The sequence below is a fragment of the Streptomyces sp. NPDC025618 genome (assembly GCF_055558795.1).
Genome location: NZ_JBVHLW010000007.1, coordinates 116,699 through 172,997 on the forward strand (window position 1 = coordinate 116,699; position 56,299 = coordinate 172,997).

Annotated in this window: 52 protein-coding genes and 1 pseudogene (1 of these 53 only partly in view); 22 read left to right on the plus strand and 31 right to left on the minus strand. The window is 72.2% G+C overall.

Annotation, left to right across the window (positions count from 1 at the left end; translation table 11 throughout):
• Positions 1-96: 96 nt before the first annotated feature.
• The 11 genes from ACZ4A5_RS09650 to ACZ4A5_RS09700 form a co-directional block, all read right to left on the minus strand.
• Complete coding sequence (locus tag ACZ4A5_RS09650; RefSeq protein WP_398868271.1) at positions 97-1,380, minus strand: thymidine phosphorylase; 1,284 nt, start codon at positions 1,378-1,380, stop codon at positions 97-99.
• Positions 1,381-1,485: 105 nt separating this feature from the next.
• On the minus strand, positions 1,486-1,881 hold the full coding sequence (locus ACZ4A5_RS09655; RefSeq protein WP_398867982.1) for a cytidine deaminase: 396 nt from the start codon (positions 1,879-1,881) through the stop codon (positions 1,486-1,488).
• The gene (locus tag ACZ4A5_RS09660; RefSeq protein WP_467580474.1) at positions 1,878-3,164 is read right to left on the minus strand and encodes an ABC transporter permease; all 1,287 of its coding nucleotides are present in this window, start codon (positions 3,162-3,164) and stop codon (positions 1,878-1,880) included. Before ACZ4A5_RS09660 ends, ACZ4A5_RS09655 begins: the two co-directional genes overlap by 4 nt.
• On the minus strand, positions 3,161-4,276 hold the full coding sequence (locus ACZ4A5_RS09665; protein WP_398867984.1) for an ABC transporter permease: 1,116 nt from the start codon (positions 4,274-4,276) through the stop codon (positions 3,161-3,163). Before ACZ4A5_RS09665 ends, ACZ4A5_RS09660 begins: the two co-directional genes overlap by 4 nt.
• Positions 4,273-5,925 carry an ABC transporter ATP-binding protein gene (locus tag ACZ4A5_RS09670; protein ID WP_467580709.1) on the minus strand — a complete coding sequence of 551 codons (1,653 nt, stop codon included), beginning with the start codon at positions 5,923-5,925 and terminating at the stop codon, positions 4,273-4,275. Before ACZ4A5_RS09670 ends, ACZ4A5_RS09665 begins: the two co-directional genes overlap by 4 nt.
• A gap of 246 nt (positions 5,926-6,171) precedes the next feature.
• The gene (locus ACZ4A5_RS09675; protein ID WP_467580478.1) at positions 6,172-7,197 is read right to left on the minus strand and encodes a BMP family lipoprotein; all 1,026 of its coding nucleotides are present in this window, start codon (positions 7,195-7,197) and stop codon (positions 6,172-6,174) included.
• Positions 7,198-7,442: 245 nt separating this feature from the next.
• Positions 7,443-8,687: an amidohydrolase gene (locus ACZ4A5_RS09680; RefSeq protein WP_467580712.1), complete on the minus strand. Its 1,245-nt coding sequence runs from the start codon at positions 8,685-8,687 to the stop codon at positions 7,443-7,445.
• 113 nt (positions 8,688-8,800) lie between these two features.
• Complete coding sequence (locus ACZ4A5_RS09685) at positions 8,801-9,970, minus strand: hypothetical protein (RefSeq protein WP_467580480.1); 1,170 nt, start codon at positions 9,968-9,970, stop codon at positions 8,801-8,803.
• An 11-nt stretch (positions 9,971-9,981) separates the two neighbouring features.
• The gene (locus ACZ4A5_RS09690; protein WP_467580483.1) at positions 9,982-10,923 is read right to left on the minus strand and encodes an N-acetylneuraminate synthase family protein; all 942 of its coding nucleotides are present in this window, start codon (positions 10,921-10,923) and stop codon (positions 9,982-9,984) included.
• Between the two features lie 38 nt (positions 10,924-10,961).
• Positions 10,962-12,536, minus strand: coding sequence for a cytidylyltransferase domain-containing protein (locus ACZ4A5_RS09695; protein WP_467580486.1), 1,575 nt, complete (start codon positions 12,534-12,536; stop codon positions 10,962-10,964).
• A gap of 125 nt (positions 12,537-12,661) precedes the next feature.
• Complete coding sequence (locus ACZ4A5_RS09700; RefSeq protein ID WP_467580715.1) at positions 12,662-13,948, minus strand: DUF6716 putative glycosyltransferase; 1,287 nt, start codon at positions 13,946-13,948, stop codon at positions 12,662-12,664.
• A gap of 232 nt (positions 13,949-14,180) precedes the next feature.
• On the opposite strand from ACZ4A5_RS09700, the gene ACZ4A5_RS09705 reads away from it, so the two are divergent.
• Genes ACZ4A5_RS09705 through ACZ4A5_RS09715 form a run of 3 tightly spaced genes read left to right on the plus strand, consistent with a single transcriptional unit; the run spans position 14,181 to position 17,691 of the window.
• Positions 14,181-15,158 (plus strand): glycosyltransferase family 2 protein, encoded by a 978-nt coding sequence (locus ACZ4A5_RS09705; protein WP_467580489.1) that lies wholly within the window; start codon positions 14,181-14,183, stop codon positions 15,156-15,158.
• Positions 15,158-16,528, plus strand: a complete 1,371-nt coding sequence (locus tag ACZ4A5_RS09710) for a polysialyltransferase family glycosyltransferase (protein WP_467580492.1) — start codon at positions 15,158-15,160, stop codon at positions 16,526-16,528. Before ACZ4A5_RS09705 ends, ACZ4A5_RS09710 begins: the two co-directional genes overlap by 1 nt.
• The gene (locus ACZ4A5_RS09715; protein WP_467580494.1) at positions 16,525-17,691 is read left to right on the plus strand and encodes an acyltransferase family protein; all 1,167 of its coding nucleotides are present in this window, start codon (positions 16,525-16,527) and stop codon (positions 17,689-17,691) included. Before ACZ4A5_RS09710 ends, ACZ4A5_RS09715 begins: the two co-directional genes overlap by 4 nt.
• Here the strand turns inward: ACZ4A5_RS09715 and ACZ4A5_RS09720 are convergent.
• A complete protein-coding gene (locus tag ACZ4A5_RS09720) occupies positions 17,632-18,321 on the minus strand; it encodes a TetR/AcrR family transcriptional regulator C-terminal domain-containing protein (RefSeq protein ID WP_467580496.1) in 690 nt (229 codons plus the stop codon). The genes ACZ4A5_RS09715 and ACZ4A5_RS09720 overlap by 60 nt on opposite strands.
• Positions 18,322-18,404: 83 nt before the next feature.
• On the opposite strand from ACZ4A5_RS09720, the gene ACZ4A5_RS09725 reads away from it, so the two are divergent.
• On the plus strand, positions 18,405-19,979 hold the full coding sequence (locus ACZ4A5_RS09725; RefSeq protein WP_467580499.1) for an FAD-dependent monooxygenase: 1,575 nt from the start codon (positions 18,405-18,407) through the stop codon (positions 19,977-19,979).
• 246 nt (positions 19,980-20,225) lie between these two features.
• Positions 20,226-20,912, plus strand: a complete 687-nt coding sequence (locus ACZ4A5_RS09730; protein WP_467580502.1) for a ribonuclease H family protein — start codon at positions 20,226-20,228, stop codon at positions 20,910-20,912.
• A 102-nt stretch (positions 20,913-21,014) separates the two neighbouring features.
• Here the strand turns inward: ACZ4A5_RS09730 and ACZ4A5_RS09735 are convergent, their stop codons facing one another.
• The 3 genes from ACZ4A5_RS09735 to ACZ4A5_RS09745 all read right to left on the minus strand — a co-directional run bounded on the left by ACZ4A5_RS09735 (position 21,015) and on the right by ACZ4A5_RS09745 (position 23,560).
• Entirely contained in the window at positions 21,015-21,524 is a 510-nt protein-coding gene (locus tag ACZ4A5_RS09735) for a hypothetical protein (RefSeq protein WP_467580505.1), read from the minus strand.
• Between the two features lie 82 nt (positions 21,525-21,606).
• On the minus strand, positions 21,607-23,004 hold the full coding sequence (locus ACZ4A5_RS09740; RefSeq protein WP_467580508.1) for a GntT/GntP/DsdX family permease: 1,398 nt from the start codon (positions 23,002-23,004) through the stop codon (positions 21,607-21,609).
• Positions 23,005-23,047: 43 nt separating this feature from the next.
• Positions 23,048-23,560, minus strand: coding sequence for a gluconokinase (locus tag ACZ4A5_RS09745; RefSeq protein ID WP_366005678.1), 513 nt, complete (start codon positions 23,558-23,560; stop codon positions 23,048-23,050).
• A gap of 137 nt (positions 23,561-23,697) precedes the next feature.
• Between ACZ4A5_RS09745 and ACZ4A5_RS09750 the strand changes: the two genes are divergently transcribed.
• Positions 23,698-24,399, plus strand: coding sequence for a FadR/GntR family transcriptional regulator (locus ACZ4A5_RS09750; protein WP_467580511.1), 702 nt, complete (start codon positions 23,698-23,700; stop codon positions 24,397-24,399).
• A gap of 70 nt (positions 24,400-24,469) precedes the next feature.
• On the opposite strand, the gene ACZ4A5_RS09755 is transcribed toward ACZ4A5_RS09750, so the two are convergent.
• Positions 24,470-25,921 carry an MFS transporter gene (locus ACZ4A5_RS09755; RefSeq protein WP_467580514.1) on the minus strand — a complete coding sequence of 484 codons (1,452 nt, stop codon included), beginning with the start codon at positions 25,919-25,921 and terminating at the stop codon, positions 24,470-24,472.
• 168 nt (positions 25,922-26,089) lie between these two features.
• Here ACZ4A5_RS09755 and ACZ4A5_RS09760 point away from each other — a divergent pair, with 168 nt between their 5' ends.
• The 3 genes from ACZ4A5_RS09760 (at position 26,090) to ACZ4A5_RS09770 (ending at position 28,852) form a co-directional block, all read left to right on the plus strand.
• A complete protein-coding gene (locus ACZ4A5_RS09760; protein WP_467580517.1) occupies positions 26,090-26,935 on the plus strand; it encodes a helix-turn-helix transcriptional regulator in 846 nt (281 codons plus the stop codon).
• Between the two features lie 151 nt (positions 26,936-27,086).
• Positions 27,087-27,860: a class I SAM-dependent methyltransferase gene (locus ACZ4A5_RS09765; protein WP_467580520.1), complete on the plus strand. Its 774-nt coding sequence runs from the start codon at positions 27,087-27,089 to the stop codon at positions 27,858-27,860.
• A 47-nt stretch (positions 27,861-27,907) separates the two neighbouring features.
• Complete coding sequence (locus tag ACZ4A5_RS09770; RefSeq protein WP_467580523.1) at positions 27,908-28,852, plus strand: NAD(P)-dependent oxidoreductase; 945 nt, start codon at positions 27,908-27,910, stop codon at positions 28,850-28,852.
• A 350-nt stretch (positions 28,853-29,202) separates the two neighbouring features.
• Here ACZ4A5_RS09770 and ACZ4A5_RS09775 read toward each other — a convergent pair whose 3' ends face one another.
• The gene (locus ACZ4A5_RS09775) at positions 29,203-30,636 is read right to left on the minus strand and encodes an amidase (protein ID WP_467580525.1); all 1,434 of its coding nucleotides are present in this window, start codon (positions 30,634-30,636) and stop codon (positions 29,203-29,205) included.
• A gap of 180 nt (positions 30,637-30,816) precedes the next feature.
• On the opposite strand from ACZ4A5_RS09775, the gene ACZ4A5_RS09780 reads away from it, so the two are divergent.
• A complete protein-coding gene (locus tag ACZ4A5_RS09780) occupies positions 30,817-32,295 on the plus strand; it encodes an alpha/beta hydrolase (RefSeq protein ID WP_467580528.1) in 1,479 nt (492 codons plus the stop codon).
• 732 nt (positions 32,296-33,027) lie between these two features.
• Positions 33,028-34,722 (plus strand): FAD-binding oxidoreductase, encoded by a 1,695-nt coding sequence (locus ACZ4A5_RS09785; protein ID WP_467580530.1) that lies wholly within the window; start codon positions 33,028-33,030, stop codon positions 34,720-34,722.
• Positions 34,723-34,826: 104 nt separating this feature from the next.
• Here ACZ4A5_RS09785 and ACZ4A5_RS09790 read toward each other — a convergent pair whose 3' ends face one another.
• Positions 34,827-35,111 (minus strand): helix-turn-helix domain-containing protein, encoded by a 285-nt coding sequence (locus tag ACZ4A5_RS09790; protein WP_398868278.1) that lies wholly within the window; start codon positions 35,109-35,111, stop codon positions 34,827-34,829.
• A gap of 61 nt (positions 35,112-35,172) precedes the next feature.
• Between ACZ4A5_RS09790 and map the strand changes: the two genes are divergently transcribed.
• Positions 35,173-35,940 carry a type I methionyl aminopeptidase gene (gene map, locus ACZ4A5_RS09795; RefSeq protein WP_467580534.1) on the plus strand — a complete coding sequence of 256 codons (768 nt, stop codon included), beginning with the start codon at positions 35,173-35,175 and terminating at the stop codon, positions 35,938-35,940.
• Between the two features lie 28 nt (positions 35,941-35,968).
• On the opposite strand, the gene ACZ4A5_RS09800 is transcribed toward map, so the two are convergent.
• A complete protein-coding gene (locus ACZ4A5_RS09800) occupies positions 35,969-36,673 on the minus strand; it encodes a lipoprotein (protein WP_467580537.1) in 705 nt (234 codons plus the stop codon).
• A 175-nt stretch (positions 36,674-36,848) separates the two neighbouring features.
• Between ACZ4A5_RS09800 and ACZ4A5_RS09805 the strand changes: the two genes are divergently transcribed.
• A complete protein-coding gene (locus tag ACZ4A5_RS09805; RefSeq protein ID WP_467580540.1) occupies positions 36,849-37,475 on the plus strand; it encodes a rhomboid-like protein in 627 nt (208 codons plus the stop codon).
• A gap of 64 nt (positions 37,476-37,539) precedes the next feature.
• Positions 37,540-38,307, plus strand: coding sequence for a fibronectin type III domain-containing protein (locus ACZ4A5_RS09810; RefSeq protein WP_467580543.1), 768 nt, complete (start codon positions 37,540-37,542; stop codon positions 38,305-38,307).
• A 104-nt stretch (positions 38,308-38,411) separates the two neighbouring features.
• On the opposite strand, the gene ACZ4A5_RS09815 is transcribed toward ACZ4A5_RS09810, so the two are convergent.
• From ACZ4A5_RS09815 to ACZ4A5_RS09830, 4 genes are all read right to left on the minus strand, one after another.
• A complete protein-coding gene (locus ACZ4A5_RS09815; RefSeq protein WP_467580546.1) occupies positions 38,412-40,235 on the minus strand; it encodes an asparagine synthase-related protein in 1,824 nt (607 codons plus the stop codon).
• 7 nt (positions 40,236-40,242) lie between these two features.
• Entirely contained in the window at positions 40,243-40,377 is a 135-nt protein-coding gene (locus ACZ4A5_RS09820; RefSeq protein ID WP_467580548.1) for a lasso RiPP family leader peptide-containing protein, read from the minus strand.
• Positions 40,378-40,465: 88 nt separating this feature from the next.
• Positions 40,466-40,705, minus strand: a complete 240-nt coding sequence (locus tag ACZ4A5_RS09825) for a DUF6255 family natural product biosynthesis protein (protein ID WP_467580718.1) — start codon at positions 40,703-40,705, stop codon at positions 40,466-40,468.
• Positions 40,705-41,049, minus strand: a complete 345-nt coding sequence (locus tag ACZ4A5_RS09830; protein WP_467580551.1) for a hypothetical protein — start codon at positions 41,047-41,049, stop codon at positions 40,705-40,707. Before ACZ4A5_RS09830 ends, ACZ4A5_RS09825 begins: the two co-directional genes overlap by 1 nt.
• A 159-nt stretch (positions 41,050-41,208) precedes the next feature.
• On the opposite strand from ACZ4A5_RS09830, the gene ACZ4A5_RS09835 reads away from it, so the two are divergent.
• The 4 genes from ACZ4A5_RS09835 (at position 41,209) to ACZ4A5_RS09850 (ending at position 43,071) form a co-directional block, all read left to right on the plus strand.
• Positions 41,209-42,078 carry a helix-turn-helix domain-containing protein gene (locus tag ACZ4A5_RS09835; RefSeq protein ID WP_467580554.1) on the plus strand — a complete coding sequence of 290 codons (870 nt, stop codon included), beginning with the start codon at positions 41,209-41,211 and terminating at the stop codon, positions 42,076-42,078.
• Positions 42,075-42,347 (plus strand): DUF397 domain-containing protein, encoded by a 273-nt coding sequence (locus tag ACZ4A5_RS09840; protein ID WP_467580557.1) that lies wholly within the window; start codon positions 42,075-42,077, stop codon positions 42,345-42,347. Before ACZ4A5_RS09835 ends, ACZ4A5_RS09840 begins: the two co-directional genes overlap by 4 nt.
• Positions 42,348-42,570: 223 nt before the next feature.
• Positions 42,571-42,738 (plus strand): hypothetical protein, encoded by a 168-nt coding sequence (locus ACZ4A5_RS09845; RefSeq protein ID WP_467580730.1) that lies wholly within the window; start codon positions 42,571-42,573, stop codon positions 42,736-42,738.
• A 21-nt stretch (positions 42,739-42,759) separates the two neighbouring features.
• Positions 42,760-43,071 carry a hypothetical protein gene (locus tag ACZ4A5_RS09850; RefSeq protein WP_467580733.1) on the plus strand — a complete coding sequence of 104 codons (312 nt, stop codon included), beginning with the start codon at positions 42,760-42,762 and terminating at the stop codon, positions 43,069-43,071.
• Positions 43,072-43,251: 180 nt separating this feature from the next.
• Here the strand turns inward: ACZ4A5_RS09850 and ACZ4A5_RS09855 are convergent.
• The 8 genes and pseudogenes from ACZ4A5_RS09855 to ACZ4A5_RS09890 all read right to left on the minus strand — a co-directional run.
• Positions 43,252-43,644, minus strand: a pseudogene (locus tag ACZ4A5_RS09855) (Uma2 family endonuclease); the annotation flags it as partial.
• 122 nt (positions 43,645-43,766) lie between these two features.
• Positions 43,767-43,979: a hypothetical protein gene (locus tag ACZ4A5_RS09860; RefSeq protein ID WP_116213515.1), complete on the minus strand. Its 213-nt coding sequence runs from the start codon at positions 43,977-43,979 to the stop codon at positions 43,767-43,769.
• 46 nt (positions 43,980-44,025) lie between these two features.
• Positions 44,026-45,630: an acyl-CoA mutase large subunit family protein gene (locus tag ACZ4A5_RS09865; protein ID WP_467580560.1), complete on the minus strand. Its 1,605-nt coding sequence runs from the start codon at positions 45,628-45,630 to the stop codon at positions 44,026-44,028.
• 306 nt (positions 45,631-45,936) lie between these two features.
• The gene (locus ACZ4A5_RS09870; protein WP_467580563.1) at positions 45,937-47,178 is read right to left on the minus strand and encodes a hypothetical protein; all 1,242 of its coding nucleotides are present in this window, start codon (positions 47,176-47,178) and stop codon (positions 45,937-45,939) included.
• Complete coding sequence (locus tag ACZ4A5_RS09875; RefSeq protein WP_398868024.1) at positions 47,178-47,828, minus strand: RNA polymerase sigma factor; 651 nt, start codon at positions 47,826-47,828, stop codon at positions 47,178-47,180. Before ACZ4A5_RS09875 ends, ACZ4A5_RS09870 begins: the two co-directional genes overlap by 1 nt.
• Before the next feature lie 34 nt (positions 47,829-47,862).
• Complete coding sequence (locus tag ACZ4A5_RS09880) at positions 47,863-48,882, minus strand: DUF4328 domain-containing protein (protein WP_467580567.1); 1,020 nt, start codon at positions 48,880-48,882, stop codon at positions 47,863-47,865.
• A gap of 576 nt (positions 48,883-49,458) precedes the next feature.
• Positions 49,459-51,516, minus strand: coding sequence for a glycosyltransferase family 4 protein (locus ACZ4A5_RS09885; RefSeq protein WP_467580570.1), 2,058 nt, complete (start codon positions 51,514-51,516; stop codon positions 49,459-49,461).
• Between the two features lie 442 nt (positions 51,517-51,958).
• A complete protein-coding gene (locus ACZ4A5_RS09890) occupies positions 51,959-53,572 on the minus strand; it encodes a beta-N-acetylhexosaminidase (protein ID WP_467580572.1) in 1,614 nt (537 codons plus the stop codon).
• A 347-nt stretch (positions 53,573-53,919) separates the two neighbouring features.
• Here ACZ4A5_RS09890 and ACZ4A5_RS09895 point away from each other — a divergent pair, with 347 nt between their 5' ends.
• The 4 genes from ACZ4A5_RS09895 to sdhA form a co-directional block, all read left to right on the plus strand.
• Positions 53,920-54,462 carry a 2-oxo-4-hydroxy-4-carboxy-5-ureidoimidazoline decarboxylase gene (locus ACZ4A5_RS09895; RefSeq protein WP_467580721.1) on the plus strand — a complete coding sequence of 181 codons (543 nt, stop codon included), beginning with the start codon at positions 53,920-53,922 and terminating at the stop codon, positions 54,460-54,462.
• A 228-nt stretch (positions 54,463-54,690) separates the two neighbouring features.
• Entirely contained in the window at positions 54,691-55,071 is a 381-nt protein-coding gene (gene sdhC / locus ACZ4A5_RS09900; protein WP_398868029.1) for a succinate dehydrogenase, cytochrome b556 subunit, read from the plus strand.
• Between the two features lie 6 nt (positions 55,072-55,077).
• Positions 55,078-55,548, plus strand: a complete 471-nt coding sequence (locus ACZ4A5_RS09905) for a succinate dehydrogenase hydrophobic membrane anchor subunit (protein WP_361533683.1) — start codon at positions 55,078-55,080, stop codon at positions 55,546-55,548.
• A 20-nt stretch (positions 55,549-55,568) separates the two neighbouring features.
• Positions 55,569-56,299: the start of a succinate dehydrogenase flavoprotein subunit gene (sdhA, locus tag ACZ4A5_RS09910; protein WP_467580577.1), read on the plus strand. The gene runs 1,024 nt beyond the window's last position; 731 of the gene's 1,755 nt are visible here — the first part of the coding sequence; its start codon is at positions 55,569-55,571; the stop codon falls past the right edge of the window.

The window sequence follows — 56,299 nt, forward strand, 5'->3', positions numbered from 1 at the left end:
CCGCGGCAAACAAAAACACTGTTTCCCCAGTCCCCCCTTTTTGGCACGCACACAAAACCCCCCCCCCCCCCCCCCGGTGCGCGTGTGCCGGACCGCTTACGCGATGCGGTCCAGGACGATCGGGTTCGGCGTGAAGGCCGTGCCCGCGGCGGCGATCTCGACGCCGCCCTCCAGGGACTGGAGCGCGTACGCGAACTTCTCCGGGGTGTCGGTGTGGAGAGTCATCAGCGGCTGGCCCTCCTTGACCTCGTCGCCCGGCTTGGCGTGCAGCTCGACGCCCGCGCCGGCCTGGACCGCGTCCTCCTTGCGCGCGCGGCCCGCGCCCAGGCGCCAGGCGGCGACGCCGACGGCGTAGGCGTCGAGGCCGGTGAGGACGCCGGAGGAGGTGGCCGTGACGACGTGCTGCTCGCGCGCGACCGGCAGGGCCGCGTCCGGGTCGCCGCCCTGCGCCTGGATCATGCGGCGCCAGTGGTCCATGGCGGAGCCGTCCTTGAGCGCCTTGGCCGGGTCGGCGTCCGGCAGGCCCGCCGCGGTGAGCATCTCGCGCGCCAGCGCGAGCGTCAGCTCGACGACGTCGGCCGGGCCGCCGCCCGCCAGGACCTCGACGGACTCGCGGACCTCGAGGGCGTTGCCCGCGGTCAGGCCGAGCGGGGTCGACATGTCGGTGAGCAGGGCGACGGTCTTCACACCGTGGTCCGTGCCCAGGCCGACCATCGTGGAGGCGAGCTCGCGCGCGTCCTCGATGTTCTTCATGAAGGCGCCGGAGCCGACCTTGACGTCGAGGACGAGCGAGCCCGTGCCCTCGGCGATCTTCTTCGACATGATGGAGGAGGCGATCAGCGGGATCGCCTCGACCGTGCCGGTCACGTCGCGCAGCGCGTAGAGCTTCTTGTCGGCCGGGGCCAGGCCGTCGCCTGCGGCGCAGATGACGGAGCCGACGTCCCGCAGGACCTTCATCATCTCGTCGTTCGAGAGCAGGGCGCGCCAGCCGGGGATGGACTCCAGCTTGTCGAGCGTGCCGCCGGTGTGCCCGAGGCCGCGGCCGGAGAGCTGCGGGACGGCCGCGCCGCAGGCCGCGACGAGCGGGGCCAGCGGCAGGGTGATCTTGTCGCCGACGCCGCCGGTGGAGTGCTTGTCGGAGGTCGGCATCGGGAGCGAGGAGAAGTCCATCCGCTCACCGGACTTGATCATCGCGGCGGTCCAGCGGGCGATCTCGGCCCGGTCCATGCCGTTGAGCAGGATGGCCATGGCGAGCGAGGACATCTGCTCGTCGGCGACCTCGCCGCGGGTGTACGCGTCGATGATCCAGTCGATCTGCTCGTCCGTGAGACGACCGCGGTCGCGCTTGGTGCGGATTACGGAAATGGCGTCCATCAGCAGATTTTCCTTAAGTTCGTGCGTCCTCAGGCTTCCCGGTCGCGATGCCGGAAAGTGACCCGCACCGCGTATGAGCAGTCATACGCGGTGCGGCGCTTAAGGACATATTCAGCGATCCAGGTCAGCAGGGCCAAACGCGTCGGGCAGCAGGTCGGACAGCGGGCGGACGCCGGTGGTGGTGTCCACCGCCAGTTCCGGACCGCCGTGCTCCCACAGCAGCTGGCGGCAGCGGCCGCACGGCATGAGCACATTGCCCTTGCGGTCGCAACAGGTGAAGGCCACCAGCCGTCCGCCGCCGGAGGAGAACAGGTCGGAGATCAGCCCGCATTCGGCGCACAGGGCGACACCGTAGGCGGCGTTCTCCACGTTGCAGCCGGTGACGGTGCGGCCGTCGTCCACGAGCGCCGCGGCGCCCACGGGGAAGCCGGAGTACGGGGCGTAGGCCCGGGACATGGCGTCCCGGGCCCGCGTCCGCAGGTACTCCCAGTCGGCGGAAGCACTCACTTGCCCTGCCCCTTCCGGTACGGCTTGCCGTTCGCCTTGGGCATCCGCAGGCGCTGCGCCGAGAAGGACAGCACGAGCAGCGTCGCGACGTACGGGGTGGCGTCGACGAACTCGCCCGGCACGGTCTTGGTGAGCACGTACCACAGGACCAGCGCGGCGGCGAGGGCGCCGGAGACGATCGCGACCTGGCGCTTGCCCGCCTTGAAGCGCCAGGCGGCGAGGCCGGCCAGCAGCACGGCGAGGAGCAGCAGCAGCGCGTGGACGGTCGAGCCGCCGGAGCGCAGCTGGAGGCTGTCCATGAAGCCGAAGAGGCCCGCGCTCATCGCGATGCCGCCCGGCCGCCAGTTGCCGGAGATCATGGTGGCGAGACCGATGTAGCCGCGGCCGCCGGTCTGGCCGTCGGAGTACATGTGCGTGCCGATGGCGAGGAACGCGCCGCCGAGGCCGGCGAGGGCACCGGAGACGATCACGGCCACGTACTTGTACGTGTAGACGTTGACGCCGAGGGACTCGGCCGCGACCGGGCTCTCACCGCAGGAGCGCAGGCGCAGGCCGAAGGCCGAGCGCCACAGCACGAAGAAGGTGCCGACGAAGAGCAGCGCGGCGACGATCGTCAGCCAGGACACATCGGTGACCAGGCCGTCGATCACCCCAGCGAGGTCCGAGACGAAGAACCAGTGGTGCTTCTCGACGCTGTTCAGCCAGTCGGACAGGCCCGGGATGGAGAAGTTGGGCATGTTGGGCATGACCGGCGACTGCTTGTCGTTGCCGCCCGCCAGCTGGGCGGCGCTGCCCTCCGCACCGAAGGTGATCTTGGCGAGGTACTGCGTGACGCCGAGCGCCAGGATGTTGATGGCGACACCGGAGATGATGTGGTCGGCGCCGAAGGTGACGGTCGCGACGGCGTGCACGAGGCCGCCGAGCGCACCGCCGAGGACGCCGGCGAGCGCGGCGATCCAGGGGCCGTGCTGCCAGCCCATCCAGCCCGCGCAGAAGGTGCCGAGCATCATCATGCCTTCGAGGCCGATGTTGACGACGCCCGAGCGCTCGGCCCACAGGCCGCCGAGACCGGCGAGGCCGATCGGCACGGCCGCGGCGAGCGCGCCGCTGAACTGGCCGGAGGAGGTCAGGTCACCGGCGCTGGTGACCGCGCGCAGCGCGGAGAGCAGCAGCAGTGCCGCCGCGATGCCCAGCAGGACGACGGGGGTGGTGATCCTCCGGCCGCCGGGCTTGTTCTTGCCGCTCAGCGCGTTGCTGACGGCATCGGTGAGGGTCGTGCTCACGCGGACACCTCCGCCTTGTCGTTCTTGCGGGCCTGGGCGGCGAGCTCCTCGCCGACCTTCCGCTGCTGGGTCTTCAGGCCGTACCGGCGGACGACCTCGTAGGCGATGACGACGCACAGGACGATGACGCCCTGGACCACACCGACGATCTCCTGCGCGTATCCCTCGAACTCCAGCTGGGTGCTGGTGCGGTCGAGGAAGCCCCACAGGAGGGCGGCGAGGGCCATGCCGATGGGGTGGTTGCGGCCGAGGAGCGCGATGGCGATGCCGGTGAAGCCGATGCCGACGGGGAAGTCGGTGCCGTAGTTGTACGAGACGCCGAGCAGGGTCGGCATGCCGACGAGGCCCGCGGCGGCGCCGGAGATCACCATCGAAGTGATCACCATGCGCTTGACGTTGACGCCGCTGGCCTGGGCCGCGGTCTCGGACTGGCCGACGGTGCGCAGGTCGTAGCCGAAGCGCGTGCGGCTGAGCACGAACCAGTAGGCGACGCCCGCGAGGGCCGCGATGACCACGAAGCCGTAGACCGGCTTGGGCTGGGTCGGGAACTCGAAGAAGTGGGCGGAGTCCGGCAGATAGGACGTGTGGATCAGGTTGCCCTCCTTCTTGGCGAGCCGCCCGTCCTGGAGGAAGTACGCGATGACCGAGCCCGCGATCGCGTTGAGCATGATCGTGCTGATCACCTCGCTGACGCCGCGGGTCACCTTCAGCAGACCGGCGATGCCGGCCCAGAGCGCGCCCACGATCATCGCCACGATGATGATCACGGGGATCTGCACGAAGCCCGGCATCGTCATGGCGCCGCCGACGACCGCGGCGAAGAACGCCGCGATGCGGTACTGGCCGTCCACACCGATGTTGAAGAGGTTCATCCGGAAGCCGATGGCGACGGCCAGCGCGGACAGGTAGTACGGGACCGCCTTGTTGATGATCCAGACCTGCGAGTCGCTCTTCGACCCGTAGTCGGCCATCACCTGATAGGCGTGGAAGGGGTCCTTGCCGGTCGCCCCGATGATCACGGACGTGATGGCCACGGCCGCGACGATGGCCAGCACCGGCGCGGCGAGGCCCAGGACGATCTTGTCCCTGTCGGCCTTCTTGGTGATGCTCACTTGCCGTCGCCCCCTTCCTCTTCCTCGCGCGCGTCCGCCGACGCGTCGTCGTCCTGTGTCTCTTCCTGTGCCGCCGGGGCCTCGGCGGTCTCCTCGGCGCCCTCCTCGTGTTCGAGGTGGCCGGAGGCGGCGCCCGTCATCGCGGAACCGAGTTCCTCGGGCGTGATGCTCGCGGGGTCGGCGTCGGCGACCAGGCGGCCGCGGAACATCACCCGCAGGGTGTCGGAGAGCCCGATCAGCTCGTCCAGGTCGGCGGAGATCAGCAGCACCGCCAGGCCCTCGCGGCGCGCCTCGCGGATCTGGTCCCAGATCTGCGCCTGCGCGCCGACGTCCACGCCCCGGGTGGGGTGCGCGGCGATGAGCAGCTTGGGCAGGTGGCTCATCTCGCGGCCGACGATCAGCTTCTGCTGGTTGCCGCCGGACAGCGAGGCCGCGGTGACCTCGATGCCGGGGGTGCGCACGTCGAACTCGCGGACGATGCGCTCGGTGTCGGCGCGGGCGGCCTTGAGGTCGAGGAGCGCGCCCTTGCTGTTGGGCTTCTCGGTGACGTGCCCGAGGATGCGGTTCTCCCACAGCGGCGCTTCCAGCAGCAGGCCGTGCCGGTGGCGGTCCTCGGGGATGTAGCCGATGCCGTCCTCGCGCCGCTTGCGCGTGGGCGCGTGGCTGATGTCGGAGCCGTCGAGCGTGACGGTGCCGCCGTCGGGGTCGCGCATGCCCATGACGGCCTCGACCAGTTCGGCCTGCCCGTTGCCCTCCACGCCCGCGATGCCGAGGACCTCGCCCTTGTGGATGGTGAAGGAGATGCCGTCGAGCACGGCGCGCACGGCACCGTCGGGGTCGGTGGCCGACAGGCGCAGCCCCTCGACGGTGAGCATCGGCGTGTCCGTGACGGTGGACTCGCGGGTCTCGGGCGAGGGCAGTTCCTCACCGACCATCAGCTCGGCCAGCTGCTTGGGCGTGGTCTCGCTCGGCACCGCCGTGCCGACGGTGGTGCCGCGGCGGATCACGGTGATGTCGTCGGCGACGGAGAGCACCTCGCCGAGCTTGTGCGAGATGAAGATGACCGTCAGGCCCTCCGCCTTGAGCTCGCGGAGGTTGTCGAAGAGCGCGTCGACCTCCTGCGGCACGAGGACGGCGGTGGGCTCGTCGAGGATCAGCGTACGGGCGCCGCGGTAGAGGACCTTGAGGATCTCCACGCGCTGGCGGTCGGCCACACCGAGGTCCTCGACGAGGACGTCCGGGCGGACGCCGAGCCCGTAGGCGTCGGAGATCTCCTTGATCCTCGCCTTGGCCTTGCCGCCGATGCCGTGCAGCTTCTCGGCGCCGAGGACGACGTTCTCCAGCACGGTGAGGTTGTCGGCGAGCATGAAGTGCTGGTGCACCATGCCGATGCCGCGCGCGATGGCGTCGGCCGGGCTGTGCAGGGAGACCTGCTCGCCGTCGAGGGTGATGGTGCCCTCGTCCGGCTTCTGCATGCCGTAGAGGATCTTCATCAGGGTCGACTTGCCGGCGCCGTTCTCGCCGCACAGGGCGTGGACGGTGCCGCGGCGGACCGTGAGGTGGATGTCGTGGTTGGCCACGACGCCGGGGAACCGCTTGGTGATGCCCGCGAGTTCTACTGCGGGGGCGGTACTGCTGGACGCTTTGATGGCGCACTCTCCTCGGGGAAGGGAGCGGGAGGAACCGGGCCGGCCGTGCGGGGATCGGGCGGGCTCCGGGGGAGGGCGGCTGCCGACGCTACACGCGTCAACGGATAGCTACGCGCGTAGCGTTGGCCAGAGGCATACCGTCGGCCGACGGAATGCACAGGGAGGCCCGGCGGCGGGGAGACCTTCCCCACCGCCGGGCCCGTGACCTGCCGGGACCGGTTCGCGCCGGTCCCTCGGGTCACGAGTTCAGCTGGTCTTGACCGTGACCTTGCCGTCCACGATCTCCTTCTTGGCTTCCTCGATCTTCGACTTGATGTCGTCGATGAAGCCGCCCGAGGTGGACAGCGACACGCCGTTGTCCTTCAGCAGGTACTTGCGCTCACCGGTGATCGGCTTGCCGTCCTGGACGCTCTTGATGAAGTCGTAGACCGCCACGTCGACGTTCTTCACGACGGAGGTGAGGATGGAGTTCTTGTACTTCGCGAGACCGGGCTGCTGGTACTGGTCGGAGTCGACGCCGATCGCCCAGGCGCCCTTCTGCTCGGAGACGGCCTCGATGGAGCCGTTGCCGGACAGGCCCGCCGCCGTGTAGATCACGTCGTAGCCCTGCTCCAGCATGCCCTTGGCCTTCTCCTTGGCGGAGGCCGGGTCGTTGAAGCCCTTGTCGGTGGCCGACAGGTAGTCCGAGCGGACGTCGATCTTGGAGTCGACGCTCTTGGCGCCCTGCTCGTAGCCGGCCTGGAACTTCTGGATCAGCGCGTTCTGCGTGGCGCCGATGAAGCCGACCTTCTTGGTCTTGCTCTTCAGCGCGGCGGCGACGCCGGCCAGGTAGGAGCCCTCCTGCTCGCCGAAGGTGATGCTCTCGACGTTGTCGCCGGGGACGACCGAGTCGACGACCGCGAAGGAGGTCTTGGGGAAGTCCTTGGCGACCTTCTCGATCGACTGCGAGTAGTTGAAGCCGACGCCGATGACCGGGTTGTAGCCCGCGTCGGCGAGCGAGCTGAGGCGCTGCTCGCGCTCCGCCTCGGTCTCGCCGTTCTTGGCGGTCATCATCTTGCCGTTGACCTTGAGGTCCTTCATAGCTTTGTCCAGGCCACGGGCCGCGGACTCGTTGAAGGAGTGGTCGTCACGACCGCCGACGTCGAAGGCAAGCCCCACTCCCTTGCCCTTCCCCCCACCGGATTCGGTGGAGGACTCACCACAGGCGGTGAGAGTGAATGCGAGTGCCGCGGTGGTAACACCGGCGACAGCGATTGTGGATACCCGACGCACGAAGGGCCCCTTCACTCGAAGCGCCTCCGTCGGCGCTGGTTCGCGGGCATCGTAACGCGCGTAGATGGAGATAAAAGGGGTGCTTGAAAGCCGTTATCGGACCGATGCGAACGCTTCTTGACCGGATTGCCCGCTGATTGATCAGGAACACCCGGGAAATGAGCCTGAAACGCCCGGCGAACGCCCCTAATGCGGCCGGGAAGCCCCTAAGGCCGCTTTGGGCGATCCTCCAATTGATCGATCATTTAAGGATGCAGGCCGTCCAGCAGCGCGGCGGCCGTGAAGAGCTCCACTCCGGCCTGGATGGATCCCTCATCCACGTCGAAATCACCGCGATGCAGGTCACGTCGGGTGTTATCGCCCACCGACCGGACTCCGAGCCGGGCCATCGCGCCGGGCACGTGCTCCAGATACCAGGAGAAGTCCTCGCCGCCCAGGCTCTGCTCGGTGTCCTCGACCGAGGACGGACCGCGGCGCGCCATCATGGCGCGCCGCAGGAGTTCGGTGACCTCCGGGTCATTGATGACCGGGGGCACCCCCCGGACGTAGTTGATCTCCGACTTCGCGCGGTGCAGCGTGGCGACCTCGTCGATCGCGGCGTGCACCAGGTCCGGCGCGTCCCGCCAGGCGTGCAGGTCCAGGCAGCGGACCGTGCCGGAGAGCTCGCCGTGCTGCGGGATGACGTTGGGGGCGTGCCCGGTCTCCATCCGCCCCCAGGTGAGGGAGAGGCCCGAGCGGGCGTCGGCCCGGCGCGCGAGGACCGCGGGGACGTCGGTGGCCACCCGGGCCACGGCGGTCACCAGGTCGGTGGTGAAGTGCGGCCGCGCGGTGTGGCCACCGGGGCCGTCCAGCGAGACCTCCAGCCGGTCGCACGCCGAGGTGATCGCGCCCTGCCGCAGGCCGATGCGCCCGACCTCGACCTTGGGGTCGCAGTGCACCGCGATGATCCGGCCCACGCCGTCCAGCGCGCCGCACTCGATGGCGTCGAGGGCGCCGCCGGGCAGCACCTCCTCGGCGGGCTGGAAGATCAGCCGGACCGGGTGCGGCAGTTCCCCCCGCGCGGCCAGCTCCGCGAGGACGAGACCGGCGCCGAGCACGGCGGTGGTGTGCACGTCGTGGCCGCAGGCGTGCGCCATTCTGGGGACGGTCGAGCGGTACGGCACCGTCTTGGTGTCCGGGATGGGCAGCGCGTCCAGATCGGCGCGCAGCGCGAGCATGCCCCGGGCGGTGGTGGTGTGCCGGCCCGCCTCCCGTACGGCGTCCCGCCCGATGTCACAGAAGAGTCCGGTGCCCGTGGAGAGGGTGCGGGGCTTGAGTCCCGCCTTCTCCAGCCTCGCTTTGACCGCCGCGGTGGTACGGAACTCGCGGTTCCCGAGCTCCGGGTGCATGTGCAAGTCGCGGCGGAACGCGATGAGTTCGGCGCGCAGCGCGGACGGGAGTGCACCGGGCAGCTTGGCGTCGACGGCGTCGGGTTCGGCATCCAAAGGCATCAGATGGTTCACGCAGTGAAGGGTAAAGCCCTCACCCCCGCAACTGCCCCCAGATCTAGAAAAGTTCAGCCGCATGGATGGGTCGCGAGCAGGGTATGACCAATTATTACGGCTCAGGGGGCCGTCAGCGGCATGATCGGAAGTCGGCGCACATCAGGGGCGGTGTCCGTCACCTCGGAGAGGAATCCCTCAGCCCGGGGCGAGGCGTTGTCGGTGAGCCAGACGGGGTCGATGTCGCAGACCGCGACCGTCACGCCGGTGCCGGCGAGCGCGAGCGGCAGGGTGTGCACCACGGTCGAGGGGAAGCTGAGCACCGTGCGGCCGATGGGGCCCCGCCGCGCGATCAGCTCCAGCGGCAGCTCGGGGCGTACGACCTCCAGGCCCGCCCGGGAGCCGACGCGGCGCAGCTTGTCGGCGCTCTCCCGGCGGTGCGCGAAGTAGCGGGTGGCGCCGTGGGTGCGGGTGAGCGCGGCGACGGCATCCAGATAGCGGTCCGGGTGCACGACCCCGGTCTCGACGAGCGAGGTGCCGACGAGGTCGGTGCCACGGGTGAGGCGGGGCGGGCCGAAGGTGGCGCGGGTCCAGGCGAAGTCGTTGTGTGTGACGGTCACGCCGGGCGGCGGCTCGACGGGCATCGAGGTGAACACCTCTACTGCCCGGCGGTCGTTCGGCGTGAGCCGACGGCGCGCGGAAGCGGAGACCGGCGCGAAGGCGATGTCACGCGCCCCGCGACTGCCGCGCCGGTGCCACCGCACGAGGCGCTCCCCACGGGCGAGTTGGGCCACGAACTCCAGGGTGGCGGTCCCGTCGTCCACCACGACCAGCTCCCGGGCCCGGGTGATCGTCAGCAGCAGCTGCACATAGCGGGAGAACGGATCCCCGATGACGATCCGGTGCGCCTTGCGCAGCGCCCCCGCGAGACCACCGACGGTCTGCACCGGTGCCCCCGCCCCGCCCCGCGCCTCCTCCCAGCGCACTTCGTGCCCCTGGTCGCGCGCCAGCTCGGCCATGCGGCGCAGCTGACCCCGCGTCATGGGGTCGTGCGGGGCGAGGACGACGACCACGAGGCCGGTACCGGCCGGGCGGAGCGGGGCGGGGGCGCGGTCCCTCGGCTGGCGCGGGATGCCGTCGCGGAGCGGCCGTTCCCCGTCGCGGGGGCCGGGCACGGTGGTGTCCGGCGCCGGACCGCCGGTGACATGCGCCCATTCGAGGACGTTGAGGAGCTGCACCGGGCTCTCGACGAAGGCGAGGGTGCGGGCGGACGGCCCGGCGGGCGCGGTCACCGTGGGGCCCGTCAGACCGTGGCGGGTTCGCGGTCGGCGGCCCGCTCCTCGTCGCCCTGGGCGACGACGCCCGCGACGCGGCGCAGCTTGCGCATCGGCCCCAGCTCGCTCTCGTAGACCTTCTTCACCCCGTCGCCCAGCGACTCCTCCACGACGCGGATGTCGCGTACGAGCCGCTGGAGGCCGCCGGGCTCGACGGACGCGGCCTGGTCGGAACCCCACATCGCCCGGTCGAGGGTGATGTGCCGCTCGACGAAGGTGGCGCCGAGCGCGACGGCGGCCAGTGTCGTCTGGAGGCCCGTCTCGTGGCCGGAGTAGCCGATCGGCACGTTGGGGTACTCCGCCTGGAGGGTGTGGATGACCCGGAGGTTGAGCTCGGCGGCCTTGGCCGGATAGGTCGAGGTGGCGTGGCACAGCAGGATGTTGTCGCTGCCGAGCACCTCCACGGCGTGCCGGATCTGCCTCGGGGTGGACATCCCGGTGGAGAGGATGACCGTACGGCCGGTGGCGCGCAGGGCCCGCAGGAGTTCGTCGTCGGTGAGCGAGGCGGAGGCGACCTTGTGGGCCGGCAGGTCGAACTTCTCCAGGAAGGCGACGGCCTCGGTGTCCCAGGGCGAGGCGAACCAGTCGATGCCGCGCTCCCGGCAGTGCTCGTCGATCCGGCGGTACTCCTCCTCGCCGAACTCCACCCGGTGGCGGTAGTCGATGTAGGTCATCCGGCCCCACGGCGTGTCGCGTTCGACGTCCCACTGGTCGCGCGGGGTGCAGATCTCGGGGGTGCGCTTCTGGAACTTCACGGCGTCGCAGCCGGCGTCGGCGGCGGCGTCGATGAGGGCGAAGGCGTTGTCGAGGTCGCCGTTGTGGTTGATGCCGATCTCGCCGGTGATGTAGACGGGGTGGCCGGGTCCGGCGGTCCTGCCGCCGAGGGTGCGGGTGCGCGGGGCGGGGCTCATCTGGGGAGGTTCCTTAGGGCTCGGAGACATCAGGGAGATCAGAGGGTGGGGCCGAGGAGCCAGGAGGCGATCTCGCGGAGGGCTCCGCTGCCACCGGGTGCGGCGGTCACCGCGCGGGCGGCGCCGCGTACGGCGTCGTGGGCGCTCGCGACGGCGACGGGCCAGCCGACGAGGCCGAAGCAGGGGAGGTCGTTGACGTCGTTGCCGACGTAGAGCACGCGCTCGGGTGCGATGCCGCGCTCGTCGCACCACTGCTTGAGCGCGAGGTCCTTGCGGTCGATGCCATGCAGCACCGGTACGTCGAGCTTGCGGCCGCGCGCGGCGACGACCGCGTTGGCCTCGGTGGACAGGATCAGCAGGGCCAGCCCGGCGCGGCGCAGGGCGGCGACGCCGAGGCCGTCGCCGCGGTGCACGGCGACGAGCTCGCGGCCGTCCGCGTCGATGAGCACCCGGTCGTCGGTCTGGGTGCCGTCGAAGTCCATGACGACGGCGTCGACGTCCTCCAGCGAGGGCAGCGCGCCCGCAGCGGGCGCGTCCAGCAGGGGCGCGAGCGCGCGGGCCCGCGCGAGGTCGTGCGGATCGTCGATCTCCAGCACGCGCGCGGGGTCGGTGCGGACAAGCTCGGTGCGGCCGAAGAAGCGGTGGCGCTCCGCTCGGAAGCGGTCGGCGCGCATGGCGTAGGCGGCACCGGTCTCCAGCAGGTCCTGGGGGCGGTCCTGACGGCGGGGGCGGTACGCCTTGTCGTGGTTGACGCCGCGTCCGCCGACGGGGTGGCCGGGGGCCTCCCCGTGGCCGGAGGCCACCCCACTGGCGAGGGTATCCCCGGCGCCGGAGGCCACCACACTGCCGGAAGCCTCCCTGCTGCCGGGCGCCTCCCCTCCGCTGGAAGCCTCCCCGCTGCCGGTGGCCGCCGCATGGCCGGCGCCGGGCCCGTCGGTGAGCCCGAGGGCTTCTTCCGCTGCCCGACCCATGGCGGCCTGATCGCACCGCGGCGCGGTGTCCTCACCGGCCGGACGGGCCGGGGCGTGGCCGAGGCCGGGCGCCTCCTGAGGTCCGGGGGCCGGCTCCCGGCCCCCGCGTTCCCCGGCCACCGCGCCGGCCTGGACCGGCGCTTGAGCGCCGGAGTCCTGCCGGGGGAAGGGGCGGGCCCGGGGAACGGACTCCTCGCGCCAGACGAAGCCGTGGAACGGGGCCACCGTCAGGGCCGTGTCCGCGCCCTGTCCGGCCACCGCCGCCGCGACGCCGTCGATGTCGGCCGCGGTGATGAAGGGGCTGGTGCACTGCACCAGCAGGACGGTGCCGACCGTCCGGCCGTACATCGCCTCGTACGCGTCCATCGCGTGCAGCACCGCCGTCTCGCTCGACGCCGTGTCGCCCGCGATCCGGGCGGGCCGCGGGACGACCACCGCCCCGGCCTCCCGCGCGACCGCCGCGATGCCGGGGTCGTCCGTGGACACCACGACGTCGGTGACCAGGCGCGCCGCCCGGCAGGCGCGCACCGCGCGGGCGACGAGCGGGACGCCGCCGACGGGCGCGAGGTTCTTGGCGGGGACGCCCTTCGATCCCCCGCGGGCGGGGATGACGGCCAGGACGGTGTCCGGGGCTGCGGACATGGCGGCTCCTTCCGAAGCGACTGCCGAAGCGACTGCCGAGGCGGCTTGCGAGGCGGCTTCCGGGGCAGCTCGCGAAACGGCATGCGACACGGCGTCCGGGCCGGCGTCCGGGAGGGCGGCGTCGCTCACAGCTCCCCCAGCCTCCGGATGACGGGCGCGACGCGCTGCACGCCGTGGCGGTACGCGCCCCGCGCCGCTTCCCGCACCGCCCGCCGCAGGGCGCTCGGTTCGCCGGGCGGCCGGGCGGTGCCGGGCAGGGGACGGCCCTCGGGGTCGAGGCCGTGCCGGGCGAGGACCGCGGGGAGGTAGCCGGGGGCGGTCGCGGCCGTGTAGTACGGGGCGAGCGGCGGGAGCGCGGAGCGGGCGACGAGGGCGGCGACGCGCCGCCGGGCCGCGTCGTGCACGGTGCCGTGGGCGTACGGGCCGACGGCGGCGACGCCCTGGCGGGCGACCCAGTCCGCGTCGGCCTCGGGGAGGTGCCCGGCGTCGAGCCGGTCCCAGGAGGCGAGGCAGCCGGACCCGAGGAAGTGGTGGTTGCCGAGGGCCTCGCGGATGCCGAGGTCGGTGAGGACGGCCGTGGGCACGCCCCGGTGGAGCGACTCCAGGGCGGCCGTGGAGCTGACGGTGACGAGGAGGTCGGTGCGGTCGAGCACCTCGCCCATGTGGCCGTAGACGAGCCGGCAGTTGGGCGGCAGTCCGCCGGGGACCCGCTTCGCCAGCTTCTGGTACGGGAGTTCCTCGATGTGCGTGGTGTGCTCGCCGGGCTTGCTGCGGAGCTTGATGAGGACGTCGCGCCGCGGGTGCTTCCGCGCGTGCTGCGCCGCGCGGTTCAGGAGATACGCACGGTCCGCGCGGCTCTCCGGCACGGACGGCTGGGCGGCGAACACCACGGTGAACGGCCGGGGTTCGGGATCGGCCCTCCCGTCACTTCCGTCCGCCAGGAACGGCAGCGCCCATTCCGTCACACTGTCCGCGGGCGCCCCCACGCCCTCGTACACCGCGCGGAAACGCGCGGCGTCCTGCGGGGAGTTGGCGAGGACGATGTCCGCGCCGTGCCGCAGGAGCAGGCCGTCGGCAAGCTTCTCGTAGACGACGCCGACATAGCCGGTGACGACGACCGGCCGCTCCGGCGCGGCCCCCCAGGCGTGCGCCAGCCCGTGCAGCGCGGCCTGGACGGCGCCGCCGACGCAGGCCAGCACGACGATGTCGTACCGATCGCGGCCGGCCGTGCGGACGAACTCCGCCGCCGTCACCTCGCGCAGCGTCTCCGCGCGCACCCCGACCTCGGCGAGCTGGCGGACCGTGGGCGTCGCGCGGCCCCTGAGCAGCAGGCCGTCGAGCCGGGCGCCGGGAGCGAGGCGGTGGGCGGTGAGCGCACCCCACTTCCATCGGGTGTCGGAGTCGGCGAGCACGGCGATCCGCGGCGCGGTCGGAGGAGAGGCAGCTCGTGATGGCACGTCGCCGACGATAGGAATCCATTCCGTTTGGCTGCCCAACGCCAGCGCAACAACCGGTAAACAGCACACCGACGATCGGCGAATCGGCCTGGCCGCGCGGCGGGTTCATCATTCCGCCGCGCTTCGTTCACCTTCGCGCCCGCCCCAGGACAAGACGAATGCCGGGGGGCCGCCTAATGTCACGGGAGTGGTCAAGCTCTCCGTCATCGTGCCGTTCTTCAATGTGCAGACCTATGCGCCCGACACACTGAGGAGCCTGCAAGCGAACACCCGCGAGGATTTCGAATTCATTCTCGTGGACGACTGCTCGACCGACGGCACCCCGGAACTCCTGGACCGCGCCGCGCGCGACCTGCCCGGCGTCAAGGTCGTGCGGCACGCGCGGAACGGCGGCCTGGCCACGGCCCGCAACAGCGGGCTGGACGCGGCGAACGGCGAGTACCTGACCTTCCTCGACGGCGACGACTGGCTCGCCCCCGGCTACTACCCTCAACTCCTGCAAACGATAGAGGAGTTGGCGGTCGACTTCGTCCGCACCGACCACGTCCAGTGCACGGGCCGCGTCCGCACCGTGCAGCGCGCGCCGCACGGCAGGCGCCGAGTGGTGCTCGACCCGCGCGGCGCGATCCTGCCCGCCGACCGCTCGACGTCCGTCGACTACCCCTACGCCTGGGCCGGCATCTACCACCGGCGGCTGCTGGACGAGGGGCTGCTGCACTTCCGGCACGGCCTGCGCACCGCCGAGGACCGCCCGTGGATCTGGCGGCTGCACCGCGAGGCGCGCACCTTCGCCGTGACCGGGCTGCTGGGCGTCTTCTACCGCCGGGGAGTGGCCACTTCGCTCACCCAGATCGGCGATGTGCGACAGCTCGATTTCCTGCGCGCATTCGATCAGGTAATCGAGGAGACAGCGCGCGACAAGGACGCGGACGCCTTTCTCCCGAAAGCCGTTCGAACTTATTGCGCCATCATTTCCCACCACCTCGGCGCGATCGAGCGTTTCGAACCGGCGGTGGCCCGCGCACTGCGTTCGAGAAGCGCGGCCGCGCTCCGGCGCATGCCCCCCGATCTGGTCAAGGACGCCTTGAATTCGATGGATTACGACCGTGCCGTCCGGCTGCGGCGCCTGCGCCGCCGTCCCGCAGCCCCGGGGGTCTCCGCCTGATGCACGGCCGTCCCCGCACCCAGATCTTCCTGGCGTCGACCCTCTACGGGGCCGCGACGCTCGCCGCCGCCCTGGACACCGGGTGCTTCTCCCCCGCCGACCGCAGGCTGCTGCTCGTCGCCAACACGGCGGCGGTCCCGGAGACCACCCCGGCGCTGGACGAGGCGCCGGGCTTCGAGGTGCTGCGCGCCCGCTTCGACGGCGTGCTGTCGTGGAACGCGGCGATCAGCCCCTTCCACCCCACCGGCTGGACGCCCCGCCCGGACGACGCCCCGCTGTGGGAGCGGCACTTGAGGATGCTGTGGGGCCTGGGAAACGACGATCTGGAGCTGATCGTCGAGTCGATCCAGGTGAGCCCGGCGCAGGCGCTCGCCCTGTGCTTCGCGGACGCCCCGCTGGAGGTCTACGCCGACGGGCTGATGAGCTACGGCCCGACGCGCAGCAAGCTCGACCCGCTCCTCGGCACCCGCGTCCGCCGGCTCCTCCACCTGGACCTGGTGCCCGGCCTGCGCCCGCTGCTGCTCAGCGAGTTCGGGGTCGAGTCGGAGACCGTCCTCACCACCGCCTTCAGCGCCGTGCTGGACGAACTCACGGCCGCCGCACCGCCCGTGACCGCTCCGCAGGGCGCGGCGCTGCTGCTCGGCCAGTATCTGTCGGCGCTGGAGATCCTCACGCCCGAGGAGGAGGAGCGGCTGCACGTGCGCATGCTGCGCGGCGCGGCCGGGCGCGGTCACCGGGAGCTGGTGTTCAAGCCGCACCCCTCGGCCCCGGCGCGCTGGTCGCGGATGCTGGAGCAGGAGGCGGAGCGCCTCGGTGTGCGGCTGACGGTGCTGGAGACCCCGGTGCTGGCGGAGGTGCTGTTCCGGCGGCTCCGGCCGGCGCTGGTGGTCGGCTGCTTCTCGACGGCGCTGCTGACGGCGAGCACGTTCCACGGGCTGCCGGTCGCCCGCACGGGCACGGATCTGCTGCTGGAGCGGCTCACTCCGTACCAGAACAGCAATCGCGTTCCCGTGACGCTCGTCGACGCGCTGCTACCCGGTCTGGAGGACCGGGCGGCGCACCGGCGGCCGTCGGCCGAGGAGACACAGGGGCTGCTGGCGGCCGTCGGGTTCGCCATGCAGCCGCAGGTGCTGCCCGGTATGCGGGAGGCGGCCGAGCGGTATCTGGCCGCGCACCTCGACGCGCGCACGCGCCGCTATTTCAAGCGGCGGCGCCTCACCGCCCTCGCCCTGCCGGGCGCGGTCCCCTCCCAGCTCGCCTTCCTGCCGCGCAATCCGACCGTACGGAAGGTGGCCCGCCGCGCGCGGGCCGTGCAGCGGCGGCTGACCCGCAAGTCCGCACGGACGACGAAGGCCACGGTGACGGCATGACGGCTCCGGCCCTGCCCAGGACGCGCACGGCGACCACCGCTCCCGAGACCGCCCCGCGCGACGGGAAGCCGGCCGGCCGGCTGCGGGCGCTGGACGGGCTGCGGCTGATCGCCGCGCTCATGGTGGCGCTGTACCACTACGGCGGCCGGGACGGCGACGTCAGCCGGGCGTGGGGTTCCTCGCCCCGCCATGAATTCCCCACGCTGTCCGGCGCGTTCGCGTACGGCTGTCTCGGCGTGGAGATCTTCTTCGTCATCAGTGGCTTCGTGATCTGCATGAGCGGCTGGGGCCGCCCGCTGCGCTCGTTCTTCGCCTCCCGGGTGGCCCGGCTGTATCCCGCCTACTGGGCGGCGATCGCGCTGGTGACGCTGGTGTTCGCGCTGCCGTGGGTGGCGTACCGGACGGTCTCGCCGAGCGACTTCCTGGTGAACCTCACCATGCTCCAGCAGCCGGTGGGCGCGCAGCGGGTGCTGGGGGTGTGCTGGACGCTCTGGGCGGAGCTGCGGTTCTACGCGCTGTTCGCGCTGTTCGTGGTGCTGCCGGGGGCGACGCGCCGCCGGGTCGTGCTGTTCTGCGCGGTGTGGACGCTGGCGACGGTGGTGACGACCGCGTCGCACGTGGAGCTGCTGCGGGTGGTGGTCATGCCGGAGTACTCGTCGTTCTTCATCGGCGGCATCGGCCTCTATCTGATCCACCGTTACGGCCATGACGCGCTGGCCTGGGGCATCGTCGGGGTGAGCTTCCTGATCGGCCAGCACTACGCGGTGGCGGGCCTGTGGCACCCGCCGAACCCGCACTATTTCTCCTACCGCTCGGCGTACGCCATCATCGCCGTGCTCGCCCTGGGGTACGCGGCCGTCGCGCTGATCGCGCTCGGCAAGGCGCACTGGGCGAACTGGCGCTGGCTGTCCGTGGCGGGCGCGCTGACCTACCCCTTCTATCTGGTGCACGAGCACCTGGGGTGGGTGGCGATCGGGGTGCTGCACCGGAAGCTGGGCGTTCCGGCGTACGGGACGTTCGCGCTGACGATCGCGCTGATGCTGGCGCTGGCCTGGCTGCTGAACCGCTGCGTGGAGCGGCGGTTCACGCCCGCGCTGCGGACGTCACTGCTGCGCGTGACCGCCAAGGGCCTCCCCGGGGGCGGCGGTCCGGCCGCTCCGTAGCAGGGTGGCCTCCACGCCCGCGATGATCGCGCGCAGCCCGTCCTCGTAGCCCGCTTCGAGGTCGCCGAAGAACTCCCGTCCGGCCTCGTCGGCCAGCGGATATCCCACCAGGCGCCGGGCGCGCGCCTCCAGGTCGTAGGCGGGGTCGCGCTCGCCCGTCGGCGCGGGGTGGACGGACTGCTCCTCTATCACGTAGCCGACGGTGTAGGTGATGACCGTGAACCAGCCACGGGCCGCCGCGCGCGGGGTGAACCCGGCCTCCACGCAGTCGCGCAGCAGGCTTTCCAGCGGGGTGGCGTAGCTGATGTCGGTGAGGCGGGTGCCGCTGAAGACCTTGGCGCCGTCGCGGTAGGAGAGCAGGAAGCGGCGCAGCTCGCGGGTGGCGGCGGCCATCCGCTCCTGCCAGGTGTCGCCCTCCGCGGCGGCGAGGGGCGCGGCCATGCGGCGGAACATCTCCGTGGCCACCTCGTCGAGCAGCTCCTGCTTGTTCTTGAAGTGCCAATAGAGCGCCGGGGCCTGGACGTTGAGCTCCTTGGCGATCCTGCGCAGGGTGAGGCCCTCCAGGCCCACCTCGTTGAGCAGGTCCAGCGCGGTGCGCGCGACGAGGGCGCGGTCGATTCGGGTTGCCACCCTTGACACCTTAACGCTGTTCAGTTCATCCTGGGGGCAGAGCGAATTTAACGTTGTTAAGGGGGGTCCTCATGGACACCGTCATGGCCGCTTCCGCAACCCCGACCGCTCAACCGCCCGTGGACACCGAGGTGCTGATCTCCGGTGCGGGCCCGACGGGCCTCGTTCTCGCCGCCGACCTCTCCCGCCGGGGCGTCCGCCACCGGATCGTGGAGCGCTCGGAGCGCGGCTTCCCGGGCTCGCGGGGCGCGGGCATCCAGCCGCGCACGCTGGAGGTGTTCGACGACCTGGGCCTCATGCCCGGATATCTGACGGAGGCCGGGCCGTGCCCGCCGGTGCAGACCTGGGAGGGCACCGAGCGCGTCCGCACCTGGGATCTGGTCGAGCGGGCCGAGCCCACGCCCGCCGTGCCGTATCCCGAGCTCCGCATGCTCCCCCAGTGGCGCACGGTCGAGCTGCTCTACGCCCGGCTCGAAGCGCTGGGCGGCCAGGTGGAGTTCAGCACCGAGCTCACCGGATTCAGCCAGGACGAGCACGGCGTCACGGCGATGCTGCGGCACGCCGACGGCTTCACCGAGAGCGTGCGGGCGCGGTATCTGGTCGGCACCGACGGCGGCCGCAGCACCGTCCGCGGGGTGCTGGGCACGCCCTTCACCCGCACCCCCGTCGACGCGCGCCCGGTGCTGCTCGCCGACATCACGCTGGAGGGGATCGACCGCGACCACTGGCACATGTGGCCCACGGCGCCCGGCGGGATGACCGCCCTGCGGCCGCTGGAGGGCGTGGAGACGTTCCAGATGATCGCCGCGTTCGACGACACCGCCCACGAGCCGGACCCCGAGCGCGACGCCACGCCCGAGGCCCTGACCCGGCTCCTCGCCGAGCGCACCGGCCTGACCGGGCTGGAGGTGGGCGAGGTCCGCTGGTCCTCCGCGTTCCGGGCCAGCGCCGCGATGGTGGAGCGGTTCCGCACGGGCCGGGTCCTCCTCGCCGGGGACGCCGCGCACATCCACGCCCCGTCGGGCGGCCAGGGTCTCAACACCGGCGTGCAGGACGCGTACAACCTCGGCTGGAAGCTGGCGGCCGCGCTGCGCGGCGCGCCCGGTGCCGTGCTCGACTCCTACGACGGCGAGCGGGTGCCCGTGGCGGCCGGCGTGCTGAATCTGTCCACCCGGCAGAACGCGGCGGACCGGGCCGCCGGCTCCGGCTTCACGCGCCGGGGCTCCGAGACCCGCCAGCTGACCATCACCTACCGCGAGAGCCCCCTCACCCGGGAGCGGCGCCGCCATGTGCCCGAGGGCGGCCTCCAGGCGGGCGACCGCGCGCCGGACGCCCCCTGCCACGACAGGGCGGGCGCCCCCGTCCGGCTCTTCGACGCCTTCCGGGGCCCGCACTTCACCCTGCTGGACCTCACCGGGCAGGGCGCGGAGCTCCCGGCCGCCGAGTGGCTGCGCACCTGTCGCGTCGGAGGCCCGCGGGCGGATCTGCTGGACACCGAGGGGCACGCCAAGTCGGCTTACGGGACCGGGCTGTTCCTGATACGCCCCGACGGCTATGTCGGCCTGGCGACGGACGATCCGGAGGACGTGCGGGAGTATGTGGAGTGGCTGCTCCCCTCGCCCGAGGAGGTCCGCGAGACGCCGGCCGCCCTTTCGTAGGGCCGGATCGGGAGGGTGGCGCCGCCCTCTCGCAGGCCCGGATCGGGAGGAACGGGGACGGGGGCGCGACCCCGCCCGAAGGGCCCGCGGCGACTCGGCCTCTCTCCCCCGGGTCACTGCCCCCGGCCCCTCTCCCCCGGCGCCCGGCCCCACGGGAGCCGACCTCAAGGGCCGGGCCCGCACTCCGCCCCCGCCCCCTCACCGCTTCGTTTCCGGACCCCGGCTGTCCACTGGCATGATCGGAGGATGTCTGACCGCATCATTGCCGCCTGCGACGGCGCGTCGAAGGGGAACCCCGGGCCGGCCGCCTGGGCCTGGGTCATCGCCGATCCGCGAGGGAGGCCCGAGAGCTGGGCCGCCGGGCCGCTGGGCACCGCCACCAACAACGTGGCGGAGCTGACCGCCCTGAAGGACCTCCTGGAGACCGTCCCGCCCGCCACGCCGCTGGAGGTCCGCATGGATTCCCAGTACGCCATGAAGGCGGTGACCCAGTGGCTGCCCGGCTGGAAGCGCAACGGCTGGAAGACCTCGGGAGGCAAGCCGGTCGCCAACCGTGAACTGGTCGAGCGGATCGACGAGTTGCTGACCGGCCGGGATGTGGAGTTCCGCTACGTCCCGGCGCACCGCGAGGACGGCGATCACCTCAACGCCATCGCGGACCAGGCCGCCAGCGACGCCGCCGGCACCCAGCGGCCCGCCGGTACGGCGCTGGGCGACGCGGAGATGCCCGTGCCGGCACCGGCCCGCGCCACCCCGGCGCGCCCGGCGAAGAAGCGGGCCGCCGGGGCGAAGCCGGCGTCCGGAGCCGGGGGCGCGGCGCGCACCATCAAGGCGAAGTTCCCCGGGCGTTGCCTGTGCGGGACGTCCTACGCGGCGGGGGAATCCATCACCAAGCTGGAGAACGGCTGGGGGCATCCGGGCTGCCGCGTCTGAAGGGCGACCATTTGTGACCGCTTCCGGTCACGGCCCACCGGCTTCCGCCCGGCTTCCCGTGAGGCCGGGCCTCGCACGGCCCGGCCTCACCGGCGGGCATTCCTATGCGGCGAGTTCGTACTTCTCCAGGCGCTTGATCATGCGGCGGACGATCAGCAGTGGAATCACTCCGAAGAAGCCGAACGACATGTCGATCAGCTGCCAGTAGGGGGGAATTCCCCGGATGGCCCCGCAGATCAGCGCGAGCGGGACGATGGCGGCACAGGCGATCATCCCGAATTCGATGATCCAGATATTGCGGACGGGATCGCGGTACGGGCCGTAGAAGGCGATCGCGATGACCAGGTGGGCGAAGGCCAGCCAGTCCGTGCCGTACAGCACGAAGGGATACTTCGCGTCGGTGGCCTCCAGGCCCTCGCGGGCCCTGCCCACCCACTCGACCAGCCCCGGAAGGTTGCCGGGCACCGGTGAGCCGTCGGACCGCAACACCTCGTCGAGCCAGCGGATCTCGGTGACCAGTGGAAAGGCCGTCAGTCCGCTCAATACGAGGCCGACGATAAAGACGACCAGCCAGATGCGGACGCGCCGCCGGAGCGCTTCTTCCCCGTTCATGATCGGAGCTTATGCCTCGGTTACCGGCCCCTCCGTGGCGGGTACCCACCACCCGCCACGGAGAGAACTCCCCGGCGGTTCCCTACACCACCAACGACAGCAGCAGCACGAAGGCCAGCGACACCACCGAGATCACCGTCTCCATCAGGGACCACGTCTTGATCGTCTGGCCGACGTCCATGCCGAAGTACTCCTTCACCATCCAGAAGCCCGCGTCGTTCACATGGCTGAAGAAGAGCGAGCCCGCGCCGACGGCCAGGACCAGGAGGGCCGCGTGGGTGGTGCTCATGTCGGCGGCGAGCGGGGTGACCAGGCCCGCGGCGGAGATGGTGGCCACGGTCGCCGAGCCCGTCGCGAGGCGGATGCCGACCGCGATCAGCCAGGCCAGCAGGAGCGCGGGGACGGACCAGTCCTGGGAGATGTCGAGGATCATGCGGCCGACGCCGACGTCGATCAGGGTCTGCTTGAAGCCGCCGCCCGCGCCGACGATCAGCAGGATGCCGGCGATCGGGACCAGCGACTTCTCGACGGTCGTGGCCAGCCGGTCCCGGCCGAAGCCGGCGGCGCGACCGAGGGTGAACAGGCCCACGAGCACGGCGGCCAGCAGGGCGATCAGCGGCGAGCCTATGACGTCGGTGACGCGCTGGACGTGGTCCTTGGGGTCGTCGACGACGATGTCGACGAGTGCCTTGGCGAGCATCAGCACGACGGGCAGCATGACCGTGCCGACGGTGGCGGCGAAGCCGGGGCGGCGTTCCAGCTCCTCCGAGGGGCGCTGCGGGATCAGCTTCTCGGGCGGGGCGATGTCCACCCAGCGGGCGGCAACGCGGGAGAAGAGCGGCCCCGCGATCACGGCGGTCGGCACGGCGACGAGCACGCCGAAGGCCAGGGTCACGCCGAGGTTGGCGCCGATGGCGTCGATCGCGGCGAGCGGCCCGGGGTGCGGCGGCACCAGGCCGTGCATCACGGACAGCCCGGCCAGCGCGGGGATGCCGATGCGCATGAGGGAGAAGTTGCCGCGCTTGGCGACCAGCAGCACCACCGGGATCAGCAGCACGATCCCGACCTCGAAGAAGAGCGGCAGCCCGATGATGCCCGCGATCAGCACCATCGCCCAGGGCATCGCCCGGTTTCCGGACCGCGCCAGGATGGTGTCCACGATCTGATCGGCGCCGCCGGAGTCGGCGAGCAGCTTGCCCAGGATGGCGCCGAGCGCGATGAGCACGCCGACGCCCGCGACGGTCGCGCCGAGCCCGCTGGTGAAGCTGGTGATGACCTTGTCCAGCGGGGCGCCCGCGGCGGCGCCGAGCAGCAGCGAGCCGATGGTCAGGGCCAGAAAGGCGTGCAGCTTCAGGCGGGTGATGAGGAGGACGATGACGGCGATGCCGACGACTACGGCGATCCCGAGCTGTGCGTGACCCGCCGAAGTGATCGGTCCGGCGGGGGCCGCGGCCAGCATCTCGACGCTGAGAGTGCTCACGGGGCTTCCTAAAGGGTGGGTGGAGCCTGGGGAATGGGAGGGGTCACAGCCGCCGCAGTGCGGCGGTCGCGCGCTCGGCGACGGCCTCGGGCGCGGGCTCGACGTCCACGACGACGCCTGCCTCGTCCGCTTCGAGCGGTTCCAGGGCCGCGAACTGCGAGTCCAGGAGCCGGCCCGTCATGAAGTGGCCCTTGCGGGCGGCCATCCGCCCGGCGATCAGCGCGCGGTCACCGCTGAGGTGGAGGAAGACGATGCCGGGGGCCGCCGCGCGCAGCCGGTCCCGGTAGGCCCGCTTGAGCGCGGAGCAGCTGACGACCCCGCCCAGCCCGGCGCGGCTGTGCGCCCAGGCTCCGACGGCGTCCAGCCAGGGGGCGCGGTCGGCGTCGTCCAGCGGGACGCCGGAGGACATCTTGGCGATGTTGGCGGCCGGGTGGAAGTCGTCACCCTCCGCGTAGGGGACGCCGAGGGCGTCCGCCACCAGGGGACCGATCGTGGTCTTGCCCGTGCCGGACACTCCCATGACGGCCACGACGTGGGGGGCGTGGGGGGCCTGCATCGCTACCTCGCTGTCTTCGTCGACCTCGACGCCATCGGCGACGCGCCCACTCAAACTTATTGGTACGACGTATTCAAGCCCCTGTGACCTAAAAGTCATACTTAATTGCCGGTCCTCGTAAACCGTAGGCTGACCCCATGGAGAACCAGGGGCAGGGGCTGCACGCGCGCGTGCTGGAATCCCTCGGGCCCGCGATCACGGCAGGCGAGTACGCACCGGGCACGGTCCTGCGGACCGACGAGCTGGAGGAGCGGTTCGAGGTCTCGCGCACGGTCATCCGCGAGGCGGTCCGCGTCCTGGAGTCCATGCGGCTGGTCACCTCGCGGCGCCGCGTCGGCGTGACCGTGCTCCCCGCCGAGGAGTGGAACGTCTACGACCCGCGGGTCATCCGCTGGCGGCTCGCCGGCGCCGACCGGCCGCGCCAGCTCCGCTCGCTCACCGTGCTGCGCTCCGCCGTGGAGCCCGTGGCCGCCGGTCTCGCCGCCCGCCAGGCCACCCCGGCGCAGTGCGCCGAACTCACCGAGCACGCCCTGGGCATGGTCGCCACCTCACGCGGCCAGCAGCTCGACCGCTATCTGGTGCACGACATCGCCTTCCACCGCGTGATCCTGCGCTCCTCGGGCAACGAGATGTTCGCGCGCCTCGGAGACGTCGTCGCCGAGGTCCTCACCGGCCGCACCCGGCACGAGGTGATGTTCACCGACCCCGACCCCGCGGCGGTGACCCTGCACGTACGCGTCGCGGAGGCGGTACGCGAACACGACCCGGTCCGCGCCGAGGCCCTCACCCGTGAGATCACGGCGGGCGCGATGGCGGAGCTGGACATCCTGGCTCCGTGACACCCCACGGACACAAGAGGTCCGGCGGAGGCGATCGCCTCCGCCGGACCTTCGGCCGCGGTCCCGGCGGTCAGTGCCGGGGCTCCGGGACCCCCACGGGCACCGGCCGCTCCGCCGTCGCCGGGGCGGCCGCGGCCCGCGGCGCCGCGCGGCGCGTGGTGAGCCAGGCCAGGACGAGGATGGCCACGCCGCAGGCGGTGACGATCCAGTACCCCGGGCGCACCGCCCGCGTGTAGCCCGTGGCGCCGCCGCGCAGCCCGGTGGTGAGCACCGCGCCGAGCACCGCGACGCCCAGCGCCTGGCCGAACTGGCGGGCGGTGGAGACGATCGCCGCGGCCACCCCCGCCTGCTCCTTCGGCATGCCGGCCATGGCGGCGTTGGTGATGGGCGTGTTGGAAAGACCGGCGCCGATGCCGATCAGGACGTACGCGGTGAAGAGCAGCCCGTCCGTCGTGAACGCGGCGCCCGCGGCGAGCAGCGCGCCGCCCGCGGTGACGGCGGCGCCGGCGAGCAGCAGCGGCATCCGGGGGCCGCGGCCGGCGGTCAGCCGTCCGGAGAGCGGCGAGGTGACGATGTTCATGACGGCCATGGGCAGCATGTAGAGGCCGGCGTGCAGGGCGGACATGCCCCGGTTGTTCTGCAGATAGAGCGTGTTGAGGAAGAGGAAGCCGCCGAGCACGAAGAACGAGCACATCGCCATGACGCTCGCCCCGCTGAACGCGGCGCTGCGGAAGACCCGCAGTTCCACGAGGGGTTCGACGCGCCGCCGCTCGTAGGCGATGAGCGCGATGAGCGCGACCGGCGCGGCGATCGCGCAGGCGAGGGTGGGCGGCGCGGTCCAGCCGGTGCCCGGGCCCTGGATGATGGCGTACGTCAGGCTGCCCAGCAGCACCATGACCAGGAGCTGCCCGACGGGGTCCACGCGGCGGGGCCGGGGTGCCCGCGACTCGGGGACGTAGCGCGCGGCGCAGATCAACGCGGCGAGGCCGATCGGCAGGTTGATCCAGAAGATCGACCGCCAGCCGACGCCCTGGACGAGCGCCCCGCCCACCAGCGGGCCCAGTGCCATCGCCACGCCCAGCACCGCGCCCCACACGCCGATCGCCTTGGCGCGCTCGCGCGGTTCGGTGAAGGTGTTGGTGAGGATGGACATGGCCACCGGGTTGAGCATCGAGGCGCCGACCGCCTGGAGGATCCGGAAGCCGATGAGCCAGTCCAGGCCGGGCGCCAGTCCGCAGAGCAGCGAGCCGAGGGTGAAGAGGGCCAGGCCACTCTGGAAGACGCGGCGGCGCCCGAGCCGGTCGCCCGCGGATCCGGCGAGCATCAACAGCGCGGCCAGCACGATGAGATAGGCGTCGGTGGTCCACTGCAAGCCGGACAGCGAGCTGTGCAGATCGCGCTGCATCGCGGGCAGTGCCACATTGAGCACCGTGTTGTTGAGGTTGCCGATGAACACGCTCGTGCAGCAGACCGCCAGGACGAGAATCCGTCCTCTGCGGGTGAGTTCAGCCTGAGTGGACACGGTCTGTCCACCGTCCTCTCTCCGGGGGCCTCGCGCCCCGTCGGTTCCGGGTCCGCGGATCACCGCGGTGCGCCCAGCTTGCCGCCGGAGCACGGCGGCGGGGAGGCCCGGCCGAGGGGGCCCTGGCAGGGCCCCCTTTCCCCACCCCGGTCAATGCATAATGCATTTATGGGTCATGCGCCGGAGGGGACCACAACCGGACTGGGCGATTTCCTGCGGAGCCGGCGGAGCCGGATCACCCCGCAGCAGGCGGGTCTGCCCCCGTCGGCGGGGCGCCGCCGCACCGTCGGGCTGCGGCGCGAGGAGGTCGCGATCCTCGCGGGCGTCAGCATCGAGTACTACCGGCGCCTGGAGCAGGGCAAGCAGCAACGGCCCAGCCCCGCCGTCCTGGAGGCCATCGCCCGGGTCCTCGACCTCACCGAGGACGAGCGGCGCCACCTCACGGCGCTGAGCCGGCGCCGCACGGCGGCACCCGGGGACCGGCCGGGCGGGGCGCACCGCACGGTCCGCGACGACGTGCGCCGCATGCCCGGCATCGCCCACCCCTACCCGGCCTGCGTGCTCAGCCGCGCGAGCGATCTGCTGGTCGCCAACCGGCCCGGGCTCCGGCTCTTTCCCGGCATCGAGGACTGGCCCGAGCCCGAGCGCAACACCGCGCGCTACGCCTTTCTGCACCCCACCGCCCGTGAGCTGTACGCGAATTGGGACGACGTGGCCCACGGCCTCGTCGCCCACCTGCGCGCCGCGGTCGTCGTGCACCCGGGCGCGCCGGACATCGCCGGGGTGATCGACGAACTCACGGCGCGGAGCCCCGAATTCGCCGCCCTGTGGCAGCGCTACGACGTCCATACCCGCACCAACGGGCGCAAGGTGCACCGCCATCCGGAGGTGGGGCTGATGACGCTCACGTACGAAGCCTTCGACGTGGCGCGCAGCGACGGCCAGCGGCTCATCGTCTACCAGGCCCCGCCGGGCACGCCCGATCACGAGGCCATGCTGCGCCTGTCGGCCTGACCGTACGGGGTTTATCGAGTTATCCGGATAACCGGCCGTCAATATCCCGGGAGGTTCCTCAACCAGCCACATTCATGCGTCAGTTGACGGACTTTTGACTATGCGCCTTGTCACGCCGGCGTCACATGCCGACCGTGTTAGCGTCATTTTCATGACGAATTCAATTCCTGAATCTGCGGAGCGTTTCAGCAAGTTCGCGGAATTCTATGACCGGGTCCGGCCGAAGCCGCCGACGGAGCTGGCGGAGCTGCTGCGGCAGTGGTCCGGCACCGAGAACCCGTCGGTGGTCGACCTCGGCTGCGGCACCGGTCTGTCGTCCACCATCTGGCCCGAGGCCCAGGTGACCGGGGTGGAGCCGTCGGCCGAGATGCGGGCCATCGCAGCCCGGCGCGGCATCAAGGTCGTCGAGGGCACCGGCGAGGCGACCGGGCTGCCGGACGCCTGCGCGGACATCGTGACCGTGAGCCACGCCCTGCACTGGTTCGACCCCGCCCGCGCCTTCCCGGAAATCGCCCGCGTCATGCGGCCCGGCGCGGTGCTGGCCGCCTTCGACTTCGACTGGCCGCCCGCCGTCGACCCCGAGGTCGACGCCGCCTACCGCGCGTTCGAGGCGACCCACACCGCGCTGGAGAAGGAGCGCGGCCTGCGCCCCACCTTCCTCGCCAAGAGCGGGCACCTCGGGCGGCTGCGCGACAGCGGCCTCTTCCGGCACGTCAACGAGGTGTGCCTGCACATGAAGGAGACCGGCGGCGCCGACCGCTTCGTCGACTTCGCGGCGAGCCAGGGCGGCATCCCCGCCCTCCGCGAGCAGGGTGTCGACGAGGACGCCCTGGGCCTCACCCGGCTGCGGGAGGTCGCCGGGCGCCGGATGACCGACCGGTCGACGTGGTGGTGGACCTGCCGCGTCCGCCTCGCGACACGCTGATCCGCCGCGCGGCACCGTACGCGTACGGGGAGGGGGAGGGAACACCTGTGGGACGCCTCGTGATGCCCGAGTGCCAGGGGTATCCGCAACTGGCCGGGATCGTCCGCCGCTGCCCCGGCAGCGAGGCGATCGAGATCTTCACCGATCCGTGCACCACTCCGTCGCAGCTCGCCGAGCGCATCCGCGGAGCCCGTACCGTCGTGCATTTCTTCGGCGGCCGGCCGCTGGACACCGAGGTGCTCCTGGCGGAGCGGCCCCGGGAGGTCGTGGTCGCCGGGCCGGTCGGCCGGGCGGTCGACACCGAGGCGGCCCGGTCCGCCGGGATCGCGGTCTACGAGACGCCGGGCCTCGCCGCCGACTCCGTGGCCGAGTTCACGCTGACCATGCTGCTCGCGCTGGCCCACCGGGTGCCGACGGCCGTGGGCTCCGCGCGGGGCTGGCACCCGGCGGGCGGGCGGGATCTGGCCGGGCAGTCGCTGGGCATCGTCGGCTGGGGCCGCATCGGCTCCCGGGTGGCCCGCCTGGCGCAGGGCATCGGCATGCGCGTCGCCGCCTGGTCACCCTCCCTGGACGAGGCCACCGCCCGCGCGGCCGGGGTCGACCGCATGCCCCTCGACACCCTGCTGGGCAGCGCGGACGCGGTGAGCCTGCACCTGCGGGCCACACCGCGGAACCGGGAGATCATCGACGCGCGCCGGCTCGCCCTGCTCGGCCCCCGCACGCTGCTGGTCAACACCGCACGCGCGGCACTGATCGACATGACCGAGCTGCGCCGGCGCCTCGCCGACGGGCTCCTGGGCGGGGTGGCGCTCGACGTCTTCGACATCGAGCCACTGCCCGCTGACGACCTCCTGCGCGACCACCCGGACGCGCTGGTCACCCCGCACATGGCGTGGATGACCGACGACGCCGTCGGACGCTTCCTGACCGAGGCGATCGCGTTCGCCACGTCGGCCGACCGCGGGGAGGGCCCGGTCCGACGGGTCGTCTGACCGCGCGTGGCTACGGGGCGGGGAGGCTCTCGCACTGCGCTCGGCGAGGACAGGGGTTCCGGGCCACTTTCCGGTCGGGGCAGGGGCCTCACGCCGCCCCCGGCGGAAACAAGGGCCTCGTGCCGGACCCGGCGGGGACGAAGGCTGACGCCACCCCCGGCGGGGGCAAGAGCCTCAGCGCCGCTCCCGCCGGGGCAGGGCCCTCGCACCACCCACCCCGGCGGGGCAGGGGTCTCACGCCGCTCCCCGCCGGGGCAAGGGCCTCGCGCCACCCCAGCGGGGGCAGGGACCCCCTGAGCAGGAGCAACGGCCTCAGCGGCCCTCGCCCCCGCCGTCCGGAAAGGCCCGCTTCAGGACGCCCGCTGTCCCACCTCGCGGAGCGCCGGCGCGGCCTCCGTGGGCCATCGCTCGAACCACCGCTGGTCCGCCTCCAGTTGTGCGGCCAGTGAGATCAGCAGCGGTTCGCCGGACGCCGGGCCGAGCAGCTGCGCGCCCAGCGGCAGGCCGTCGGGCGTGAACCCCGCCGGGACGCTCACCCCCGGCCACCCCAGGACGTTCCACGGCCACGCGTACGGGCACGCCGCGATCGTCCGCGCGTCCGTGTCCCGGCTGGAGAGGCCGTCCAGCGCGCCGATCCGTGGCGGCGGCACGGCCGTCGTCGGCGTCAGGACCACGTCGAAGCGCCCGAAGATCTCGCCGATCCGGCGGCCCAGCGGCCCCTCCGCCGCCCGCGCGGCCCGCAGGAGGGGGCCGCCGAGCAGCAGCCCGTTCCGCGCGTTCACGTGCGTACGGGGATCGAGCAGCGCCCGGTCCGGCGCCCGCTTCGCCCAGTCGCGGATCCCGGCCATCGAACGCGGCACGAAGCTCAGCCCGACCAGCCCGTAGCGGGGATCCTCCTCGACCACGTCGTGCCCCAGCGCCGCCAGCCGCCCGGCGACCCGCAGGGTGGCCTCCCGCACGGCCGGGTCGAGCCGCTGCCGGGCCACCGCGTACGCGGGCCGGAAGGACAGCGCGATCCGCAGCCGCCGCGGCTCCCGCCCCGCCGCCGCGAGCAGCCCGACGGAGGGCGGCCGGTGCAGGTCACCGCGGTGCGAGCCGCTCACCACGTGCAGCAGGAGCGCCGCGTCCGCGACCGTACGGGCCAGCGGGCCGTGGCTGGTGATGCCGTGGAACGCCTCCGGTTCCGGCCAGGTCGAGACCCGGCCGCGCTGCGGCTTGATGCCGATCAGGTGCGTCCAGGCCGCGGGGATGCGCAGGGATCCGGCGCCGTCCGAGCCCAGCGCGGCCGGGACCAGGCCCGCGGCGACGGCCGCCGCGGCCCCGCCGGACGAACCGCCGGGCGTGTGGCGCGTGTTCCACGGGTTGCGGGTGGCGCCGAAGGCACGGCCCTCCGTGAGAGGGAACTGACCCAGCTCAGGGGTGTTCGTCTTGCCCACGATCACCGCGCCCGCCGCGCGCAGCCGGCGGACGGCCTCGCTGTCCGCGGCCCGCGGCGGGAAGGGGCCCGCGCAGCCGAACGCGGTCGGCAGCCCGGCCACGTCCATGTCGTCCTTCACCGCCAGCGGCACGCCCAGCAGCGGGGCCCGCTCCCCAGCCGCCAGCCGCCGGTCCGCGGCGTCTGCCTCGGCCAGCGCGGCGTCGGTCCGTAATCGCCGGAAGGCGTTCAGCCTGGGCTGTGTCTCCTCGATCCGCCGCAGGGCCTCCTCCACGAGCGCGCGGGAGGTGACGTCCCCCGCGGCCAGCGCACGAGCTGTTCCGGCGAGCCCGGAAGGCGTTCGTTCCATGACGCTTTCTCCTTCCCCCGTTCGAACACAAGCTACTGGCACGGGAGTTGAACGCGCATCCTTCTTGCGTGGACCGGACACGGATCGCCACAAGGGCGTCGTCGGCCGGGGGCTGTCCCCACCCTTAGGGGAATGGCTGGCCGGATGGGCAGGACACCGCTTGAGCAGCAGGCTTCCCCCATGCGACAGGTAACCCGTAACGCTCTCCTGATCACTCTCTCCGCGACCGCCCTGGCCGCCACACTGACCGCTCCCGCCCACGCCGTCACGAAGGCCCCGCAGCTCGCCTGGCAGCCCTGCGCGGAGAAGGACGGCCGTGAGTGCGCCACCCTCCAAGTGCCGCTGGACTACGACCACCCCGACGGCCCGACCGCCGACATCGCCGTGTCCCGCCTGCGCAGCGACCACCCGGGGGCCCGGCGCGGAACCCTGCTGCTGATAGCGGGCGGGCCCGGCGGCTCGGGGCGCCAGCGGCTCGCCGCGACGGGCCGGCGGCTGCGCGAGGAGACCCGTGGCGCGTACGACATCGTCAGCCTCGACCCGCGCGGCACCGGCGGCAGCACCCGGGCCGACTGCGGCATCGCCGAGGACGACCGGCAGCTCGTCAACCTCCGCCCCTGGCCCGGCCCCGACGGCGACATCAGCGCCACCGCGGCCCGCGCCCGCCGGATCGCCGACGCGTGCGCCCGCAACGGCGGCGCGTTCGTACGCGGCCTCTCCACCGCCAATGAGGTCCGCGACATCGACCGCTTCCGCCAGGCCCTGGGCGAGGAGAAGCTGTCGGCCTGGGGTGTCTCGTACGGTACGTACGTAGGGGCCGTCTATGCGCAGAAGTACCCCCAGCGCACCGATCGTTGGGTGCTCGACAGCAACGACGACCCCGACCCTTCGCGCGTGGCGCGCGGCTGGCTCGCGAACATGTCGGTCGGGGTCGACGACCGCTTCCCCGACTTCGCCGCCTGGGCGGCCGATCCCGCGCGCGGCGCGGACCGGCTGGCCGAGAAGGCTTCGGACGTACGGCCGATGTTCCTTGCGCTGGCCGGCCGACTCGACCGCGCGCCGCGTCGGTTCGCGGACACGCAGCATGAACTGACCGGCAATCTGCTGCGGCAGGTCATGCAGCTCAGCCTCGAATCCGACGCGCGGTTCCAGGGCCTCGCCGACCTCATCCGCGCCGCCCGCACCGGCGACGGCCCTCTCACCGTCCCCGACCCGATGCCCGCGCCCCTCTCCCAGGCCGACGCCGCCGTCGCCGTCGGTGTCATCTGCAACGACGTCGGCGACTGGCCTCGTTCGGTGGCCGCCTACGCCCGATCCGTCGCTTCGGACCGCGCCCGCCACCCCCTCACGGCGGGCATGCCGGCGGGGATCACGCCGTGCTCCTTCTGGAAGACCGCTCCTGCCGAGAAGCCGACCCGTATCACCTCGGACGGTCCGTCCAATGTGTTGCTGATCCAGAACCTGCGGGACCCCGCCACGCCGTATTCCGGCGCCCTGAAAATGCGGGCCGCCTTCGGCGGGAGGGCTCGGATGGTGACGGTTGACGGGGGCGGGCATGGGGTTTATCTGGGTGGGGGGAATGCGTGTGGGGATGCGGCGGTGACGTCGTTTTTGGTGCGGGGGGATCGGGCGGGGGATGTGTTCTGCCGGGCGGGGTGATCTTTGGGGGTTGTTGTTTTTGGGTGCGGGTCCGTTGCCGGGTGCGGGTCCGCTGCCGCCTGCGGCGGGAGCGCCGCCTTGCGGTTCGCCGTTGCCGGGTGCGGGTTTCGTTGCCGCCTGCGGCGGGAGCGCCGCCTTGCGGTTCGCCGTTGCCGGGTGCGGGTTTCGTTGCCGCCTGCGGCGGGAGCGCCCTTCGGGCGCGGCCTCAGGCGCCGGCCAGGCTTTGATTGTGGTGGGTGCCGGGGGTGGGCCTTCCGGGCTGAGGACCTGGAACGCGGTGCGGGCACCGTGAGGCGTATTGAGTGCCCCGAAAACGCACCGCGTTCCAGAACCCCACCCTCCAGCCCCACCCCCTCCCACCGGAGAGCACGTGCGGGACGTATCCGCCTCAGGGTTCCCAATCAGCCCGTTGGGGGCACCTCTGGGGGCACCCCCGGACGGAGTCTGGGGGAGGTAGCTGGGGGAGTCTGAGGACGCGGCCGCAGGCCGCTCCCGCCGCAGGCGGCAACGAAACCCGCACGCCGAAGGCCGGGGCGGGAGGGGGAGGGACGGGAAAAAGCCCGCCGCAGGCGCCACCCTTCCGGGATCCGCCCCCACCCCCCGGAAGAAAACCAGGCCCCCTCCTCCTCCCTGAGGACGATCTCCGCCGACACGACCGGCGTAGCGTGAGCAACAGCCTTCAAAGCAAACGCAGTTGCCCCCAAAGGACCACCGAGGGAAGGAGACGGCGAGATGAACCCACCGAAGCACCACCCACTAGGACGGCGCGAGCTGCTCACCAGAGCGGGAGCCGTGGCAGCCGCCGGGCTGGCCGGACCGCTCGGAGGCACTAACGCCGCGGCCGAACCGGCGGCGGCCCAGCCGGGAGCCGCGGCCGAAACCGTAGCGGCCCCGCCGGAGGCAACAGCCTTCGGACCGGTGACCGTACGGCCCGGCGACACCCGGTACGTCAGCCTCCTGCGCGGCAACAACTTCCGTTTCGTCGGCCACCCGGACGAGATCCGCGTCTGCGGATCGACTTCGCAGGTGGTGCGCGCGGTGCGGGACGCCGTCCGGTCCGGGCGGCGGGTAGCCGTCCGCAGCGGTGGCCACTGCTTCGAGAACTTCACCGCCGACCCGGCGGTGCGGATGCTGCTCGACCTCTCGCCCATGGACGCCGTCGGGTTCGACGAGCGGCACGGCGCCTTCGCCGTACAGCCCGGCGCGACCCTCGGGCACGTCTACCGCACCCTCTTCAAGGGCTGGGGCGTGACCGTCCCCGCCGGCGGCTGTCCGGAGGTCGGCGCCGGCGGGCACTTCGCCGGGGGCGGGTACGGGCCGCTGTCACGGCGGTACGGCTCCGTCGTCGACCACATCCACGGCGTGGAGGTGGTCGTGGTCGACCGCGACGGCACCGCGCGCGCCGTCGTCGCCACCCGCGAGCGGGACGACCCCCACCGCGATCTCTGGTGGGCCCACACCGGCGGTGGCGGCGGCAACTTCGGTGTCGTCACTCGCTACTGGCTCCGCTCTTCCGGAGCCGAAGGCGCCAGAGGCACCGGAAGCACCGACCCCACCCGGCTGCTGCCACCCGCCCCGCGCGAGCAGCTGGAGCATCTGATCGGCTGGCCATGGGACAGCCGGATGACCGAGAAGGCGTTCACCACGCTGCTGCGCAACTTCGGCACCTGGCACGAGCGCAACAGCGCGCCCGGCTCCCCCTACGCCGGCCTCTACGGGATCCTCCTGCCCATGCACCGCAGCGCGGGTCACTGCCTCATGGCCGTACAGACCGACGCCGGTCTTCCGGGCGCCGACCGCCTCGTGACCGACTTCGTCACCGCCGTCACCGCGGGCACCGGTCTCAAGCCCGGCATCGACGCCCGGCGCACCATGCCGTGGCTCCACGCCACCACCTGGCCCGGCACCGGCGAACCCGGCGACATCCTCAGCCGCCGCTACAAGATCAAGGCCGCCTACCTGCGCCGCTCCTTCACGGACACCCAACTGGCTACCATCTACCGCCATTTGAACACCGAGGCACCCATGCCCCGCGGCGGCATGCTCCTCGTCGGCTACGGCGGCCAGGTCGGCGCGGTGGCCCCGGACGCCACCGCGGTCGCCCAGCGGGACGCGGTCATGAAGGCGGTGTTCCAGACGATCTGGACCGACGAGTCCGCGGACGCGGCCAACCTCGCCTGGGTCCGCGGCCTCTACCGCGATGTCTACGCCGCGACCGGCGGCGTGCCGGTCCCGGACGCCGTCAGCGACGGCTCGTACATCAACTACCCCGATACCGATCTGGCCGACCCCGCCTGGAACAGATCCGGGGTGCCGTGGCACGAGCTCTACTACAAGGGCAATTACGCGCGCCTGCGACGCGTGAAGGCGCAATGGGACCCGCGAAACGTGTTCCACCACGCGCTGTCCGTCGAACCACCCACCTGAACCGGCCCCGGCACTGGACCTCTCGCAAACACACCTGGTCGCCCATACCGACGGAGTCTGCCACCAGCCACCGACAATCCGCCGAAGGCCAACTCGGCCGCCCCTCAAGCCGAAAGCGCCTCCCCCTCCCATCCCTCCTCCGACGCCGGCGGGACGGACGCCGCCGCCAGTTCGTCCAGGGAGACGTCGAGCGCCGCCGCCAGCGCCACCACCGTGAAGAAGGCCGGTGTCGGCGCGCGGCCCGTTTCGATCTTGCGGAGGGTTTCCGCGGAGACGCCCGCCGCCGCGGCGATCTCCACCATGCTGCGGTCGCCACGCGTACGGCGCAGGAGCGCGCCGAAGCGTTCGCCGCGTTCGCGTTCCCACGGGGTCAAAGGAGTCCTCACCATGACCGTGATACTAATACCGGTATAGAAATAACGGTTCCCTGGATCGAGGAGTCGCACGGACATGGTGGAGATCAAGACCGACGAGGCGCTGGACGCGATGCGCGAAGCGGGGCGCGTCGTGGCGCACGCGCTGGCCGCCGTGCGGAAGGCGGCGGGCGTCGGAGTGTCGCTGCACGAGCTGGACGAAGCGGCCCGCGAGGTCCTGCGCGAAGCCGGGGCGGACTCGCCCTTCCTCGGCTACCGGCCGTCGTTCGCGCCCACCCCCTTCCCGGCGGTGATCTGCACGTCGGTGAACGACGCGGTCGTGCACGGCGTCCCCACGGACTACCGCCTGCGGGACGGCGACCTGGTCAGCATCGACTGCGGCGCGCGGCTCGACGGGTGGACGGGCGACGCCGCGATCACCTTCACCGTCGGCACGCCCCGCCCCGGTGACCTCGAACTGATCGACGCCACCCAGCGCGCCCTCGACGCCGGCATAGCCGCCGCCGTCCCGGGCAACCGCATGGGCGACATCGCGCACGCCATCGGCAGTGTCGCCCGGGCGGCCCGCTGCGGCATGCCCGCCGACTTCGGCGGCCACGGCATCGGCCGCGCGATGCACGAGGACCCCCCGGTCCCCAACCGCGGCCGCCCCGGCCGCGGCTACCCCCTCCGCCACGGCCTGGTCCTGGCGATAGAGCCCATGCTCATGGCGGGCGGCCGCGACAGCTACCGCACGGGCGACGACGGCTGGACCCTCCTCACGACGGACGGCAGCCGCGCGGCCCACATCGAGCACACGGTCGCCATCACGGACGAGGGCCCGCGCGTCCTGACGCTGCCGTGACGGGCACGGCCGACGCCCGGGGCCGGCGCTAGCCCGCCACCGTCATCGTCTTCTTCGCCGTCTCGTACGCCGGCAGCATCTCCTGGTGCTCCTGGCTGTCGAAGCCGCCGAGGTGGACGACCATGACGCCCTTCGGGGTCGTCACCGCGAAGGCGCTCTCCCGCTTGGGCTCGTCCGCGAGGATGCTGTCGACCTTGTAGACGACCTCGGCCGCGGGCAGTTCACCGGCCTTGATCTCGGTGTACTCCTGCTCCTTGACCTTCTTCTCCTCGGCCATGAACGCCTCCAGGACCTGGCGGGGCGTCTTGCCGCTCATGGCGTCCGCGGTCCACACGCGGATGAAGCCGATGTTGCCCGCCGTCTTCGCATCGAGTTCGAGGGCGCCCCTGAAGGTCTTGTGGCCCGAGAACTTGCCGAGCAGTTCGCCGTCCTCGCGGGAGAGGCACGACGGCTTCCACCCCTTCGTCGCCATGAACGACACCGGGAGCTCACAGGCCGACCCGGCGTTGCCGATCCTCGTGTCGGCCTTCTTCCACTCGCCGGAGTCCTTCGCCTTCGGGGCGGAACTCCCGGCGGACTTCGAAGCGGAAGGAGCGGAGGAGGAGGGCGCGGCCGCCGCCTCGCTCTTCTTGCCGTTCTCCTTGTCCTCCGCCGACGAGTCCGCCGACGAGCAGCCGCTGAGCACCGCGACCGTGAGCGCGGCGGTCACCGCACCCCCCATGATCTTGCGCATGAATCCCTTTACCCCACGAATCGAACGAACCGCCCAAACCTAGCCCCACAGGCGCACCACCCCCAAACCGTTTTCCCAGGCCAGACCCCTCCTTACCGCGCCGCGACAGCCTCCTGGACTACAGTTCCCCGGTCCGGAGCAGGCGTACGGGGTGAAGTGGATGGCCGGGAACACCATGGGGCAAGCCATACGGCGGCTGCCCGCCACTCACGCGTACGTCGCCGTGCTGCTCGCCACCGCCACATGGATGTCGAGCCAGTCGGGGCGCGAACAGGCCCGGTTCATCCGGCACAACAGCAGCAACATCCACCACCTCGAAGTCGGCAAGTGGTGGACGCTGTTCACCAGCGGGCTGGTGGTCGACGGAGTGCCCGTGCTGCTCGGGATCGCCGCCGTGGCCGTCGTGCTCGGGCTGGCGGAGTGGCGGTGGGGGACGCTGCGCGGGTTCGGGGTGTTCCTGGTGGGCCACCTCGTGGCGACCCTGCTGACCGAGGGCGCGATGTGGCTGATGCACCTCGCGCACCTGCCGGGCGTCCTGGCCAGGGCGCGTGATGTCGGCATCAGCTACGGGCTGGTCGCGACCGCTTCCTGCCTGCTCGCCCTGGGCGGCCGCCGGGCCCGCCGGTACGGACTGCCGGCCCTCACCGCGCTGCTCACCGTCGCCTGGGTGATCAACCATGAACTGGCCGACGCCGGCCACCTGGTGGCCCTCGGCCTCGGTGTACTCGGCGCACGCACCCGCTGGTTGCGGGACCGGGCCCGGAGCGCGACCGGGCGAACGCCGGAGAGTGTCCCGATATGACATCATCTGACCGGCGTTCCCCCCACACCCCTTGCGCCACAAGCTCCATAGCAAGGACTCCCACATGCTTCGCAGAAAAGGCGCCCGCCGCACCGTCCTGACAGGCGCCGCGGCCGTGGCCCTCGGCCTCGCCATCCCGGCGACCAGCGCGTACGCGGCGCCGACCGCTCCCCAGGCCGCCGCCTCCGCTGCCTCCGCCACCCAGGGCGTCATGTCGCCCAAGCCGGTGTCCGGACTCGTCGCCTCCAGCACCGAGGACGGCATCTGGATTCACTGGGACATGGACTACGCGAACCCCTGGGACCGGCATCCGGTCATCGACAAGAACGTGAAGTCCTTCGAGCTGTACCGGGCCGACGACAACGGCGAGCCCTTCAAGCACATCGCCACCCTGCCGGGGGAGGCCGCGGAGAACGGCTTCATCGACGCCGAGATCAAGCGCAACCGGTATGCCGTCTACTACGTGACCACGGTGGACCTGGCCGGCAACGAGTCCGCGGCATCGGCCACGGCGGCGGGTACGCCCCTGATGCGGATCAGGCAAGAGACCCCGGGCTCCCCGAAGTCGCTGACGGCGAAGGGCGGCTCCGGCAAGGTCGAGCTGAGCTGGCAGCCGAACCCCTACGACACCCCGAGCCCGTCGAAGTACCTGGTCTACCGCTACGACACGGGGCGGCTGAACCCGTCCCTGGTCTTCGAGACGGACGCGACCACGTACTCCGACAGCCGCGACCTGAAGCCGGGCGCGAGCTACACCTACCGCGTCGTGGGCGTCAGCGCGAAGGGCGAAGAGGGCACTCTCTCGGACGCCGCGCAGGTCACGCTTCCGTAGCCATGCGCCGTCCGGCCTCCGCCCGCCCGCATGCGACCGGGCGGGCGGAGGCCGCGCTCGCCCCTCCCCCGGCGCCACGACGGCCGCCGGGGCTCGCGAGCCACTCATGGCGGCATCCCCGGCCCCGCCCCGCCCGCGTCGAGCGCCGACCGCAGCCACATCTCGCAGGCCAGCGTGTTGTCGAGAGCGCGCATCACCTCCGGTGAGAGCTCGGGGTGGCGCAGGCCCGCGCGCAGGGCCGACGCGTCCAGGAGGCCCGCTCGGGCCAGGCGGGACCCGGTGACGATCTCGGCGAGTTCGGCCTTGTGGCGGCGGAGGCCGAGGTAGAAATCGGCGCTGTACTCACCCTTGGTGGAGCGCGCCAGGACGGTGTCCGGCACAAGGCCGGCCATCGCCGTGGCGAGCACCGGTTTGTAGCGGTCACGCGCGGCGCGGTCGGCGAGCCGTACGGTGAGGGCGGCCTCGATCACGCGGTCGTCGAGATAGGGCGCGGCGTACGGCAGGCCCTGCGCCGCCGTCACCTGGTCGACCTGCCGGAAGCCTCGCCCGCACGCCTGCACGCAGGACAGTGCGACGTGCTGGCCGCGCTGGCCCGCGAGCGGCTCCGGCACATCCGCTGCCGCCGCGCGCAGGAGGCACTGCACGGCCCGGACCGCGTCCGGCGTGGCCCAGGGCGGCATGCGCAGCGCCGGGCCCCAGGACGTGGACGAACTCGCGCCCTGCGTAAGGCCCTCGGCCCAGGCGGCGAGCCACTGGCTGAACGTGCTGCGGTCCGCGAGCCCCCGCACATGGGACCACAGCGGCCACCGCCGGAGAGCGCCCCGCCTGCGCACCAGGCTGAGCGTGGGCAGCGTGTGTCTGCCGAAGCGGTCGCGCCCGTACGGCGGGAGCGCGCAGAACAGTTCATCCCCACCGCCGCCCGACAGATGCAGCTGCGAGCCGCGCTCCGTCATCAGCTCCACGAGCGTGGTGAGTCGCGCGCCGTCCCGCGCCCAGCTGCCCGGCTCGTCGGCCGTCGCCCCGAGGCCGGTCAGACCGCTGAACCACAGGGGCGCGCGCGAGCGTTCGGGAACGACGTGCTCGGCCGTGCCCGGCAGCCGGGCGGCCGCCAGCTGCGCCCAGGCCGCGTCGTCGTTCGCCGCGTCCACACTCTCCCAGCGGAACGTGACCAGACGGGCCGGACCACGCGCCGCGAGAAAGCACAGGCTGGTCGAATCCATCCCCCCGGAGAGGTCCGAACTCACGGTCTTGGCGTCCACCGTGCAGGAATCCACCGCCGCCGTGAGCGCCCGGCTCACCTCGGCGGCGCCCTCCGCCAGCGGCAGGTCAGGCTCGGGGGGATGCCACCACGGGCGCACCTCGGCGCGCCCGTCCGCCTCCAGCAGCAGGAAGCTCCCGGACGGCAGCGCCTCCACACCCCGCCACAGGCTGGGCCCCGCGTCGAGCGGGAACGGCGGCGGGGACGACAGCAGGTGCAGGGCCAGCCTCCGCTCGTCCACCCCCGAGCCGAGGGCCCGCGCCAGTGTGTCCGCGCGGCTCGCCGCCACCGTCACCCCGTCCAGCCGGGCGCGGAACACCCGCCGCACCCCCGAAGCGCTGCCCCGCACCCGCACCCGGCCGCCCACGGAAGCGACGGCGTGGAAGCTCCCCTCCAGCCCCCGCAGCGCCCCCTCGACGTCCGCGATCTCCCGCACGCGCCTGAGCCGGACCCTCAATGCCTCGGCGGTGACGGGACACCGCCCGATCACCGCCAGCCGCGCCTCCCCCACCGCGGCCACCACCACTTGCCCGGCCGGCCAGCTCCCCACCAGCCACGGCCGTCCGGAGTGGTGGTCGATCACCTCGGCGGCCCCACGGCGCAACGCCTGCGCCACGGCCGCCCCCGGTTCGCCGTCGGGAAAGACCACGAACCATGTCTCCCTGCTCATCGTCAGGTCAGCTCGGCCCGACGTACCAGGGGGCGTAGCCGCCTTCGCAGCACGTCCCCGTGGACATGCCCAGCGTCAGGTCGGCGAACTCACCGACCTCCATCAACTCCGGTGGCTCATACGGCTCTTCTTCCCGCCCCATGGCGGATCCCCTCCCCGGTCACAGCTCCGTCAGCCGGGTAACTTCCCGATATCGCCCCCTAATTACACCTGATCAACACTTCGTCCACTCAAACGGGTGAGACCAACCACTTGTCATACGTGATTGGTTGGCGCCGTCGAGTCCGTTGCATCAGCCACAGCGCGGCCGCGCGATCCGTTTTCCGGGCCTCTCCGCGGGGTCGGGTTACGGCTTCGGCGAGCCCTGGCGGGCGTACGGCGCGGTAGTCGGTGAACCGCCGGACACCACAACTGCGGCACTGGTACGCGCCGTTGCCCTGAGCCCATCCGTTGCTGTGCGAGCACATCATCACGCCTTGCCTCCCGGCAGCAGGTGCACGACCCGGCCGTGCCGCCGCAGCGTCACGAGCGCGGTCGCCTCCTTCAGCCGGTCGCCTCCGGCGGCGGCTTCCCGCCACGCCTGTTCCAGGACCGGGCATTCCGGGCACTCCATCCGCGACCACGAACCGGCGGGCCAGAGCCCCACTTCGTCGCGCTCGGCGCGCGTCGCCAACCGCAACACGGCGAAGGGGACTTCCCATTCGGCGCCGCCGCCGGGGGTGCGGACGCGTACACGACTGCCGACACTGTCGATCACTTGGGCGATCCGCCCCCCGCGCGTGTCCACTACGAACGCGCCGTTCCTGTAGGTCATCACCCTCGCCTTCCCGAGCCATGCGATGTTGCGGCTCATCATGGCGCCCGGCGCGGCTTGTCGTGAAACTTTCACCGACGATTTCATCGATCGAGTGAACTCTTGCAGGGGCCAGCCCAGTTGAGCTCGGTAGAGTCACCGCAAGGAGGAGGTGATCGCATGGCCGACGAGCCCACCGTGCTGCGCCGTCGACTCGGCGCGAGACTGAGGACGATGCGCGTGAGGAACGGCCTCAAGCTCGCCGAGGGTGCCAAGCTGCTGGATCTTTCCGAGCCCAGCCTGAGCCGGATCGAGAATGGGAGGCAGCGGCCGGACCTGGAGAAGTTCCTGGCCGCTTACCAGGTCGAAGACCCGGCGCACATCGCAGAGACCAGGGAGATCGCGAGGCTTGCCGGCAGCAGCCGGCAGAAGAACTTGTTCGCGCGATACAAGGACGTGATCAGCCCTGCTCTCGCGGACTTCATCGAACTGGAAGAGATCGCCACCCGAACAGATGGTTACGCAGCCACCATCCTCCCAGGACTTCTACAGACGGAGCAGTACGCCCACGCGACCATCGAGGGCTCCAACGTCTGGAACACAGCACGCACGATGCGGGCTTTCGTCGAGCTCCGGATGAAGCGCCAGGACATCATGGCCCTGACACCGGGCTGCGAGTCCAACCGGGCACCCATCGCGTTGCGGTACGTCCTCGACGAGGCTTGCCTGCGGCGCGAGGTGGGCGGACCCGAGGTTCTCCGAGGGCAGCTTGAGCATCTGCTCGCCGTTTCGGAGCAACCCAATGTCGAGTTGAGGGTTCTCCCCTTCGAGACAGGCGCGCATCCTGGGGTGGACGGCCGCTACACGGTCTTCCACTTCGAAGTGGGCGAACCGGTCGTCGCGGTGGAACTCCTCACGAAGTCGCTCTATCTGGAGGATGACTCCCAGGTCGCCCACTACGCGGCCGCTTTCGATCACCTGTGGGCACGATCCCTGAAGTCGGACATGTCTCGCGACATCATTTCCAGGGTCATCGAGGAGGCACGTTGAGCACTTTCAACAAGAGCAGCTACAGCGACGGCCATGCCAACTGCGTCGAGATATCCAGATCCGACGAAGCCATATCCATACGCGACTCCAAAAACCCCAACCGCCCCACGCTCCACTTCACTTCACCCGCATACCGCGCATTCTCCGACGCCCTCCTCCAAGGCGCCCTGCGCACTGCCGATAAATCGCCCCAACCGCCCATCCTCCTCAGCGCCTTCACCGCCAGGACCGCGGCGACGTCGCGGGTCACGCAGTACTACTCCTGCTGACCGCCGAGGCGAGCTCACGTACGCCGGTCACCCGTGGGTATCGCTGGGTGAGGTCGGTGACGATCCGGCGGATGGCCGGCCGGTCACAGACTTCCCCCGGCGAGACACGGACGGCGACGAGCAGGGCACCGGCCGGTCCGCTCAGGGGCCCGGACCGTCGGGCAAGGGACTGCGGCACCCCACACGCGCTCGCTATCCTCGGGGTGGCGAAAGGGAGTGGCGGATGCCCGGACAGCAGGAGCGGCCGTGCGCGGCCTGTGACGGCGACGGCATCACCACGAAGACCGAATACACCGTCGAGACCGATGGCGACGGTCGCCAGCGTCCCGTCACCCGCACCAGCTATTCGTCCTGCACTCTCTGCGGCGGTACGGGCAGCACGTCGGGCTAGCCGTCGAGGGAAGAGGTTCTCGTGCCGTCCGAGCAAGCCGAACCGATGCGTCCCGTGTTCACCTGCGTGGCCTGCGGGTGCGTCTATATGCCGCCCAAGAGCATGGCCTACCCGCACCTGGGCCTGACCGCCTCCCCCATCCACTGCGGCGAGGCCCCCTGCCGCCGGGCCGTCGACCGGCTCCCCCGCCGGCTCCAGGCCCTCTGCGCGAAGGCGGCCTGGTCCCAGGCGAAACAGTGGACGACGAAGGACCCCGCGCCCGCCACGGCCCAGCCACGTCACCGCCCCCGCCTGACGTCCCGGCCGGAGGGCAGCCGCTCCAAGCTGCGCTGAGGGCGGGCGCTCAGGCGTCGGCGTAGCGCTTGAATGCCGTCGTGTCGACAGTCCACGGGCCGAAAGGCACCTGGTCGCCGAAGACGTAGGGCGACACTGTCGCGTAGTGGGGGCCGTTGGAGCCGGGTCGGCGTAGGTGTAGACGAGGCCCTTGCGGGGGTCGATGAGCAGGTACAGCGGGATGCCCATCGCCGGATAGTCGGCGGCCTTCTCCACATAGTCGTTGTCCGGGTTGGACTCCGACACCACTTCGACCACGGCCAGCAGGTCCGCCGGGTCGACCGTCGCCCCCGGCTCGTCCAGGACGGGGAGCGGGACGACCACGGCGTCCGGGCGGCGCATGCGCCCGATCGTCGGGTGCTCCACCACGGCGCCGGACTGGGCGACGACATCCTGACCGGGATGCGTGGTCACCAGCTGGGCGTTGAGCTGCCGCACGATGCGGGCGGCGATCGCCTCGTGCCGCTTGACCGGGCTCATCATGACGACGACCCCCGCCGCCCCGATCTCGACCGCCCACGCGCCCTGCATGCGTTCGGCGACGGGCCAGAGCTCTTCGGCGATCTCCCGCATCCGTGCGTAGGTCTGCGGATCCACGGCTCCGGTCACGCTGTCTCCCTGGTCACTCGGCGCCCATCGTGACGCCTCGACCGTACAAGGGCCGTTTCCCCTCCGGCTCCGGTCCGCCCCACCCCTCAGAACAGCTGTCCCTGCCCCTTCATGTCCGGTTCCTCCGGGTCGAAGAGGCGGGGTTCCGTGGAGAGGAGGGGGGCCGAGCGGCGGGAGCCGGGGCAGGAGATGAGGTCGTACGAGGCGCGGCGGCCCGGGGGGTCGTGGCGGGCGAAGCGACCGCCGACCACGGCGATCTCTCGGGAGCAGACGGGGCACGTGCGGCGCGGAGAGGACATCCGGCCATTTTCCCTCACCCCGGGAGGCCGCCGTTCCCGAAACCGTTCAGAAGGACTCGCTCGGCTCGTACGTCCCCCACACCTCCCGCAGCGCCCCGCACACCTCGCCCACCGTCGCCCGCTCCCTGAGCGCGGCCTTCATGGGAGGCAGGACGTTGTCCGTGCCGGCGGCCGCCTCCTTCAGGCGGGCCAGGGCGGCCGCCACCGCCTGTCCGTCGCGGGAGGCGCGCAACTGCCGCAGGCGCTGCACCTGCTGCTCCTCGATCGCGGGGTCGACGCGGAGCGGCTCGTACGGCTCCTCCTCGTCCAGCCGGTAGCGGTTGACGCCGACGACGACGCGCTCGCCGCTGTCGGTCTCCCGCGCGATGCGGTACGCGTTCCGTTCGATCTCGGCCTTCTGGAAGCCCTCCTCGATGGCGGCGACTGCCCCGCCCCGGTCCGCCACCCGCCGCATGAGGTCGAGCGCCGCCGCCTCGACCGCGTCGGTCAGCGACTCCACCGCGTACGAGCCGGCGAAGGGGTCGACCGTGGCCGTCACGTCCGTCTCGTGGGCCAGGACCTGCTGGGTGCGCAGGGCCAGCCGGGCCGATGTGGCGGTGGGCAGGGCGATGGCCTCGTCGAAGGCGTTGGTGTGCAGCGACTGCGTACCGCCGAGCACCGCCGCCAGGCCCTGCACGGCGACCCGTACGAGATTGAGCTCCGGCTGCTGCGCGGTCAGCTGGACGCCCGCGGTCTGCGTGTGGAAGCGCAGCATCAGCGACTTGGGGTCGCGCGCGCCGAACTCCTCACGCATCACCCGCGCCCAGATCCGCCGCGCCGCGCGGAACTTCGCGACCTCCTCCAGGAACGTCGTCCGCGCGACGAAGAAGAACGACAGCCGGGGCGCGAACGCGTCGACGTCCAGGCCCGCGGCGACGGCGGTGCGGACGTACTCGATGCCGTCGGCCAGCGTGAACGCGATCTCCTGCACGGGCGAGGCACCGGCCTCCGCCATGTGATAGCCGGAGATCGAGATCGTGTTCCACCGGGGCAGCACCTCGCCGCAGTAGCGGAAGGTGTCCGCGACGAGCCGCAGCGAGGGCTGCGGCGGGAAGATGTACGTGCCGCGCGCGATGTACTCCTTGAGGATGTCGTTCTGCACGGTGCCGGTCAGGCTCCCGGCCGGCACGCCCTGCTCCTCGGCCACGAGCTCGTACAACAGCAGGAGCGGCGCGGCGGGCGCGTTGATGGTCATCGACGTGGAGACCTTGTCGAGCGGGATGCCGTCGAAGAGCACCCGCATGTCCTCGACCGAGTCGATCGCGACCCCGACCTTGCCGACCTCGCCGCTCGCCAGGGGCGTGTCGGAGTCGTGGCCCATCTGAGTGGGCAGGTCGAAGGCGACGGACAGGCCCATGGTGCCGTGCTCGATGAGCTGCCGGTAGCGGGCGTTGGACTCGGCGGCGGTGCCGAACCCCGCGTACTGCCGCATCGTCCAGGGGCGGCCGGTGTACATCGTGGGGTAGACGCCGCGGGTGAAGGGGTACGCGCCGGGGGCGCCGAGCCGCTCGGCGGGATCCCAGCCGGCGAGGGCCTCGGGGCCGTAGACCGGATCGACGGTCAGTCCGGACTCGGTCGGCCGTGTGCTGCTGCTCTTCGGCTCGCGCGCCATGGGTGCCGCCTCCCGCTGCTCGTCAGGCCGTGCGGTGTCCTCGCGGATACGTATCTCGCGGATGCGTATCTCGCAGGTACGTACAAGGATGCTCCGCCGGAGGGCGAAGAGGCAGCACCGGCGCGGCGGGCGAGGCGGTGGAGGCGCGGCGGCCTGTGGGGGGCGCGGGCAGAGCCGGGGGAAGAGCCCCGCCCGCGCCGGTGCGCCGAGCCGACGGTATGGGGGGAACTCCGGCTCGTGCGCGGCCGATGACCAGTCGGCACACTTCCTACAGCGCCACCGGCGCGAAAAACGTCACAGCGAACGTCACAGCAGGGGACGGAGCGGCGCCCCGAGCGGGTCCGGGAGCGCCTTCGAGAGCAGGAGCGGGGAGGTGCCGAGGACGGACGGGACGATCGGGACGGACCGGCCGCGGCGGCCGTCGCCCTGGCTGTCGTCGTCGCCCTTGCCGCCACTCGCGCCCTTGCCGCCGCTGGTGACGCCCTTGCCGCCGTCCGGCGCGTAGCGCTCGCAGTATTCCCGCAGGGCGTCCGCGCTCCCGGCGCCCGCGAAGCGCTCCAGGTCGCGGAGGTCGTGCTCGTCGACGTCCTGGCCGCGGCGCTGCTGCGCGGCGAGGAAGTCGCGGCAGAGCCGGGCGGCCCAGACCGTGCCGCCCCTGGCGGCGTCGGCGTCGCCGCCGCCGTGGTCCTGACCGCCGTCGTGGCTGGGAGAGGCCGAGGGGGTCTCCCCGGGTCTGTCCTCCTTGCCGCCGTGCCCGGCGGTGGCACCGCCGCCGGTGGGCACGGGGGCGTGCGGCGCGCCGCTCGCGCGGGAGCCACCGCCCTTGCCGGGCGACGGCGAGGCGCTGGGCGCGCCGGACGGGGGCAGCGGTGTCTCCATGCCGGTGTCGTCGAGGGCGGAGACGCTGGCGCTGGTCTCGGGCTCGCCGGCCGCACGGCCGAAGGGCGCCGGCAGCACGCCCGTACCGGCGGCGACGGCGACGCCGCCCAGCGCGCACCCGGCGACGGTCATGGCGAGGGCGACCTTCACGGGCCGCCACCGGCCGAACAGACCCCGCGCCTTTTCGGCCACGCCGAGGCGGGCGGCGGGGGCGGCGGCGGGGTGGTTGACGCGCGTAGTGGATTCCGTCGCGCCGACGAGGGGGCGCGCGACCGCGCCTGACGCTTCGTCAACTACAGGGGAGCCGGGGGTGCGCCCGTGCGCGGCCCGCGACGGGGCCGCGAGACCGCGATCCACGCCCGGTACGCCCGGTACATCCGATACGTCAGGCCGCAGCGGCGACGCGTGTTCGCCGGGCGCGGCCGCGGGCTCCTCCGCGAAGGCGTGCGCCTCGCGCGCCCGTTGCGCGCGTGCCGTGCGGAACGCCGCCAGCGCCGCCTCCTCGCCCGGCAGGGCGTGGTCCGGCAGGGCCGGTTCCGGGGTCAGGGCACGCAGCAGCGCCGCCAGCCGCAGCTCCGCCTCCGGGCCCGCCGAAGGCGACTGCGCAGGCGTGAGCAGACGCTCCACGGCGTCGTCATCCAGCCAGTCGTAGCGGTGGTCGTCGGCCATCACATGTCCTTCTGCGTCCGCGTGCGCAATTGCGTCACACCGGCAGAAGCGTTCGCTCCGGTGTGTGACGGTTGTGCCTGCCGCTGCCCGGGGAGGGTGTCGGGCGCCGTCACCAGTTCGGCGAGCCGCCGCAGGCCCCGGTGGGCGGCGGTACGGACCGCGCCCGGCCGCTTGCCGAGCACCCCGGCGGCGCTCTTCGCGTCGAGCCCGACGACCACCCGCAGCACGACGGCCTCCGCCTGGTCCTGCGGCAGCTGGGCTATGAGGGCGAAGGTGTGGTCCGTGCCGAGCGACTCCAGGGCCTCCCCGGCGGTGTCCGCGTCGGCCGCGCGGCCCGCGAGCTCGCTCTCGTCGCCGCCGATCGCCGGGCGCCGGCCGCGCATCCGGATGTGGTCGAGGGCGCGGTTGCGGGCGATCCGCGCCGCCCAGCCGCGGAAGCGGTCCGCGTCCCCGGTGAACCGCTCCAGATCGCGGGCGATCTGGAGCCACGCCTCGGAGGCCACGTCCTCCGCCTCGGCGTCCCCGACGAGGGTGCGCAGATAGCCGAGCAGGCGGGGATGGACCGTCCGGTAGACGGTGCGGAACGCCGTCTCGTCCCCGCTCTGCGCCGCGCGCACCGCGGCCGTCAGCTCAGTGTCGTCCCCCTGCACACCCTCATCCTGCCCCACTGGGAGAATCCGCGGCTCAGTGGCCGGCCGGGCCGTTGCCGTAAGGATTCTGCGGTGATGGCGCCGGATTGGCCCAGCCGCCCGCCGCCGGACCGGGCTGCGCGGGCGGATAACCCGGAGCGCCGTACGGCATCCCGGGCACCGGACCAGCCGCCGGACCCGCCATCGGCACGCCCATCGGCGGCATGGGTCCCATGGGGCCCATCGGCGCGGGGCCCATGAGGGCGCGCTGCTCCTGGAGCCGCGCCAGCTGCCGCACGACGAAGATCGCGAGGACGCCCGCGGCGGCCGTCAGCAGGGCGGCGAAAGCCGAGAGGTTGGCGGCGGACTTCAGGGAGTCGACGTCGCTCTCCCAGGTGGAGCCGTCATAGCCCCGCGTCCGGAGCCGGGCGCTCGCGGAGGCGGCCGTGACGGACGCGATCATGTTGATGGCGAACGAGCCGATCCACAGGCACCACCAGGTGTTCAGCAGTCCCTTGGGCGCGCTCTGCGGGCCGGCCGGGGCACTGGCCCGGTAGATGTCGTTGGCGATCTGCTTGGGGAACCAGAGGTTGACCACCGGTGTGAACCACGCGCCCGCCGCCCAGCCGGTGCCCATGCGGTGCGTGCCCGGGGCGAACAGCTCGGCGTTCAGCCGCGCGCGCCGGAACCACACGGCCCACACCGCGCCGGTCACGACGAACACCAGGAAGTAGACCAGCTGCGTCCCAAGGACGAAGCTGTCCGCGTCGTTGGCGTCGTCCACCGTGCTGCCGCTGACGCCGTTGTCGATGACGGCCTGGATCGCCGAACGCTGCTCCACGCGCGCCGTGAAGACGAACAGCACCACCACCACGCACACCGCGAGCAGCACGCTGAGCGTGATCCGCAGACCGCGCCGGAGGTCGGCGGCGCCGACGGGCATCGCGGCGTACGGATACGGGGGCGCCGGCGGCATCCCCATCGGCGGGGCCGGCTGCTGCTGGTACGCGCCACAGGCGGCGCAGCGGCCGTCCTGGCCGACGGCGGCAGCGCGGCATCGACCGCACGGATACATTTCTCAGACCCCCTGGGGACGTGGCCGAACTGATGCGAAACCCCCGGTTCCCCGGCCACCGGGACCGAACGGGAGAGCGGCGCCGCCTCGGGCGCGGACCCGCACGTTACGGGCAGGGGCCCGGCCTCGTCCAGAAACGGCCCCCGTCGCCGGTACGACAGTGTGACGGATTTAGGGGCCGTGGCGCTGTAGGTAGTGCGGGCCCCACCAGGGTTCGCGCCGGACGACGGTCGGGGCCTCTCCTGTGGGGGGTGGCGGCCCCGGCCGTCTCCGTTTGCGGGGCTTTGTCTTTTTGCGGCTCCGCCGCGTGGGGCTCGCGCCTGAGGCCGCTGGGGGTGCGGGGGCGTTGGCCTGCGGCGCTTTTTCCCCAGCCCCGCCCCTTCCCGAAACTGGGGCGCACGTGCCCCAGACCCCCGGCTGCGGGCCGGTTACCGCCTGCGGCGGGAGCGGCCTTGGGGGTCCCCCCGGACGAAGTCTGGGGGAGCGTCCTCAAACTCCCCCAGCTACCGCTGGGAGGTGCCCCCAACGGGCTGAAAGGAAACGGGCGCGCCCCCACACCAGACAACGGCGAACCCCCTACACCACGTCCGCCGCCGCATCCTTCACCGTCACCGTCAGATCATTCGTCACCGTGAAATACGGCCGCAGGCGCACCGCGCCACGAGCAGCCGCAGGGAACGTGTCGACACCCTTGCGGTCGGCGAAGTCCCCCGCGATGCGGCCGACTCGCACGAGAGCGGCGCCGGACTTCGGGCGTACCCAGAGGTCCCACAGGTCCTGGTCCTCGGCGACGCGCTTCTCCATGGGGGCGTACGGGAGGCCGCCGCTGCCGTTCTCCAGGGGGACGCGGACGTCACCGGCCGCGCCGTCGCCGTGCCGGAGGCGGGCGAGGAGCTCGGCGCCCTCGCCCAGGGCCGTGCCGTACAGCGCGACGGTGACGGTGACCGCGTCGTCGCCGACGCGCACCTCCGTGGCCTCGGCGTGCTGCGGGCGCAGCCAGGTGCGGACGGCGAGGAAGCCGTCGCTGGTCTCGTACGGCACCCAGGCCGCGACCCCGGCGTCCGAGACCGCGAGCGGCAGGCCGAGGAGCGCCTTCTGCTCGACGAGCGCCGCGGTCAGGCGGCGCCGGGACTTGTCGCCGGACCGCTCGACGTAGGTGTCCCAGCGCCCCTCGGACATGGTGTGGGCGGCGCGCTCGATCCGGGCCGTGCCGTCGGCGGCGAGCGGAACGCGCACGGACTCCTTGCCCTTGCTGCCGCGGTGGCGGAGCAGGACGTGGGTGTCGGCGGAGGTGAGCTGATCCAGGCGCAGCCGTACGGTCAGGGAGCCGTCGGCCTCGACGGCGCAGCGGGCCTCGGGGTGGGCGATGTCGCCCCGCGGCGCGAGGGTGGCGGCCGTCGGCTGCTTGGCCTTGCCCCCGAAGAGGCCGCGCAGGAAGCCGCCCTTCTTCTCCGGCGCGGACGCGGCGGCGGTGGAGCCGGGGCGGAGCTCCTCGAAGAGCTCCTCGTAGCGCTGCGCGATCCGGGACGGCTCGTAGCGGTGGGCGGTCTCGCGGGCCGCCGCGCCGAGGCTCCGGCGCAGTCCGGCGTCGCCGGTGAGCTTCAGGAGGGCCTCGGCGTAGGCGTCGACCGCGTCGGAGTCGTCGAGCGGGACGAGGATGCCGTCGGTGCCGTCGGTGAGGATCTCGCGCGGGCCGTAGGGGCAGTCGGTGGCGATGACCGGCAGCCCGGCGTGCATGGCCTCGACGATGGTCATACCGAAGGACTCGGCGTCGGAGGCGACGGCGGCGACGGCGCCCTTCGACCACTCGGTCTCGATGGGCGAGCGGGCGCCCATGAGCGTGACGCGCTCGTAGAGCCCGAGCTCCTCGATCTGCTTGCGCAGCTTGGCCTTGGCGGGGCCGCGGCCGTAGATCCGCAGGTTCCAGTCGGGGCGCTCGGCGGCGACCTTCGCGAAGGCGGCGACGAGGCGGTCGTAGCGCTTCACCGCGACGAGGCGGCCGGCCGAGACGATCGTCCGGGACGTGCCGTCGGAGGGCTCGGCGACCGGCGCCGGGACGGCGTTGGGGATGGAGAGGATGCGGGCGTGCGCGTCGGGCAGCGCCTCGCGGTAGTGACCCGCGTCGGCCTCGGAGACGGTGGCGAAGGCGTCGAGCGCGGCGATCGCCGGGTCCATCACGGCGTGCAGCTCGGGGACGTGCGCCTCGTGGGTGAGGTGCTCCTGGCCGAGCCGCAGGAAGCGGTCGCTGCCGTACTTCGCGAGGTAGCCGATGAGCTTGGGGCGGGTGGCGATGACGACGTCGGCGTCGGTGGCGGCGAGGTGCGCGGCCACGCGCTGGTCGGTGAGGGCGGTCGCCGCCATCCGGCCGTTGTCGATCCGCTCGTCCCGGAAGATCTCGCTGGGCTGCTGGTTGAGGGGGGCCTCGTACTCGTCGGTGTCGGCACCCTCGCGCAGGTCGACCAGGGGGGTGAGGCGCACCCGGGGGTCGATGGTGAGCTCGGGCTCGTCCACGGGGCGGTTGACGCTGACGATGCGCACCTCGTGCCGCTCCGCGAGGGCGGCGGCGAGATTGACGGTCGAGCGGATGGTGCCGCCGATGCCGTAGGCGTTGTGCAGCAAGAATTCGATCTTCATCGGGCCCTCGTTCAAGTGCGCGTGCGTACTTCCCGGAGGGTAGGGCCTTTTGGGTGCGGGGAGGTATTGGGGCTGTTGGGTGGGGTGCGGGTTGCTTTCGCCTGCGGCGGGCTTCTTCCCCAGCCCCGCCCCTTCCCGGCTGCATCTGATGTGCGGCTCCGCCGCGTGGGGGCGCTGCCCCGCCCCCCCGACTGCGGGTCCGTTGGCCTGCGGCGCTTTTTCCCCAGCCCCACCCCTTCCCGAACTGGCGCGCGTGCCCCAGACCCCCGGCTACCGGTCCGTTGCCGCCTGCGGCGGGAGCGGCCCGCGGCCGCGTCCTCAAACGCCGGACGGGCTGAGTCCGCACCGCGTTCCAGGTCCCCCCACAACCAAAGCCCGGCCGGCGCTTGAGGCCACCCCACCCAAACCACAAACAACCCGCACCCGACAACAACGCCACCCCTCACCGCACCCGCCGCGCCAAAGACACGAAGTCGGACCACGGCACCGACGGCCGCCCCGCATCCCACAGGCGCTGGGCGAGAGCGGCCAGCGGCAGATGGATGCCGTCCGCCACCTGTTGCGGCGACTGCGCGTCAGCGTGATCGCACCAGACGGCGAGCCGGCCACCGGGCACGCGGGTGGCGGTGGCGCCCCCTTCCACCGGCTTCGTGCCGCGCAGCACGGAGGGCGACCACTCCTCGTAGATGCGCTGCCCGGTGGGGTAGGTGAACTGGTTCGGCTGGCCGAGTACGTAATAGAGGTACTCGTCGTTGAGATTGACGACCGTGCGTCCCTCGTTCAGGTATTCCTGCGGGTCGCGCGCGCCGAGTTCCTTGCCGGTCCAGTATTCGACCTCGATGTCCTTGTCGGCGCTGATGACGCCGCCGGCGAAGAAGCCGTCGTTCCACGCCTTGGGCTTCTTGCCGAGGGTGTGCAGCACGGCCGCGCGGTCGTTGAGCCAGCCGGTGGCGAGGTCCTGGACGCGGGCCTGGGGGCCGTAGCGGCGGCGGGCCAGGTCGGCGAGGCGCGGGAAGGAGGACTGCGGGTCCTTGTACGTCAGCGCGCGGTACTCGTCGGCGCCGAGGTGGAAGTAGGGGCCGGGGAAGAGCGGCGCGTACTCGCGCAGCAGGTCGTCGACGATGTCGGCGGCGTCGGGGTTCGCGATGTCGACGGCGCCGCGCAGGGCCGTGCCCGTGGCGTCGCGGAGCTGGAGGTCCGGGTGGGCGTTGATGACGGCGCCGAGGTGTCCGGGCGAGTCGAGCTCGGGGACAACGGTGATGTGCAGGGAGTCGGCGAGGGCGAGGATGCGGCGGACCTCGTCCTTGGTGAGGTGGTCCGGGGAGACGATCTCGGGGTGGGTGTCGCTCTCGATGCGGAAGCCCTGGTCGTCGGAGAAGTGCAGGGCGAGCTGGTTGAGCTTGAGGTCGGCCATCTCGCGCAGCCGGTCCTCGATCCAGGCGGCGGTGAAGTGCTTGCGCGCGGTGTCGAGGTTGAGCCCGCGCTGCGCGCGGTCGGGGGCGTCGTGCACGACGCCGTCGGGGAGTCCGCCGCCGGAGCGCACGGCCTGCAGGACGGTGCGCGTGCCGTAGAACACGCCCGCTTCACCCTCGGAGGTGATCAGGACCCTGTGGTCCCGGGTGGTCAGTTCGTACGCCTCGGGGCCGCCGCCCTGGCCGGGGCGCAGCGCGAGCTCGATGTCGCCGGGGTGGGCGGGGGCGGGGGCGGTGCCCAGCTTGAGCTCGTCGGCCAGGCGGCGGGCCTCGTCGGCGAGGGGGCCGGCCGGGTCGGTGACGACGCGGGCGCCGGGGGCGGGGCGCCAGCCGGGCCCGGCGGCGGGCGTCGTGGAGCGCAGCGCGGGCACGGTGCGCGGGGTGCCCTGCACCACGGGGGCCTGGCCGGGCGGGTGGGCCGAAGAGGCGGAGGGGGATGCCTGCGCGGAGCGGGAGTCGTCCCGTGAGGGGTGGCCGGCGCCGTCGCGGGGGCAGCCCATGATCGTCATGGTCGCGATGAGCGCCGCCCCGGCGACGGTGCCCCGCGCCAGGCTCGCCCGGGTGATTCTGAAGGGTGGACCCATGGGAGCAAAGCCTCCTATTTAGGGCAAATATGAGGCGACCGTAATCCGACTGTGCCCGCCGCGGCCGTCCACCACGCGCCCAGGAAGGCCCGTACGAAGGAAATTCGCGCATCCGTCGGACAGTGGCCGATAACCATCGCTACGGTGGCGGCCCAGTGTGCACGCCGGACCGTGGAGTTCTCACGCGTCCCCGCATCACAACCCCATCACGACCGCATGACGGAACCGCGCGCCACGCCCGGTTCGCCCCGCACGGCCCCGCATCGCCCGTACGGCCCTGTGCACCGCCCCTCGCCCCCTGTGCACGGATTCGTACGTCCACGGTCCGCACTCCCGAGGAGCCCACGCTGCACGGTCCCGCCCGCCATGGCCTCGACCGCCTCAACTCCGCGGTGCCCGGCGCCGCCGAAGCCGCCCTCCTCGCCTGCTGCGGCAGCCGCCGGTGGGCCCGGCAGCTGGTGGCGGGACGCCCGTACCCCGATCTGGCCGCCCTGCTGCGGGCCGCCGACCGGGCCGCCCACACCCTCACCCCTGCCGACCTCGCCGAGGCCCTCGCCGACGAGCGGGGCCCGTATGCCGCGCTGGTCCGGCGCGCGGGGCCCGGCATATCCGCCGGCTCCGCCGCGCTGGCCGCCCTGGCGCGCGGCCAGGCCGCCTATGAGCACCGGTTCGGCCATGTCTTCGTGCTGTGCCTGGACGGCTGCCGGCCCGCCGAGGCCCAGGGCCGCGCCCTCGCCGCGCTCCGCTCCCGGCTGGAGGGCTCCGTCGCGGAGGAGGCCGCCACGACCGCCGTCGAGCTCGCCCGCCTCGCCCGCGGCCGGCTGATCCGGCTCGCCCCCGACATCCCGTGCACCCGGAGCCACGGCACCCCGCAGCACCACGGGACATAACGCCTAAAGATCATGGAACCGGGGTCTGTCCGGCACACCAGACGCCCCCGAACGGCCCTTTCGGGCCCCGGACTGGGCCGTACGTGCGTGATTGACCACACCCGACGACCCCGGGCGAAAGAACCGACAAGGCGTCGCTACGATGGCCAGGGCCGGTGGACCGTACCCGGCCGGGCCCGCTGACAGTGAAGCCGGCAGGCCCCGATCCCCGCTCCCGGAGGGTTTTCCGTGCCGGCTGGAACGCTGTACCGCGGCCGGGAAGGCATGTGGTCATGGGTGGCTCATCGAGTCACCGGCGTCCTCATTTTCTTCTTCCTGTTCGTGCACGTCCTCGACACCGCTCTCGTTCGCGTCTCTCCCGAGGCGTACGACGATGTCGTCGCGACGTACAAGACGCCCGTCGTCAATGTGATGGAGTACGGCCTCGTCGCCGCCATCCTCTTCCACGCCCTCAATGGTCTGCGCGTCATCGCCGTGGACTTCTGGTCCAAGGGCGCGCGCTACCAGAAGCAGATGCTCTGGTCCGTGGTCCTGATCTGGGTCGTGCTCATGGCCGGCGCTTTCTACCCCGTGCTCCAGCACACGCTGCGCACGCTGTTCGGGAGCTGACGCGTAATGTCCGCTGACACCACCCCCGCTGTGAACGACTCCGTGTCGCTCTACGACGTGGACCACCCGGCTCCGGTCATCGAGCCGCCCCGCAAGCGCACCAAGAAGACGCCGAAGTCGACCCGCACCAACTTCGAGATGTACGGCTGGCTGTTCATGCGGCTGTCCGGCATCGTCCTGGTCGTGCTGGTCCTCGGTCACCTGCTGATTCAGCTGGTGCTCGACGGCGGCGTGTCCAAGGTCGGCTTCGCCTTCGTGGCCGGCCGCTGGGCCTCGCCGTTCTGGCAGGCATGGGACCTGGTCATGCTGTGGCTGGCGATGCTGCACGGCGCCAACGGCCTGCGCACGGTCATCAACGACTACGCGGAGCGGCCCACGACCCGCTTCTGGCTGAAGAACCTGCTGTACGCCGCCACGGTGTTCACCGTCCTGCTGGGCACGCTGGTGATCTTCACCTTCGACCCGAACATCCGCTAGAGCCCGGGGCTGACGCGACCATGAAGATCCACAAGTACGACACCGTCATCGTCGGCGCGGGTGGCGCCGGCATGCGCGCGGCCATCGAGTCGACCAAGCGCAGCCGCACCGCGGTGCTGACGAAGCTCTACCCCACCCGCTCCCACACCGGCGCCGCGCAGGGCGGCATGGCCGCCGCCCTCGCGAACGTCGAGGAGGACAACTGGGAGTGGCACACCTTCGACACCATCAAGGGTGGCGACTACCTGGTCGACCAGGACGCCGCCGAGATCCTGGCGAAGGAGGCCATCGACTCCGTCCTCGACCTGGAGAAGATGGGCCTGCCGTTCAACCGCACCCCGGACGGCACCATCGACCAGCGCCGCTTCGGCGGTCACAGCCGCAACCACGGTGAGGCCCCGGTCCGCCGGTCCTGCTACGCCGCGGACCGCACCGGCCACATGATCCTCCAGACGCTGTACCAGAACTGCGTCAAGGAGGGCGTGGAGTTCTTCAACGAGTTCTACGTCCTGGACCAGCTGATCACCGAGGTCGACGGCGTCAAGAAGTCGGCCGGTGTGGTGGCCTACGAGCTCGCCACCGGCGAGATCCACGTCTTCCAGGCCAAGTCGGTCATCTACGCCTCCGGCGGCACCGGCAAGTTCTTCAAGGTGACCTCCAACGCGCACACCCTCACGGGTGACGGCCAGGCGGCCTGCTACCGCCGCGGCCTGCCGCTGGAGGACATGGAGTTCTTCCAGTTCCACCCGAC

What these genes read in the sequence shown, in the direction of transcription:
- ACZ4A5_RS09680 (WP_467580712.1), bottom strand. Translation starts at nt 8,687, where the DNA reads ATGCCTTTGGATGCCGAACCCGACGCCGTCGACGCCAAGCTGCCCGGT.
- ACZ4A5_RS09690 (WP_467580483.1), bottom strand. Translation starts at nt 10,923, where the DNA reads ATGAGCCCCGCCCCGCGCACCCGCACCCTCGGCGGCAGGACCGCCGGA.
- ACZ4A5_RS09695 (WP_467580486.1), bottom strand. Translation starts at nt 12,536, where the DNA reads ATGTCCGCAGCCCCGGACACCGTCCTGGCCGTCATCCCCGCCCGCGGG.
- ACZ4A5_RS09710 (WP_467580492.1), top strand. Translation starts at nt 15,158, where the DNA reads ATGCACGGCCGTCCCCGCACCCAGATCTTCCTGGCGTCGACCCTCTAC.
- ACZ4A5_RS09715 (WP_467580494.1), top strand. Translation starts at nt 16,525, where the DNA reads ATGACGGCTCCGGCCCTGCCCAGGACGCGCACGGCGACCACCGCTCCC.
- ACZ4A5_RS09725 (WP_467580499.1), top strand. Translation starts at nt 18,405, where the DNA reads ATGGCCGCTTCCGCAACCCCGACCGCTCAACCGCCCGTGGACACCGAG.
- ACZ4A5_RS09730 (WP_467580502.1), top strand. Translation starts at nt 20,226, where the DNA reads ATGTCTGACCGCATCATTGCCGCCTGCGACGGCGCGTCGAAGGGGAAC.
- ACZ4A5_RS09735 (WP_467580505.1), bottom strand. Translation starts at nt 21,524, where the DNA reads ATGAACGGGGAAGAAGCGCTCCGGCGGCGCGTCCGCATCTGGCTGGTC.
- ACZ4A5_RS09745 (WP_366005678.1), bottom strand. Translation starts at nt 23,560, where the DNA reads ATGCAGGCCCCCCACGCCCCCCACGTCGTGGCCGTCATGGGAGTGTCC.
- ACZ4A5_RS09750 (WP_467580511.1), top strand. Translation starts at nt 23,698, where the DNA reads ATGGAGAACCAGGGGCAGGGGCTGCACGCGCGCGTGCTGGAATCCCTC.
- ACZ4A5_RS09760 (WP_467580517.1), top strand. Translation starts at nt 26,090, where the DNA reads ATGGGTCATGCGCCGGAGGGGACCACAACCGGACTGGGCGATTTCCTG.
- ACZ4A5_RS09765 (WP_467580520.1), top strand. Translation starts at nt 27,087, where the DNA reads ATGACGAATTCAATTCCTGAATCTGCGGAGCGTTTCAGCAAGTTCGCG.
- ACZ4A5_RS09775 (WP_467580525.1), bottom strand. Translation starts at nt 30,636, where the DNA reads ATGGAACGAACGCCTTCCGGGCTCGCCGGAACAGCTCGTGCGCTGGCC.
- ACZ4A5_RS09780 (WP_467580528.1), top strand. Translation starts at nt 30,817, where the DNA reads ATGCGACAGGTAACCCGTAACGCTCTCCTGATCACTCTCTCCGCGACC.
- ACZ4A5_RS09785 (WP_467580530.1), top strand. Translation starts at nt 33,028, where the DNA reads ATGAACCCACCGAAGCACCACCCACTAGGACGGCGCGAGCTGCTCACC.
- ACZ4A5_RS09790 (WP_398868278.1), bottom strand. Translation starts at nt 35,111, where the DNA reads ATGGTGAGGACTCCTTTGACCCCGTGGGAACGCGAACGCGGCGAACGC.
- map (WP_467580534.1), top strand. Translation starts at nt 35,173, where the DNA reads ATGGTGGAGATCAAGACCGACGAGGCGCTGGACGCGATGCGCGAAGCG.
- ACZ4A5_RS09800 (WP_467580537.1), bottom strand. Translation starts at nt 36,673, where the DNA reads ATGCGCAAGATCATGGGGGGTGCGGTGACCGCCGCGCTCACGGTCGCG.
- ACZ4A5_RS09805 (WP_467580540.1), top strand. Translation starts at nt 36,849, where the DNA reads ATGGGGCAAGCCATACGGCGGCTGCCCGCCACTCACGCGTACGTCGCC.
- ACZ4A5_RS09810 (WP_467580543.1), top strand. Translation starts at nt 37,540, where the DNA reads ATGCTTCGCAGAAAAGGCGCCCGCCGCACCGTCCTGACAGGCGCCGCG.
- ACZ4A5_RS09815 (WP_467580546.1), bottom strand. Translation starts at nt 40,235, where the DNA reads ATGAGCAGGGAGACATGGTTCGTGGTCTTTCCCGACGGCGAACCGGGG.
- ACZ4A5_RS09820 (WP_467580548.1), bottom strand. Translation starts at nt 40,377, where the DNA reads ATGGGGCGGGAAGAAGAGCCGTATGAGCCACCGGAGTTGATGGAGGTC.
- ACZ4A5_RS09825 (WP_467580718.1), bottom strand. Translation starts at nt 40,705, where the DNA reads ATGATGTGCTCGCACAGCAACGGATGGGCTCAGGGCAACGGCGCGTAC.
- ACZ4A5_RS09830 (WP_467580551.1), bottom strand. Translation starts at nt 41,049, where the DNA reads ATGACCTACAGGAACGGCGCGTTCGTAGTGGACACGCGCGGGGGGCGG.
- ACZ4A5_RS09835 (WP_467580554.1), top strand. Translation starts at nt 41,209, where the DNA reads ATGGCCGACGAGCCCACCGTGCTGCGCCGTCGACTCGGCGCGAGACTG.
- ACZ4A5_RS09845 (WP_467580730.1), top strand. Translation starts at nt 42,571, where the DNA reads ATGCCCGGACAGCAGGAGCGGCCGTGCGCGGCCTGTGACGGCGACGGC.
- ACZ4A5_RS09860 (WP_116213515.1), bottom strand. Translation starts at nt 43,979, where the DNA reads ATGTCCTCTCCGCGCCGCACGTGCCCCGTCTGCTCCCGAGAGATCGCC.
- ACZ4A5_RS09865 (WP_467580560.1), bottom strand. Translation starts at nt 45,630, where the DNA reads ATGGCGCGCGAGCCGAAGAGCAGCAGCACACGGCCGACCGAGTCCGGA.
- ACZ4A5_RS09870 (WP_467580563.1), bottom strand. Translation starts at nt 47,178, where the DNA reads ATGGCCGACGACCACCGCTACGACTGGCTGGATGACGACGCCGTGGAG.
- ACZ4A5_RS09880 (WP_467580567.1), bottom strand. Translation starts at nt 48,882, where the DNA reads ATGTATCCGTGCGGTCGATGCCGCGCTGCCGCCGTCGGCCAGGACGGC.
- ACZ4A5_RS09885 (WP_467580570.1), bottom strand. Translation starts at nt 51,516, where the DNA reads ATGAAGATCGAATTCTTGCTGCACAACGCCTACGGCATCGGCGGCACC.
- ACZ4A5_RS09890 (WP_467580572.1), bottom strand. Translation starts at nt 53,572, where the DNA reads ATGGGTCCACCCTTCAGAATCACCCGGGCGAGCCTGGCGCGGGGCACC.
- ACZ4A5_RS09905 (WP_361533683.1), top strand. Translation starts at nt 55,078, where the DNA reads ATGTCCGCTGACACCACCCCCGCTGTGAACGACTCCGTGTCGCTCTAC.